This window comes from Streptomyces sp. NPDC058092, from assembly GCF_042884935.1.
Classification (GTDB): Bacteria; Actinomycetota; Actinomycetes; order Streptomycetales; family Streptomycetaceae; genus Streptomyces.
Genome location: NZ_JBHVSY010000032.1, coordinates 1 through 55,581, shown reverse-complemented (window position 1 = coordinate 55,581; position 55,581 = coordinate 1). Strand labels below are relative to the sequence as shown.

48 protein-coding genes and 11 pseudogenes (1 of these 59 only partly in view) are annotated in these 55,581 nt (G+C 70.8%); 36 read left to right on the top strand and 23 right to left on the bottom strand.

Annotation, left to right across the window (positions count from 1 at the left end):
- A protein-coding gene (locus tag ACFVV1_RS35840) for a class I SAM-dependent DNA methyltransferase (protein WP_389998343.1) crosses the window boundary here: on the bottom strand, positions 1-469 show its 5' portion. Its footprint begins 272 nt before the window's first position; the window shows 469 of its 741 coding nt (coding positions 1-469); it begins with the start codon at positions 467-469; its stop codon lies beyond the left edge, outside the window.
- Positions 470-609: 140 nt separating this feature from the next.
- Here ACFVV1_RS35840 and ACFVV1_RS35835 point away from each other — a divergent pair.
- Both ACFVV1_RS35835 and ACFVV1_RS35830 read left to right on the top strand, forming a co-directional pair.
- Positions 610-942: pseudogene (locus ACFVV1_RS35835) on the top strand (transcriptional regulator); the annotation flags it as partial.
- A gap of 301 nt (positions 943-1,243) precedes the next feature.
- Positions 1,244-1,641 (top strand): annotated as a pseudogene (locus ACFVV1_RS35830) (PP2C family protein-serine/threonine phosphatase); the annotation flags it as partial.
- A 68-nt stretch (positions 1,642-1,709) separates the two neighbouring features.
- Here ACFVV1_RS35830 and ACFVV1_RS35825 read toward each other — a convergent pair.
- A complete protein-coding gene (locus ACFVV1_RS35825; RefSeq protein ID WP_389998341.1) occupies positions 1,710-2,315 on the bottom strand; it encodes a TetR/AcrR family transcriptional regulator in 606 nt (201 codons plus the stop codon).
- Positions 2,316-2,483: 168 nt separating this feature from the next.
- Here ACFVV1_RS35825 and ACFVV1_RS35820 point away from each other — a divergent pair, with 168 nt between their 5' ends.
- From ACFVV1_RS35820 to ACFVV1_RS35810, 3 genes are all read left to right on the top strand, one after another.
- Positions 2,484-3,899 carry a purine-cytosine permease family protein gene (locus tag ACFVV1_RS35820; RefSeq protein WP_389998339.1) on the top strand — a complete coding sequence of 472 codons (1,416 nt, stop codon included), beginning with the start codon at positions 2,484-2,486 and terminating at the stop codon, positions 3,897-3,899.
- An 80-nt stretch (positions 3,900-3,979) separates the two neighbouring features.
- Positions 3,980-5,632 (top strand): amidohydrolase, encoded by a 1,653-nt coding sequence (locus ACFVV1_RS35815; RefSeq protein WP_389998336.1) that lies wholly within the window; start codon positions 3,980-3,982, stop codon positions 5,630-5,632.
- Positions 5,633-6,057: 425 nt separating this feature from the next.
- Entirely contained in the window at positions 6,058-7,644 is a 1,587-nt protein-coding gene (locus tag ACFVV1_RS35810) for a DUF4874 domain-containing protein (protein WP_389998333.1), read from the top strand.
- Between the two features lie 184 nt (positions 7,645-7,828).
- Here ACFVV1_RS35810 and ACFVV1_RS35805 read toward each other — a convergent pair.
- Positions 7,829-8,065: pseudogene (locus ACFVV1_RS35805) on the bottom strand (IS110 family transposase); the annotation flags it as partial.
- A 23-nt stretch (positions 8,066-8,088) separates the two neighbouring features.
- Positions 8,089-9,399 (bottom strand): PP2C family protein-serine/threonine phosphatase, encoded by a 1,311-nt coding sequence (locus ACFVV1_RS35800; RefSeq protein WP_389998331.1) that lies wholly within the window; start codon positions 9,397-9,399, stop codon positions 8,089-8,091.
- Between ACFVV1_RS35800 and ACFVV1_RS35795 the strand changes: the two genes are divergently transcribed.
- The 4 genes and pseudogenes from ACFVV1_RS35795 to ACFVV1_RS35780 form a co-directional block, all read left to right on the top strand.
- Positions 9,340-9,999: a LysR family transcriptional regulator gene (locus ACFVV1_RS35795; protein WP_389998329.1), complete on the top strand. Its 660-nt coding sequence runs from the start codon at positions 9,340-9,342 to the stop codon at positions 9,997-9,999. The genes ACFVV1_RS35800 and ACFVV1_RS35795 overlap by 60 nt on opposite strands.
- Positions 10,000-10,187: 188 nt before the next feature.
- Positions 10,188-11,645, top strand: coding sequence for a dihydrolipoyl dehydrogenase family protein (locus ACFVV1_RS35790; protein WP_389998326.1), 1,458 nt, complete (start codon positions 10,188-10,190; stop codon positions 11,643-11,645).
- Positions 11,646-11,697: 52 nt separating this feature from the next.
- Positions 11,698-12,405, top strand: a complete 708-nt coding sequence (locus ACFVV1_RS35785) for a hypothetical protein (protein ID WP_389998323.1) — start codon at positions 11,698-11,700, stop codon at positions 12,403-12,405.
- Positions 12,406-12,428: 23 nt separating this feature from the next.
- Positions 12,429-12,648 (top strand): annotated as a pseudogene (locus ACFVV1_RS35780) (transposase); the annotation flags it as partial.
- Positions 12,649-12,684: 36 nt separating this feature from the next.
- Here ACFVV1_RS35780 and ACFVV1_RS35775 read toward each other — a convergent pair.
- Positions 12,685-13,665, bottom strand: coding sequence for an aldo/keto reductase (locus ACFVV1_RS35775; protein ID WP_389998321.1), 981 nt, complete (start codon positions 13,663-13,665; stop codon positions 12,685-12,687).
- A 139-nt stretch (positions 13,666-13,804) separates the two neighbouring features.
- Between ACFVV1_RS35775 and ACFVV1_RS35770 the strand changes: the two are divergent.
- The 5 genes and pseudogenes from ACFVV1_RS35770 to ACFVV1_RS35750 form a co-directional block, all read left to right on the top strand.
- Positions 13,805-14,147 (top strand): annotated as a pseudogene (locus ACFVV1_RS35770) (alpha/beta hydrolase); the annotation flags it as partial.
- A 337-nt stretch (positions 14,148-14,484) separates the two neighbouring features.
- A complete protein-coding gene (locus tag ACFVV1_RS35765; protein ID WP_389998318.1) occupies positions 14,485-15,714 on the top strand; it encodes a sensor histidine kinase in 1,230 nt (409 codons plus the stop codon).
- On the top strand, positions 15,686-16,381 hold the full coding sequence (locus ACFVV1_RS35760) for a response regulator (protein ID WP_389998315.1): 696 nt from the start codon (positions 15,686-15,688) through the stop codon (positions 16,379-16,381). The genes ACFVV1_RS35765 and ACFVV1_RS35760 overlap by 29 nt, the downstream gene beginning before the upstream one ends.
- 126 nt (positions 16,382-16,507) lie before the next feature.
- Entirely contained in the window at positions 16,508-16,906 is a 399-nt protein-coding gene (locus ACFVV1_RS35755) for a zf-HC2 domain-containing protein (protein ID WP_389998312.1), read from the top strand.
- 670 nt (positions 16,907-17,576) lie between these two features.
- Entirely contained in the window at positions 17,577-17,879 is a 303-nt protein-coding gene (locus ACFVV1_RS35750) for a hypothetical protein (protein ID WP_389998387.1), read from the top strand.
- Between the two features lie 91 nt (positions 17,880-17,970).
- Here the strand turns inward: ACFVV1_RS35750 and crcB (ACFVV1_RS35745) are convergent, their stop codons facing one another.
- Genes crcB (ACFVV1_RS35745) through crcB (ACFVV1_RS35735) form a run of 3 tightly spaced genes read right to left on the bottom strand, consistent with a single transcriptional unit; the run spans position 17,971 to position 19,159 of the window.
- Positions 17,971-18,345 (bottom strand): fluoride efflux transporter CrcB, encoded by a 375-nt coding sequence (gene crcB, locus ACFVV1_RS35745; protein ID WP_389998310.1) that lies wholly within the window; start codon positions 18,343-18,345, stop codon positions 17,971-17,973.
- Complete coding sequence (locus ACFVV1_RS35740; RefSeq protein ID WP_389998307.1) at positions 18,342-18,698, bottom strand: DUF190 domain-containing protein; 357 nt, start codon at positions 18,696-18,698, stop codon at positions 18,342-18,344. Before ACFVV1_RS35740 ends, crcB (ACFVV1_RS35745) begins: the two co-directional genes overlap by 4 nt.
- Entirely contained in the window at positions 18,695-19,159 is a 465-nt protein-coding gene (crcB, locus tag ACFVV1_RS35735) for a fluoride efflux transporter CrcB (protein ID WP_389998304.1), read from the bottom strand. The genes ACFVV1_RS35740 and crcB (ACFVV1_RS35735) overlap by 4 nt, the downstream gene beginning before the upstream one ends.
- Positions 19,160-19,643: 484 nt before the next feature.
- On the opposite strand from crcB (ACFVV1_RS35735), the gene ACFVV1_RS35730 reads away from it, so the two are divergent.
- Positions 19,644-20,177, top strand: a complete 534-nt coding sequence (locus tag ACFVV1_RS35730; protein WP_389998301.1) for a SixA phosphatase family protein — start codon at positions 19,644-19,646, stop codon at positions 20,175-20,177.
- Here ACFVV1_RS35730 and ACFVV1_RS35725 read toward each other — a convergent pair.
- The 3 genes and pseudogenes from ACFVV1_RS35725 to ACFVV1_RS35715 all read right to left on the bottom strand — a co-directional run.
- Positions 20,167-20,307 (bottom strand): annotated as a pseudogene (locus ACFVV1_RS35725) (undecaprenyl-diphosphate phosphatase); the annotation flags it as partial. The gene ACFVV1_RS35730 and the pseudogene ACFVV1_RS35725 sit on opposite strands and share 11 nt — an antisense overlap.
- Before the next feature lie 171 nt (positions 20,308-20,478).
- Positions 20,479-20,979: an inorganic diphosphatase gene (locus ACFVV1_RS35720; protein WP_389998299.1), complete on the bottom strand. Its 501-nt coding sequence runs from the start codon at positions 20,977-20,979 to the stop codon at positions 20,479-20,481.
- A 709-nt stretch (positions 20,980-21,688) separates the two neighbouring features.
- Positions 21,689-22,087 (bottom strand): DUF6221 family protein, encoded by a 399-nt coding sequence (locus ACFVV1_RS35715; protein WP_389998296.1) that lies wholly within the window; start codon positions 22,085-22,087, stop codon positions 21,689-21,691.
- A 273-nt stretch (positions 22,088-22,360) separates the two neighbouring features.
- Here ACFVV1_RS35715 and ACFVV1_RS35710 point away from each other — a divergent pair, with 273 nt between their 5' ends.
- The 6 genes from ACFVV1_RS35710 (at position 22,361) to ACFVV1_RS35685 (ending at position 29,497) form a co-directional block, all read left to right on the top strand.
- A complete protein-coding gene (locus ACFVV1_RS35710) occupies positions 22,361-23,131 on the top strand; it encodes a dienelactone hydrolase family protein (protein WP_389998293.1) in 771 nt (256 codons plus the stop codon).
- A 212-nt stretch (positions 23,132-23,343) separates the two neighbouring features.
- Positions 23,344-25,221 carry a transketolase gene (locus ACFVV1_RS35705; protein WP_389998290.1) on the top strand — a complete coding sequence of 626 codons (1,878 nt, stop codon included), beginning with the start codon at positions 23,344-23,346 and terminating at the stop codon, positions 25,219-25,221.
- 206 nt (positions 25,222-25,427) lie between these two features.
- Positions 25,428-26,390, top strand: a complete 963-nt coding sequence (locus ACFVV1_RS35700; RefSeq protein WP_389998287.1) for an alpha/beta hydrolase — start codon at positions 25,428-25,430, stop codon at positions 26,388-26,390.
- Between the two features lie 176 nt (positions 26,391-26,566).
- Positions 26,567-27,238 carry a response regulator gene (locus ACFVV1_RS35695; RefSeq protein ID WP_389998284.1) on the top strand — a complete coding sequence of 224 codons (672 nt, stop codon included), beginning with the start codon at positions 26,567-26,569 and terminating at the stop codon, positions 27,236-27,238.
- Positions 27,239-27,516: 278 nt separating this feature from the next.
- The gene (locus tag ACFVV1_RS35690) at positions 27,517-28,326 is read left to right on the top strand and encodes an FkbM family methyltransferase (RefSeq protein ID WP_389998281.1); all 810 of its coding nucleotides are present in this window, start codon (positions 27,517-27,519) and stop codon (positions 28,324-28,326) included.
- A 16-nt stretch (positions 28,327-28,342) separates the two neighbouring features.
- Positions 28,343-29,497, top strand: a complete 1,155-nt coding sequence (locus ACFVV1_RS35685; RefSeq protein ID WP_389998278.1) for a glycosyltransferase family 4 protein — start codon at positions 28,343-28,345, stop codon at positions 29,495-29,497.
- A 283-nt stretch (positions 29,498-29,780) separates the two neighbouring features.
- On the opposite strand, the gene ACFVV1_RS35680 is transcribed toward ACFVV1_RS35685, so the two are convergent.
- Positions 29,781-30,200, bottom strand: coding sequence for a DUF5997 family protein (locus ACFVV1_RS35680; RefSeq protein ID WP_389998275.1), 420 nt, complete (start codon positions 30,198-30,200; stop codon positions 29,781-29,783).
- 58 nt (positions 30,201-30,258) lie between these two features.
- Between ACFVV1_RS35680 and ACFVV1_RS35675 the strand changes: the two genes are divergently transcribed.
- Positions 30,259-31,047: a LysR substrate-binding domain-containing protein gene (locus ACFVV1_RS35675; RefSeq protein ID WP_389998274.1), complete on the top strand. Its 789-nt coding sequence runs from the start codon at positions 30,259-30,261 to the stop codon at positions 31,045-31,047.
- A gap of 33 nt (positions 31,048-31,080) precedes the next feature.
- On the opposite strand, the gene ACFVV1_RS35670 is transcribed toward ACFVV1_RS35675, so the two are convergent.
- A complete protein-coding gene (locus ACFVV1_RS35670; protein ID WP_389998272.1) occupies positions 31,081-32,409 on the bottom strand; it encodes a geranylgeranyl reductase family protein in 1,329 nt (442 codons plus the stop codon).
- Positions 32,410-32,661: 252 nt separating this feature from the next.
- Positions 32,662-33,259: pseudogene (locus tag ACFVV1_RS35665) on the bottom strand (DNA-binding response regulator).
- A 404-nt stretch (positions 33,260-33,663) separates the two neighbouring features.
- On the opposite strand from ACFVV1_RS35665, the gene ACFVV1_RS35660 reads away from it, so the two are divergent.
- Positions 33,664-34,092 carry a helix-turn-helix domain-containing protein gene (locus tag ACFVV1_RS35660; RefSeq protein ID WP_389998270.1) on the top strand — a complete coding sequence of 143 codons (429 nt, stop codon included), beginning with the start codon at positions 33,664-33,666 and terminating at the stop codon, positions 34,090-34,092.
- A gap of 112 nt (positions 34,093-34,204) precedes the next feature.
- A complete protein-coding gene (locus ACFVV1_RS35655) occupies positions 34,205-34,465 on the top strand; it encodes a hypothetical protein (protein ID WP_389998267.1) in 261 nt (86 codons plus the stop codon).
- A gap of 296 nt (positions 34,466-34,761) precedes the next feature.
- Here the strand turns inward: ACFVV1_RS35655 and ACFVV1_RS35650 are convergent, their stop codons facing one another.
- Both ACFVV1_RS35650 and ACFVV1_RS35645 read right to left on the bottom strand, forming a co-directional pair.
- The gene (locus ACFVV1_RS35650) at positions 34,762-36,000 is read right to left on the bottom strand and encodes a serine/threonine-protein kinase (protein WP_389998384.1); all 1,239 of its coding nucleotides are present in this window, start codon (positions 35,998-36,000) and stop codon (positions 34,762-34,764) included.
- A gap of 469 nt (positions 36,001-36,469) precedes the next feature.
- Positions 36,470-36,955, bottom strand: coding sequence for an Lrp/AsnC family transcriptional regulator (locus ACFVV1_RS35645; RefSeq protein WP_389998265.1), 486 nt, complete (start codon positions 36,953-36,955; stop codon positions 36,470-36,472).
- A 296-nt stretch (positions 36,956-37,251) separates the two neighbouring features.
- On the opposite strand from ACFVV1_RS35645, the gene ACFVV1_RS35640 reads away from it, so the two are divergent.
- The 4 genes from ACFVV1_RS35640 (at position 37,252) to ACFVV1_RS35625 (ending at position 42,976) form a co-directional block, all read left to right on the top strand.
- A complete protein-coding gene (locus tag ACFVV1_RS35640; protein WP_389998263.1) occupies positions 37,252-38,415 on the top strand; it encodes an acyltransferase in 1,164 nt (387 codons plus the stop codon).
- A gap of 240 nt (positions 38,416-38,655) precedes the next feature.
- Entirely contained in the window at positions 38,656-39,975 is a 1,320-nt protein-coding gene (locus ACFVV1_RS35635; RefSeq protein WP_389998260.1) for a histidine kinase, read from the top strand.
- A gap of 279 nt (positions 39,976-40,254) precedes the next feature.
- On the top strand, positions 40,255-41,760 hold the full coding sequence (locus tag ACFVV1_RS35630; protein ID WP_389998258.1) for an FUSC family protein: 1,506 nt from the start codon (positions 40,255-40,257) through the stop codon (positions 41,758-41,760).
- A gap of 130 nt (positions 41,761-41,890) precedes the next feature.
- Positions 41,891-42,976, top strand: a complete 1,086-nt coding sequence (locus ACFVV1_RS35625; RefSeq protein ID WP_389998255.1) for a lactonase family protein — start codon at positions 41,891-41,893, stop codon at positions 42,974-42,976.
- Positions 42,977-43,124: 148 nt separating this feature from the next.
- On the opposite strand, the gene ACFVV1_RS35620 is transcribed toward ACFVV1_RS35625, so the two are convergent.
- Positions 43,125-44,048 carry a sirohydrochlorin chelatase gene (locus ACFVV1_RS35620; RefSeq protein WP_389998252.1) on the bottom strand — a complete coding sequence of 308 codons (924 nt, stop codon included), beginning with the start codon at positions 44,046-44,048 and terminating at the stop codon, positions 43,125-43,127.
- A gap of 119 nt (positions 44,049-44,167) precedes the next feature.
- Positions 44,168-45,268, bottom strand: a complete 1,101-nt coding sequence (locus ACFVV1_RS35615; RefSeq protein WP_389998249.1) for an N-acetylglucosamine kinase — start codon at positions 45,266-45,268, stop codon at positions 44,168-44,170.
- A 133-nt stretch (positions 45,269-45,401) separates the two neighbouring features.
- Between ACFVV1_RS35615 and ACFVV1_RS35610 the strand changes: the two genes are divergently transcribed.
- The gene (locus ACFVV1_RS35610) at positions 45,402-46,079 is read left to right on the top strand and encodes a uracil-DNA glycosylase (RefSeq protein WP_389998246.1); all 678 of its coding nucleotides are present in this window, start codon (positions 45,402-45,404) and stop codon (positions 46,077-46,079) included.
- 414 nt (positions 46,080-46,493) lie between these two features.
- Here the strand turns inward: ACFVV1_RS35610 and ACFVV1_RS35605 are convergent, their stop codons facing one another.
- On the bottom strand, positions 46,494-47,582 hold the full coding sequence (locus ACFVV1_RS35605) for a WD40/YVTN/BNR-like repeat-containing protein (RefSeq protein WP_389998243.1): 1,089 nt from the start codon (positions 47,580-47,582) through the stop codon (positions 46,494-46,496).
- Positions 47,583-47,765: 183 nt separating this feature from the next.
- Here ACFVV1_RS35605 and ACFVV1_RS35600 point away from each other — a divergent pair, with 183 nt between their 5' ends.
- Positions 47,766-48,482, top strand: a complete 717-nt coding sequence (locus tag ACFVV1_RS35600; RefSeq protein WP_389998240.1) for a cupin domain-containing protein — start codon at positions 47,766-47,768, stop codon at positions 48,480-48,482.
- Here the strand turns inward: ACFVV1_RS35600 and ACFVV1_RS35595 are convergent.
- Complete coding sequence (locus ACFVV1_RS35595) at positions 48,470-49,015, bottom strand: GNAT family N-acetyltransferase (RefSeq protein ID WP_389998237.1); 546 nt, start codon at positions 49,013-49,015, stop codon at positions 48,470-48,472. The genes ACFVV1_RS35600 and ACFVV1_RS35595 overlap by 13 nt on opposite strands.
- A 79-nt stretch (positions 49,016-49,094) precedes the next feature.
- A pseudogene (locus tag ACFVV1_RS35590) lies at positions 49,095-49,586 on the bottom strand (substrate-binding domain-containing protein); the annotation flags it as partial.
- Positions 49,587-49,639: 53 nt separating this feature from the next.
- On the opposite strand from ACFVV1_RS35590, the pseudogene ACFVV1_RS35585 reads away from it, so the two are divergent.
- From ACFVV1_RS35585 to ACFVV1_RS35565, 5 genes and pseudogenes are all read left to right on the top strand, one after another.
- Positions 49,640-49,756: pseudogene (locus tag ACFVV1_RS35585) on the top strand (hypothetical protein); the annotation flags it as partial.
- Between the two features lie 35 nt (positions 49,757-49,791).
- Positions 49,792-50,172: a hypothetical protein gene (locus ACFVV1_RS35580; protein WP_389998234.1), complete on the top strand. Its 381-nt coding sequence runs from the start codon at positions 49,792-49,794 to the stop codon at positions 50,170-50,172.
- An 841-nt stretch (positions 50,173-51,013) separates the two neighbouring features.
- Positions 51,014-51,801, top strand: a pseudogene (locus tag ACFVV1_RS35575) (tRNA-dihydrouridine synthase); the annotation flags it as partial.
- Between the two features lie 277 nt (positions 51,802-52,078).
- Positions 52,079-52,495: an acyl-CoA thioesterase gene (locus ACFVV1_RS35570; RefSeq protein WP_389998231.1), complete on the top strand. Its 417-nt coding sequence runs from the start codon at positions 52,079-52,081 to the stop codon at positions 52,493-52,495.
- 90 nt (positions 52,496-52,585) lie between these two features.
- A pseudogene (locus ACFVV1_RS35565) lies at positions 52,586-52,966 on the top strand (ArsR/SmtB family transcription factor).
- 2 nt (positions 52,967-52,968) lie between these two features.
- On the opposite strand, the gene ACFVV1_RS35560 reads toward ACFVV1_RS35565, so the two are convergent.
- Both ACFVV1_RS35560 and ACFVV1_RS35555 read right to left on the bottom strand, forming a co-directional pair.
- Positions 52,969-54,387 (bottom strand): FAD-dependent oxidoreductase, encoded by a 1,419-nt coding sequence (locus ACFVV1_RS35560; RefSeq protein WP_389998382.1) that lies wholly within the window; start codon positions 54,385-54,387, stop codon positions 52,969-52,971.
- A 77-nt stretch (positions 54,388-54,464) separates the two neighbouring features.
- Positions 54,465-55,112 (bottom strand): DUF305 domain-containing protein, encoded by a 648-nt coding sequence (locus ACFVV1_RS35555; RefSeq protein WP_389998229.1) that lies wholly within the window; start codon positions 55,110-55,112, stop codon positions 54,465-54,467.
- Between the two features lie 245 nt (positions 55,113-55,357).
- Between ACFVV1_RS35555 and ACFVV1_RS35550 the strand changes: the two genes are divergently transcribed.
- Positions 55,358-55,581 (top strand): helix-turn-helix domain-containing protein (locus ACFVV1_RS35550; protein WP_389998380.1); only part of this gene is annotated, 224 nt, incomplete at its 3' end.

Below are 55,581 nucleotides of genomic sequence, written 5' to 3'. Positions count from 1 at the left end.
CGACCTGCCCCGGCGGCAGGAACCGCAGCGGCGGCACGCCCAGCTCGATGACGAATCGGCCGCCAGGTGTCAGGTGCCGTGCGGCGTTGCGGAAGCACTCGACCTGCTCGGCCTGCGTGAGCAGGTTCGTGATGGTGTTGTAGACGAGATAGACCAGGGTGAACTCGCCGGGGACGGTGGTCGTGGCCATGTCTCCGATGGTGACCGGGAGTGTGTCCTCGTCGACCTTGCGCCGCAGGACCGCTGCCATGTGCCCGGAGAGTTCGATGCCCGCCACCGGCACGCCGCGTTCCCGGAGCGGGACGCCCACCCGTCCGGTTCCGATGGCGAATTCCAGTGCCCGGCCGTCTCCGGCGAGTCCGGCGAGGAAGTCGAGAGTTGGTCCGAGAAAGGTGGCCGAGGACTTTTCGCTCTCCTCGGCGTCGTAGCGGTCGGCGGTCGCACGGGTCCACAGTTCACTGCTCGTCATGGGCGGTCACCTTGCCGGGCACGGCGCGCGCTGTCGACGTATTTACCTTCCACCGCCTCCGAGCACACGGTCCCGGGGCAGGAACAGACCTTGCAGGGCACCGCCTGGCTCGGGACCGCAGATTCAGCGGAAGCCGGTCGGCCCGGCTGCGCATGGAAGCGGCGAAGTAACCGGACGACGCCCGTCTGAGCGCTCTGGTCGGTGAGCTGTCGGTGCAGGACGGCCACTTCCGCCAGTGGTGGTCCGCCCACCACGTCGCCGCCCGCACCATCGGCACCAAGACCCTCAATCACCCCATCGCCGGGAAGCTGGTGCTGGACCGGGACACCCTCACCGCCAGCACCGACCCCGACGAGCAGCTCGTGGTGTGGACCGCAGAGGCCGGCACCCCCTCCCACGACGGGCTGCGCATCCTCGCCTCCTGGGCCGCCGACCAGCACCTGGCAGCGTCCTCGCCGTCGGCCACGGGGTGATACCGCTCAGGGCGGGCGAGCCCGCGATGTCACACGGTGGCAGCCGTGTGAGGCGGCAGGCCGGGCCGGCCGCGCGGGTCAGCGGCCTGACCAGACCCATGTACATCTCGTTGTAGAGGCCGTCGTGCACACCGAGGCGGGCTGCCGCCGCGTCAAGGTCCGCGACCTCGTCCGCTGACAAGGCGACCTGAGGCACTACGGCTTTTCCAGACGCTCGACGCGGCGGGTGCCGGGGATGTGGCTGGAACGCCCCGGCGTGCCCCGCCCGCTCGACGAACTGCTGCTGGACCGGCTCGCCATCTGCCGCATCGCCCTCGCCGGACACCTGCCCCCGCCCTGGTACGTCCGGGCCGCGCCCCCGAGCTGCTCGGCCTGCCCACCGGCGTGCCCCTCGGCGTCGGCGGGGTTCCCTTCCACACCACGCGCATCGCCCTGGACCCCGGTGACAAGCTCGTCCTGTACACCGACGGCCTGGTCGAGACCCGCGACCAGCCCATCGACGCACGCCTGGCCACCCTCCTCGGCCTCCTCGGCCTCCTCGGCCAACCGGACCGGCCCCTGGAAGCGACCTGCGACCTGCTCCTGCACACCCTGCGCCACCCGGACGACCACGACCACACAGCCGCAGCCCTCATCATCGTTCGAGCGCAGCCCACACGTGGTCGGGAGTGTCCTGAATCAGGCGCGTTCCAGTGCTGAGTCGAGGCCACGCCCGGTGCGCAGTGTTTCCGGCCGGGGCCCTCCGGACCGATTCTTGAGCAGTCGGCTCACGTCCGCTCCACCAGCCGCGCGGTCACGGACAGTGCCATGCGCAGCGCACTGTCTCGGTCCGCCCCGTGCTGGCCGAGGACGACGCGCGTACTCAACCCGTCGAGCAGAGCCAGGAGTTCGGAAGCACGCGCTGCCGCATCCAGGTCCGCAGCGAAGCGGCCCTGCCGCACGCCCTTGGCGAGGAGCGACTCGAGGTCCTCCTGCCAGCCGCGATCGATCTCGGCCTGGGCCTGGCGCAGCGCCTCGTTCGACGCCGTGCGCGCCCATAGTTCGATCCACAGGGTCCAGCGCGGGTCGCGTGGCCCATGGGGGAGGTACAGCTCCAGGAAGAGGCGGAGCTTGCGCTCGCTGCCGACCCGGCTGGCCAGCAGTGCCCGGCGCTCATCGGTGAGCGCGCTCTCGCTCCACCGCAACGCCTCCAGGAGCAGACGGTCCTTGCTGCCGAAGTAATAGAGGATGTGGCCGCCGCTGGTGCCGAGGCGCTTGGCGAGTGCCGACATGGTGAGCGTGGCCAGGCCGTCCTCGGCCATGGCCGCCATCGCCTCTTCCAGCATCCGTTCCTGGGTCAGGTGCCCGTCACGCCGTCGCGCCGTCGCTGCCACGCCGCGCCTCCTCCTCCGTGTGCCCAGTGATGACCTTAGCGGCCGATTTCCGCAGAGGTCTTGACGGGGCACCGGAGGCACATCTTGAATGCCGTTCTAACTCTTAGAACGGCATTCAAAGTAACGTGCCCGGGCTTCCGGGACACGCACGGACGAGAGGCGGGTCGCATGACGCAGCAGGACACGACCGCGAGGGCGCCCGGCGGGACGACGGCCGCCGATCAGGTCTTCCAGGTCGAGACGCACGGCATCGACCCGATTCCCGACGAGGATCGCCATGGCAGCGCGAAGGACTTGTTCTGGCTGTGGTTCGGCTCCAACCTCACCTTCACCTATGTCATCAACGGCGCCCTGGCCGTCGCCTTCGGCCTGTCCTTCTGGCAGGCGACCGGCGTCGTGGTCCTCGGTGGCCTGTCGTTCTTCGCCATCAGCGCCGCCGGACTGAGCGGCGTCCGTACCGGCACCGCCACTCTGGTGATCTCCCGCGCCCCCTTCGGCGTGCGCGGCAACTGGCCTGCCGGAATGCTCAACTGGGTGGTCAGCATCGGCTACACGATCCTCAATACGGTCGTCGGCACGCTCGCCCTGGAGGCGTTCATCGCTGATCTGGGATGGGAGTCCGGCCGCACAGGGCGGGCTCTCGCGCTCCTGATCACACTCGCGCTGACCTTCGTCGTCGCCCTGTGGGGCCACGCCACCGTCCAGTTCGCCGAGCGCTGGATCGCGTACGTTCTCGCCATCGGCTTCGCCGCGCTCCTGGTGTTCCTGCTGCCGGGCGCCGACACGGGCGAAGTGGCCGCCCTGCCCGGTGCGTCCGGGTGGAGCCTGGCATTCGTCGTGATGCTGGCCGGTCCGTTCTCGTACGTTCCGATGCCCGCCGACTACACGCGCTACCTCCCGAGGGCGACGTCGATGCGGTCGCTCACCTGGTACGGCGCCCTCGGCGGCTTCGTGTCGTCGGTCGCTCTGGGCGTGGCGGGGGTGGCCGCCGCCACGCAGACGGACATGACCGACGCCGTGGCGGGTACGGAGCAGCTGCTGCCGGGATGGTTCCAGCCTCTCTTCCTCGCCCTCGTCCTCGGTGGCTCGGTCACCAACTCGATCGTCACCCTCTACTCGTCGAGCCTGAATCTTCAGGTGCTCGGCATCCCCTGGAGCCGTTCCAAGGCCATCATCATCAGTGCGGCCGTCACCGCAGCGGGCTCGCTCTGCGCGCTCTTCCTCACCGACTTCACCAGCTCGCTGCTGTCCTTCCTCTCCCTGCTGATCATCGTGTTCGCGCCCTGGGGCGGCGTGTTCCTCACCGACATGCTGATGCGCCGCTGCCACTACGACCCACCGGCCCTGCACGCAGGCCCGGACGGCGCCTACTGGTACCGGTCCGGCTACCACCCTGCCGGTGTTGTCGCGCTCCTCGTCGGCATGGCCTTTTCCGCGCTCACCTGCGACTCGGAGCTGTGGACCGGCCCGCTGGTGGCGCCACTGGGCGGCGCCGACCTGACCCTGCTCGGCTCACTTGTCTCGGGGTTCGTCTACTGGCTGCTCGCCCGACGGACCGTCGCCCCGCACACCGACCTTTCCTGAACGGCTTCCACGCGGTGTCCACATCAGGCCCGCGTGGCAACGCCCTGCCGGCATACCCGAACCATCAGGAGATACCTCACATGGCCATCGCCGCTCACCCCGCCCACCTCGTCCTGCGCAACGCCCGTATCCATACCGTCGACCCGGTGCTGCCCGAGGCACAGGCCATGGCAGTGGTCGACGGCCGTATCGCCTGGCTCGGTTCCGACAAGGACGCACTGGGGTGGACGGGGCCCGACACGCGGGTGATTGATGCCGGTGGGAAGCTGGTCCTTCCTGGTTTCGTCGATGCCCACAACCATGTTCGGCTCGGCTCGGACGACGCCTGCGTCCAACTGTCCGGCGCCCGTACCCTCGACGAAGTCCACGCCCGCATCCGTGCCTGGCGCACGGCCCACCCCGACGCCGAGTGGATCGAGGCGGAAGCCTTCGACTACTCGGCCATCCCGGGGGGCCGGATGCCTGCCTCCGGTGACCTGGACCCGGTCACGGGCGACGTGCCCGCCTTCATGCTGAGCTACGACGTGCACACCGCCTGGGTGAACACCGCGGCCATGCGCCGACTCGGCATCGACCGCGACCACATCCGTCTGCCCTTCGGTGAAGCCGCCACCGACCCGACCACAGGCGAACCCACCGGCTTCATCACGGACTTCGCCGTCAAGGGCCTCTCCCGTGACGGCCACCGGGCCCTGCGGAAGCTGGGTCTGCCGTGGGCCTCGCCCGACCGGCAGTACGGACGCCTCACCAAGTCCCTGGACGATGCGATCGGCTTCGGCATCACCACGGTGGTCGAGCCCCAGAACTCGCTGGACGACCTGGCCCTCTTCGCACGCGCACGCGCGGAAGGGCGGCTCCGGTCCCGGATCGTCGCGGCCCTCTTCCACCCGCGCGGCACCACGGACTCCGACCTCGACGACTTCGCCGCCGCCGCCCGCCGGTACGCCGACGACCGGCTACGGGTCGGACCGCTCAAGCTCTACATCGACGATGTCGTCGAGCCGCGTACCGCGGCCCTCCTCGAACCTTACGCGGGCTGCCGTCACCACCGCGGAGACACCTTCTATCCGCCTGAGGAGTTTGCGAGCCTGCTCACGAAGCTGGACGCCCGCGGCTTCCAGTGCTTCGTCCACGCGACCGGCGACAGGGGGATCCGTACCGTCCTCGACGCCGTCGAACACGCCCGTGAGGTCAACGGGCCGCGGGACGCCCGCCACCAGGTCGTCCACGTCGAGTGCCTCGACCCCGACGACACACCGCGCTTCGCCGCACTGGGCGTGGTTGCGTGCATGCAGCCCCGTCACAGCGCCCCGGAGGTCGCGGGACCCGGCAAGGACTGGGCGGAGAACATCGGCGCCGACCGCTGGCACAAGGCATGGCCCCTGCGCAGTCTGCACACGGCCGGGGCAGTGCTGGCGCTCTCCAGCGACTGGAACGTGGCCGAGATGGACCCGATGATCGGCATCTACACCGCCGTCACCCGACGCCCCCTGGGCGGCGGTGAGCCCTGGATGCCGCAGGAGACGATCAGCGTGGAGGACGCCGTCCGCGGATACACGATGGGCTCGGCATACGCCAACTTCCTTGAACACGAACGCGGTTCGCTGACGGTCGGCAAAGCCGCCGACTTCGTGGTCCTCTCCCGCGACATCCTGCGCGCGGCACCGCAGGACATCCCCGGCACCGTGGCGGAGACCGTAGTGGTCGCAGGCCTTGTCGAGCACGGCGACTGACCACGGATGACACCGAATCAGCGCCATGTGCCGCGCCGGGGCAGGGGTGGTCCGGCCGGCTTCGGCTCAGCGGACGGACTGTGACGGCCGGGCGATGCGAGAGGCTGCGCAGGAGGAGCCCCCCAAGAGCTTCCTGGAGCGGCTTTCCCGGCCCCCGCGGGCCGCCTCCATCCCGGCCCCACCGCGCTCGACCCCCGCTGGGCGGCGACATGGCCTGCATCCCGTCGGCGAGGGGCGGTTCTGTCTCGCCACCGTCATCGACATCGCCTCTTCAGAATCCGAGGAGACCGTGCGCGGCTGCGCGAGCAGTGCGACGTCCGTAAGGGGAAAAGTCCACCTGCCGGCCGCTTCCGTCCATACCTCTCCCGGCCGGGTGCCGGGAAAATCCGAAGGCGTTGTTACGTCCACGATCAAGGGAGCCGCTCATGACCGTCGGTGGAGACCAGCCGCAGCCCGCACCCCAGCCTCGCGCGACGCGGCGGCGGCTGCTGACGACCGCCCTCGGGACCGCCGCTGCCCTTCCCCTGCTGGGCGGCACCGGCGGCGCACCCGCCGCAGCCGCTGCGGGAGGCCTGCGCACGGTGGCGCATCGCGGCATCCGGCCCGACGACCCGGACGGCCGGGCTCTGCTGCACAACCCGCGCCGCGGATTCCGGTACGAAATGTCGTACAACGCCAAAGACCTGACCAGCCCCTGGACGAACGAGCAGGACCATGTGCCGGACTCCGCCGCGACGCTGGAACTGCTGGAACGGAAGTACGGGACCGGCGCCAACCTCACGCAGCTCTATTTCTACCTCTGGGACTACGCGACCGCGCCCCTCCCGCAGAGCGCCCTGGACAACATCGAGCGGGTCTTCGCCGGCCTGCGCAGCATGGGATACGCCGCGGTGCTGCGCTTCGCGTACGACGACGGGGTCCGCGAGGGCCGCCGCTACACCGTGCAGGACATCCAGCGGCACATCGGCCAGCTCTCCCCGCTCGTCGCACGGAACAGTGATGTGGTAGCCGTCTGGCAGGCCGGATTCCTGGGCGCCTGGGGCGAGTGGCACGGCAGCTACTACCAGCACGAGAACTACCCCGACGCCGTCACCGCCATCATGACCACGCTCGTCGAGGCGTTGCCGCCCGGGATACACACTCAGGTGCGCTACGCCGAGAAGCGCAACATGATCACGAATCAGACCATCCTGGACCGGGTCGGGTTCCACAACGACTACATGACGCTCGGCGGCGGGCAGTGGGACTACTACGTTCCGTCCGACCCGCAGTGGAACACCTACCTGAACGTGACCAGCACACAGATGACCGACGGCGAGATGCCCTGGGACAAGGGCCAGAGCGCGGACCCGTACGCCTGGAGCACGGTCATCCCCGGCATCGACACCGCCCGTCGGCTCCAGACACTGCGCTTCGACTCCCTGTCCATCGCGCACAACGCGACGGTCACCGTACCGGCCTGGCGCACGGCCGAACTGACCGAACAACAGGCGACGGACGCCCTGCTGCCCGTCTCCGACGGCTACTTCCGCGACCGCCACGGCGCGGCTGTACCGCGCACCCAGTTCGAGTATCTGCGCGACCATCTCGGCTACCGGATCGAGGTCCGCCGCGCCCGCTACGACCTCTCCGGCCTCGGCAGCGGCCGGCTGCCGGTGGAAGTGGACGTGGTCAACCGCGGCTTCGCCCCGCCCAAGCACCCTCGCCCGGTACGCCTCGTGCTGCTGGACGCCGACGGCCGCACGGTGGCGGCCTCGGACACCGGCGCGGACTGGCGCGACTGGCAGCCGAAGGGCCGCGCGGACACCACCGACGATCACAGCGAGCCGACGACCTCGACCGTGCGCGCCACACTGGCGGTACCCCGAGGAGCCCGCGGCACCTACCGAGTGGGCCTGGCCCTGCCCGACCCGAGCTTCCCCGGGGCCGCTGACGCGGTGCGCTGTGCAAACGCGACGGTCGACTGGGTGAGCGGCGTCAACATCGTGGCCGGCGTGCGGATCGGTCGCTGACCGCAGTGCGCCGGGCAGCTCCGCCGGTCCCGCCTGTCCGCCGCCCGCATCCGCGCAGCACCGAGTCGGGGATCGGGATCGGGATCGCGGTCCGTACGAAGACGGCGACGGTCCTGTCCGCGCTGCGCACCCACACCCCCTGGAGCTCAAGGAGCACCACGATGAACGCCCTCCACCCGGAAGCGGTTTGTTCGTCAAGCGCGTTGAACACATCGTCGTTCAGCCGCGCGGACATGCGCGGGGCCTTGGGGCGGATGACCTCGACGAGCCTGCGGCGGCCGGCTTGTCGCAGCGCGGCCGGGGAGCCGTAGTGGTCCAGCAGCCAGGTGACGGCGTCGTCGTCCGGACACGGGCCGAGGACGCGTTGGAGGCTGAAACGAAACGGGGTGAGGGCCGCGAGTGAGCGGGTCCGGCTGTGGGTTGAGTGGTCGAGGTCTTGAGGTGTCAGGAGCGGGCATAGCCCGTGAGGGGTGGGGTGCGCAGGGCGATAACCGCTATGTCGTCGTGGCCGTCGCTGGGGTGGTGGTCGGCCAGTGCCCGGCACAGCTCCTCCGGGGGCAGGCCCGCGTGCTGGGAGGCGGTGACCGCCAGCGCGTCCAGGCCCTGGTCCAGTGGCCGGCCGGGGAATTCCACCAGGCCGTCGGTGTAGAGGACGACGGTGGTGTCGACGGGCAGCACCTGGCAGTGATCGGGACGAGGCAGCTCGGCCGCAACCCCGAGGGGGACCCCAGGATCGGTGTCCAGGTAGCGCACGCGGCCGTCGGGTAGCAGCAACAGAGGCGGCGGGTGTCCGGCGCTGGACCAGTGCAGCCGCCAGCCGCCGTCGGCGGGTTCCAGGCGGGCTACCAGGGCGGTGGTGATGGGGGCCTCGTCCCAAGCGTCCATGATGCGGTCGAGCTGGGTGAGGACGGTGCTGGGCGGGGTGTGCCCGTCGTAGCACAGGGCCCGCAGCATGCTGCGGATCTGCGACATGTTGGCCGCGGCCCGCAGGTCGTGCCCGGCCACATCCCCGATCAGCGCCGCGCAGGTGCCGTCGGGCAGCAGCATGGCGTCGTACCAGTCCCCGCCCAGCGCGGCGGGGGCGCTGGCGGGACGGTAGACCGCTCCCGCCGTGAAGGGGTGCAGGTCCGGCAGACGGGGCAGCAGCAGCCGCTGGAACTGTTCGGCGCTGTGGCGGACCTGCTGGTAGAGACGGGCGTTCTCGATGGCCACCCCGGCTGTGCCGGCCAGTGCCAGGATCACGCCTTCGTCGTGCCGGTCGAAGGGCCGTCCGTCCTTGCGTTCGGAGAGGTAGAGGTTGCCGTAGATCTGTCCGCGTACGCTGATGGCGACGCCGAGCAGGGAGTGCATGGGCGGGTGGCCGGGCGGGAAGCCGGCCGACTCCGGGTGCGTGGCGATGTCCTTCACCCGCAGCGGCTCGGGGTGGTGGATCAGGTGGCCCAGCAGGCCCCGTCCGCGTGGGAGCTCGACTCCTTCCAGGTGCGCCAGCTCCTTCGCGGTGAGTCCCAGCGGGATGAACTCGGCCAGGAACCTGCCCTCCTCGTCGAGCACTCCCATGGCTCCGTAGCGGGCACCCGCCAGGTTCATCGCGGTGCTGACGATGCGGCGCAGGACCGCGGGCAGTTCCAGTTCGCCGGTGATGCTCAGTACTGCCTGAAGCAACCCCTGGAGGGTGCCCTGAGCGCGAGCCAGGGCGTGCAGTTGTTCGCCGATGCGGTCGAGGTCCGAGCTGAGCGGCAGGTTCAGCAGCGACATGTAGGACGCCCCGGCCGGTGTCTCCTCCTGTGGGGCGTCCCGGTCCTGCGGGGCGTCGTCATCCCGGCCTCCCGGGTCCTGCCGGTCCTCCGCCATCGCCACCGCCTCGCTTCCGCCGTCCACTCCGGGTATCCCCGTTCTTCCATCCCCGTTCTTCATCTGAACCGCGGTCCGGCCCCGCCGCTCAGCGACTGGCCGCACGGTGTCCGCGGACACCCATTCGGCGCAGATGCCTCCCCCGCTGGGCTCAGCGCTACTGGCTTGCCGGTCTTTGAAGTCGTGAGTCAGCCGGCGCTGTCGCAGACGGTCAGCGGACTTGAGCGGCAGCTCGGCGTGAAGCTGCTGGTGCGCAGGGGCACCGGTGTGCGGCCCACCGAGGCGGGGGACGGCCCTGCTCGGCGAGACCCGGGCTGTGCTGGTGCGGCACGACCAGGCACTGCGGGCGATGGCCCGGTGCCCGGGCGTACGGCAGTGCCGTGTCCGGCGCCCCGTCAACTCGTCCGCGAGCTGACATGCGAGGCAAGCACCCCCGCCACCGTGGGATTCCGTTCTTGCCATCGGCGATTCCTGGACCCGCCATACGTTCAGGGGGCGTTCTGAACGGCCGTGGTCCTCGCGGAAGGCCGCCGGACCGCCCGAGGCCGCTCACAGCCGCCATGCGGCCATAAGCGGCACGCATGGCGGCTCCAGGTGACTCCTACGGCCAGGGTATGACGGCCGACGCGCACCGCGCGGTTACATGAGCCGGTGATGCGGCCCCGTCAGCCCCGATCAGACGCGAGGGAGCAATGAACGAAGCACGCGAGGACCAGACGAGCAGCACCTACGACGTGGTCGTGCTGGGTGCCGGCCCGGTCGGCCAGAACGTCGCCGACCGTGCCCGCGCCGCCGGCCTCACCGTCGCCGTCGTGGAGCGTGAACTGGTCGGCGGCGAATGCTCCTACTGGGCCTGCGTGCCCAGCAAGGCCCTGCTGCGGCCGGTCATCGCGGTCGCCGACGCCCGCTGGGTGGACGGCGCCCGGCAGGCCGTCACCGGCCGGCTCGACACCGACCGGGTCTTCGTCCGCCGCGACCACTACGTCAGCGACTGGGACGACACCGGACAGGCCGAGTGGGTGAAGTCCACCGGCGCCGACCTGTACCGCGGCCACGGCCGCATCGACGGCCCCCGCCGCACCACGGTCACCAGGGACGACGGCGCACGCCACAGTCTCATCGCCCGCCACGCGGTGGCCATCGCCACCGGCAGCCGGCCGCTGCTGCCCGACATCCCCGGCATCCATGAGGCCCGGCCCTGGACGAACCGGCACGGCACCGACTCCAGCACCGTGCCCGGCCGGCTCGCCATCGTCGGAGGCGGCGGAGTCGGCGTCGAGATGGCCACCCTCTGGCAGGGTCTCGGCTCCCAGGTCGCCCTGCTCACCCGCCGCCGACTGATCCCGCGCATGGAACCCTTCGCGGGCGAGCTCGTCGCACGCAGCCTCATCGAGGCGGGCGTGGACGTGCGGATCGGCACCCAGGTCACCGCACTGCACCGCCCGGACCCCACCGGGCACGTCACCCTCACCCTCGACGACGGCAGCGACCTGCAGGCCGACGAGGTCATGTTCGCCACCGGCCGGACCCCCGCAACCGACGACATCGGCCTGGACACGGTCGGCCTCACCACCGGCACGTGGCTGGACGTGGACACCACCTGCCTGGTCCGCGGGGTCGACGGCACGTGGCTGTACGCCGTCGGCGACGTCAACCACCGGGCCCTGCTCACCCACCAGGGCAAGTACCAAGCGCGGACCGCCGGCGACGCCATCGCCGCCCGCGCCGCAGGCCTCCCCGTGGACGACGGCCCGTGGGGCGACCACGCCACCACCGCCGATCAGCACGCCGTGCCCCAGGTCTTCTTCACCGACCCCGAGGCGGCCGCCGTGGGCCTGACCGCCGAACAGGCAGCCCAGGCCGGCCACCGCATCAAGACCGTCGACCTCGACTTCAACACTGCCCAGGGCGCCAACCTCTACGCCGACAACTACCGTGGCCACGCACGGATGGTGGTCGACCTCGACCGGGAAATCCTGCTCGGGGTGACCTTCGTCGGCCCCGGAGTCGGCGAGCTGCTGCACTCGGCGACCGTCGCGGTCGCCGGCGAGGTCCCGCTCAAGCGGCTCAGGCACGCGATCGCCTGCTTCCCGACCGTCAGCGAGATCTGGCTCTTCCTCCTCGCCGCCTACCAGCGCGACCGCACCTGAAGCGATACTCGCCGCACTTCCCGAACTCGCTCCGTACGCACGCGACGCAGTCGTGCTGCACCCCGAGCGCGGAAAGCCGGAGGCCGGCAGTAGCTCGATCGGTGGCCCGCTGCTCTGGCCGAGCGACGAGGCGTGGCCCGAATGTTCCTTGCCCGACGAAGAATGCCCTGCAGGCGTACCTGCCACACCCATGGTGCCGGTCGCCCAGATCTACCGGCGCGACATACCAGGACCATGGTGGCCCGGCGACACCGACCTCCTGCAGATCCTTTGGTGCCCCAATGAACACTGGGATCCTCCGGCCCAGCAGGCCGATGCCAGCCCCGTGCTGGAGGTGCGCTGGTGTCGGGCCGCCGATGTGCCAAGCCAGTTGACGACCCGGCCGTCGCCCTTGCGGTACGACGAGGACGGATACCTGCCCCAGGCGTGCTCCATCACTGCTGAGCACCTGACCGACTTCCCCTTCCGAGACGAATTGCCCCCAGCGCTCCGGCCGCGGCTGGAGGAACTGGTCCGTGAGACCGGCGACGGCGGCGACGCCATTACCCGTCTCGCAGGCTGGAAACTGGGCGGCTGGCCAACCTGGCACCTGTCGCACCCCACCGTGTTCCGATGCGGTGAGTGCGGCACGGGCATGGCGCTGCTGTTCACCGTGGCCAGCGACGACAAGACAGGGGCCGTCGTCGGCAGATGGGGCGACCTGCGAATCTTCACCTGCCCCGTCGACCACCGGCACGCCTTTCAGGCAGACCTGCACTGACTCGGACTCATCACCCGCGCCGCCGCCCTGACGGCGCCCCGCTCTACGTGATCACGGACAATCTCTCCGCTCACAAGGGCACCAAGATCCATCAGCGGGCCCGAAAAAGCCGGGCCGAGCTGTGCTTCACCCCGACAACGCGTCCTGGGCCAACCGATCGAGGCGCACTTCGGACCGCTGAGGCAGTTCACCCTGGCCAACTCGAACCATCCCAACCACACCGTCCAGCCCCGTGAACTGCACCGCTGCGGCGCGCGGCACGGCACTTGGCCGTACCTCTCACTGCAGCAGCTCGGCGACCTCGGAGAGCTGGGCCTCGGACAGGGGGCCGCGCTGGAGGGCCATGGCATTCTCCTCGGCCTGGGCGACGCTACGGAAGCCGGGGATCGGCACCGTCCGCGGGCTGCGTGCCCACAGCCACGCGAGGGCGCCCTGTGCGAGCGTGCGGCCGTCTGCGGTGAGCACGTCCCGTACGGCATCGACGCGCGCCCTCCATTGTGGTGCGGGCACGCCGCCTTCGCCGAACCAGTGCAGCCACGCGGGCGGCAGCGAACGGATGTCGCCCGCTGCGCCGCGGCCGGGAGGTCCCTGCTTGCCGGTGAGCAGGCCCATAGCGAGCGGGCTGCGAACGATGGACGCGAGCCCGCGCTGCTCGCACAACGCCAGCATCTCAGGCGCATCCACCAGCACATTGCACGCGTGCTGGACGCCCGCGCAGTGCTCCCCCTGCGCGAAGAGCGCCGCTCGCCCGGGATCATCGGTACTCCAGGCGTACGCACGGATGAGCCCCTCTCGTACGAACTCCTCACATACTTCGCGTAGTTCAGCCGCCGCGACCAACGGCGCGTCGCCCAGATGCAGCTGGTACACGTCAATCCAATCGGTGCCCAGCCGCCGCAACGACGCGGTCAGTGCCCGGCGCACGTATGCGGCCGTTGTGTCCTCGCCGATCAGCGTGCGCGTCTCCTCGTTGAAGACGTTGCCCCACTTGGTGGCGATGACCACCTCGTCCCGCCGGTCCGCGAGCGCCCGCCCCAGTACCCGCTCGCTGCGGCCGGTGCCGTACACGTCCGCAGTGTCGAAGAAAGTAACCCCGAGCTCCGTCGCCCGCCGGATCGCCGCGATGGACTCCTCGTCATCGACCGTGCCCCATCCGAGGGGGTTTCCGTCGGCGTCCTGCCACTCACCGCCGATGGCCCAGCACCCGAATCCCAGCGCACTGACCTCGATCTTGCTGACTCCCAGCGTCCTGTTCTCCATGCCTGAGCACACTACGAGTTGGAGTGCACACGACGGCAAGGCCGACGAGTGATCCAGAGATCCTTGGCCACCGCGTCGACCGTCCGACCGCTCGATGCCACCAGCCCCACTCCAGACCCGGCCAACCACCCTGGTCACAGCACTAGGTTCTGTCCGCTACGGTGCTGCGGACCTGCCGCCCTACGCGGCTCCCTCCCGCGCCACGGACCTTTCCGGACTCCCCCCGGCCTATATCGAGGTCGGGTCGGCCGAGATGTTCCGGGACGAGGACGTGGCTTACGCGAACGCGATCTGGCAGGCCGGCGGCCAGGCTGAACTGCATGTATGGCCCGGTGCATACCACGGCTTCGACAGCTTGGCACCGCAGGCGGCCCTCAGCCAGGATGCACGCAACGCCCGTAACCCGCTGGCTCCAGCGCCTCCTCGCGCAGTCCGGCACGAGGGTCCCGAGGCGCCCGATGCCGCGCATGTCGCGGGAGTAACCCTCCTCCAGCTCGACGGTGTCCGGGTCGACTCCGCGGTGGACCAGGATCACTTCACGCTTCGGACGGAAGATCACCGAGGCGAGGCTCACCATCCGCCGGCAGGCGATGTAGTGCGGCAGCGGAGCCACCCCGACCTCGCCCACGGGGTGAGCCCCTCGGCAGCTCGGCGTACAGGTCCTGCAGGCAAGCCGGAGCCACGCCCTGGATCGAACGAACCATGTCCCGGCGTACCGAGTGGTCCGGGAGATGTTCGCAGCGGCCCACCGCGTTCCCCGGGCGCACCGTGCCGTGGCGCGACGATGCCCGATTCGGCCGGCGACCCTACGGTGGGGGCATGGCGGTGATCAACGGTTGGAGGCCGGGAGCGCAAGCCCGGATCCGCGCGGTGGACGCGATGGGCGCGGCTGTGCAGTTCGTGCTGTCGGTCGTGGCTGCCTCGGTCATACCGCACGAGCATCAATTCTTGGTGCGTTGGCCGGCAGTGGTGGCGGCAGCCGTCGGCTGCTCCGCGCTGGTGTGGCGGCACCGTCACCCGTTCGGCGTACTGGTCGTCACCATTGGCTGCGGGGTGATCTTTCAGGTACTCGGGATTCGGGACAGCCCGCTGGTGGCAAGTCCGGTTCTGGTGTCCGTCTACAACGTGGCCGTGCGGACCGACCGGCGTACCGCCTGGACCGCGGCATCTGTCTCGGCTGCCGTCCTGATATGCGCCGCCAAGGTGTTCACCTCGCAGTCGTGGCTGGACCCGGACACGGTTGCGATGCTGGCCTGGACGGCTCTGCCGGCCGCAGTCGGGGACGGGGTGCGCTCACGCCGCGCCTATGTGGCGGCCGTGGAGGAACGGGCGGAGCACGCGGAGCGCACCCGCGAGCAGGAGGCACAGCAGCGAGTGGCGGCCGAACGTGTCCGGATCGCACGCGAACTGCACGACATCGTCGCGCATCACATCGCCTTGATCAACGCGCAGGCAGGCGTCGCCGTCCATCTGGTGGACCAGCGACCGGAACAAATCCTCACGGCTCTGGAGGACATCCGGGACACCAGCCGCTCCGCGCTGGACGAACTGAGGGTGACCGTCGGCCTGCTCCGGCAGTCCGACGATCCGGTGGCGCTGCGCGATCCGATGCCGGGCCTTGCGCAGGTGCCGGCCCTGCTGGCGTCGTTCGAACGCGCCGGGCTGGCCGTGAGCCACACCCGGTCCGGCGACACCGAACCGCTGGAGCCGGCGGTCGACCTGGCCGCGTACCGCATCGTGCAGGAGTCCCTGACCAATGTGCGCAAGCACGCCGGAGCCGACCATGCCCGGCTGTCCCTGCACTACCACCGTGAACGGCTTACGATCACCGTCGAGGACGACGGGTCCGCCGGACTGCACCATCCTCACCCAGGGGCCGGTCACGGGCTGATCGGCATGCGTGAGCGGGCTGCCACGATCGGGGGCAGGCTGCACGCGGGGCCACGCCCCGAGGGCGGATTCACCGTGACAGCCGAACTGCCACTGCGCCCCGGCCCGGCATGGGATCGGAGAGATGGGCATGACGATTCGCGTACTGCTTGCCGATGATCAGGCCCTGCTACGGGGCACCTTCAGAATGCTGTTCGACGCCACGGACGACATGGAGACCGTGGCGGAGGCGTCCAACGGACGCGAGGCGGTCGAGCTCGCCGGCGCACAGCGCCCGGATGTGGTCCTGATGGACATCCGCATGCCGGAGATGGACGGCCTGGAGGCGACACAGCTCATCAGTGAGTCCGAGGACCTCGCAGGTGTGAAGGTACTCATCCTGACCACCTTCGAGAATGACGAGCACGTCGCCGAGGCGCTGCGTGCCGGTGCGAGCGGCTTTCTCGGCAAGGGTGCGCGACCGGAGGAGCTTCTCGATGCCGTCCGCACGGTCGCGGGCGGCGAGGCGTTGCTGTCCCCGACGGCGACGCGAGCGTTGATCACTCGGTTTCTGGCCCAGCCGGATCCATGCCCGGTGGCCGTACACGAGCGGCTGGAGTGCTTGACGCCGCGGGAGCGCGACGTCACGATCCTCGTCGCGCTGGGCCTGTCCAACGAGGAGATCGCCGATCGCCTGTTCGTCAGCCCGCTGACCGCCAAGACCCACGTCAACCGGGCAATGACCAAGCTGGCGGCTCGTGACCGTGCCCAGCTCGTGGTCGTCGCCTATCAGTGCGGGCTGGTCAGTCCGGCGGCCGAGCCAAATCGCCCAGAGGCGCCCGCGTAATCGGCGGCGGTGTTCCGCGTTGGGTCCCAGCAGTAATCCGGCGTACCGGATACCGCAGCCGTGGTAGTCGGGAAACACTGTGCGGGGACGACGCGCCAGGGGCCGTCGCTGGGCGAAGGTGAGACCATGAACGGAGGTTTCGCCATGATCGAAGCCCGCTGCTTGACCAAGATGTCCGGCGAGAAGCCCGTCGTCGAGGAATGCCGCACGATCCGTGAACTACTGGCCCAACACGCACTCAAGATCCTCGCACCCGATGAGGCGAGTGCGGTGGGGGCTCACCTGGCCATCTGCGACACGTGCCGGAACGAGCACGACTGCCTCGCGGCGGCGGTGCCCGCACACCTGACCCTTCTGCGCGACGCCCTGGCTGGCGGCCAGGGCCGAAACAGGCGGGCGTGCGCGGCCAACCGGGCCGAACGCGGCCACGGATCCCCCCGTCACCGCACGCCGGACCGAGCCGCCCGGACGACGCAGATCACACTGTCCCAATGGGTCAGCAAGACCACGTCGTACATCAAGTGAACGGACCTGGTGGAAGCGGCGACGTGCCCTGGGACACAACGGCACCGGCCCTGACGGGTCTCTTCGCGAGCATGGGCGGCCCGGTCGTGCCGGCCGCCATCCCCGCCCTCGTGGGCGCCGAACGCCTGGCCGTGTCGGGAGCACCGACCTCGGCGTCCGTCCGGCTCGCGGCCGTGCCGGGACCGGCCGCGAGCGGCGCGCTCGTCGCGAATCCTGGGCTCGCCGCCTGCTTCGCCGTCGAAGCGGCCGGCTTCCTGGAGTTCTCCCTGGCGCTGCTGTTCGTACGGCCGCTCCCGCCCACCGCCACCGATACCGCCATTGGTGTCCGGCAGGCGTTCACCGCGGTGGCGGTGGCGGTGGCGGTGCGGTCGAGGGCAGCTGCTGTCGGCGCACCAGCGGCTGCTGGAGAACGTCCTCGTGCCGAGCCGGCCGGGGAGTGGACGAGCGGCTCGTCACATGGCCGCTGGACGACAAGCGGGTGTCCGCCCCGGGCTCATCGGCCACTACTTCCCGGCCGCGGACAACCTCGTGAGCGAGGCGTTCTCCCACGCCGCAACGCAGGAACGCGAATCGCTCCTGTCACGCGACGAACACGGGCTTCCTCCGGACCAGCGGCTCGCGCGCTTCCTCGTGCGCCTCACCGACTGGCGAATACCGCGACCTCAGCCGACTGTGGCTCAACGCGCGGCACGTCAGCAGATTCAAGCCGGGGCTGCGCTCGGCAGTGAGCACGCAGGAGTCCGCGACGCGTACCGCCCTCGAGGACCTCATCGAGGAAGGCCGCCGCACCGGGGAATTCACGACCGACGACGCACTCGGAGTGGCCCTGCACATCCTGGTCACCGTCGACGGTCTCGGTGCATACGCCAACGACGACACACAGGTGGACCATCCGGTGCTCGAAGACATGGCCATCGCAACGGCCGAACGCCTGCTCGGCCTCACCAGAGGCACCCTCCGTACCCGCGCCTGACACACTCGGATCCGGGCGGCGGTCGCCGGCTCGTGGCGCAGGGCCGGATCAAGGAGGCCAGGAAGGCGAGAGTGCCCTGCCCGAGGAGCGGCTATCCCCAGACGGCCTGGGCGAGCGCCGTGCCGGTGAACGCGGCTCCGAGCCCGGCCACCACACTTGCCGCGATGTTGGCCGCGGCGTAGAACCGGGCACCGTCCTCCGCCAGGCGCAGCGTTTCGTAGGAGAAGGTGGAGTACGTCGAGAGCGCCCCGCACAGGCCGGTGCCGACAAGCAGTTGTACGTCGGAGGAGGCCGCTCCGGCCGTGACCATGCCGGTGAGCAGCCCGAGGACCAGGCAGCCGACGACGTTGACCGTGAAGGTGCCCCACGGGAAGAGGCTGTCGTGCCTGGACTGGACCGTGCGGTCGGTCAGATAGCGCAGGGGGGCTCCGACCATGGCGCCCATGATCACGAGCAGCCAGTTCACTGCCCCTCCTCGGCACGGGCGTGACGGCCCGTGTAGCGGATGACTTCGCAGTCGTCGAGGACGACGAGGCCCTCGGTGACGAGTTCATCCAGTTGCGGCAGGAAGGACCGGATCCGGTCATCGGTGTCGACGATCACGATGGCGACCGGCAGGTCCTCGCTCAGGGACAGCAACCGCGTCGTGTGGATCAGGGAGGAGGCGCCGAAGCCTTCGATACCGCGGAAGACGGAGGCGCCGGCCAGACCGGCCTTGCGGGCCCGGTGGACGATCTCGGTGAACACGGGTTTGTGGTGCCACATGTCGTTCTCGCCGATGAAGATGGTGACGCGCAGCGCGGAACCGGTGAGCCTCATGGCTGCCTCCATTCGATGACGCGTCGCGTCACGGTGACCGCGATCCACACGGAGGCCATGGCGGCGAGCAGTGTGAGGGCCAGGTACGCGAGGCCGGTGCGTGCTTCGCGCCCGTCCACCAGGCGTTGGATGTCGGTGGCGTAGGTGGAGAAGGTGGTGAATCCGCCGAGGACGCCGGTGCCGAAGAAGGGGCGTACGAGCCGGTGGGCCGCCCAGACGTCGGTGATCACGACCATGAAGACACCGATGACCGCGCAGCCGATGACGTTGACGGCCAAGGTTGTCCACGGGAAGGCGTCGGCCGCGGTGGGCCACAGGAGCGAGGCCCCGTACCGTGCGGCCGTCCCCACCCCGCCGCCGAGTGCGACAGCGGCCACCACGGGGCCCTGACGCAGCCGGAGTTCTCTGTGCTGCGCGGGAACGTGGAGATCGACGTCGGGGTCGACGGGTTCGTTCGCCATCGGGGGGATCGGGCTCCGGGACTCTTCCATGTACGTCTCCTACTTGCCGGGCGCGGGCATGCTTGAACTGCGCGTTGCAAGTAGGGACCGTTGGCGGCGTCGTTGCCGCGGTTCGGGTACGGCGGGCCCCACCGCCGTGCGGTGCGTACGGGACCACCGCCTCGGGCAAGCCTAGCGGGTGCCGGGGACGTTCTCCTGCCGGGCGGGGGTGGGGGAGAGATAGGGCGGTTGTGGCGCCTGCCCCCGCGCGGGACACTGGACGCATCCGGCGATGAGGCTCGCCGTGACCGCGCCGCACGGCGCCGATGGCTCTGCGTGGTCCAGTCGTATCCGACATGCCGCCTCGCCCGGAGGTCGGCCCGCAGGCAGGGGGTGCGTAGGGCTTTGCCTGTCCGGACCGTATCCCGGCCTGTAACTCATGTGCGGGACAGGGCGCGTCGTTCGCGAGATCGGGCGCGTTCGCTGCCGGAAGCGGGGTGAGACCGTGCCCAGGTCGGCGTCGGCGAGGCTGATCGTGCTGCGGCACGCCAAGTCGGCCTGGCCGGAGGGCGTACCCGATCACGAACGCCCGCTCGCGGGCCGGGGCCGCCGGGACGCCCCGGCGGCCGGACGGTGGCTGTACGAGGCACGGTGCGTGCCCGACCTGGTCATCTGCTCGACCGCCCGGCGTACCCGACAGACCTGGGATCTGGTCGCGGCGGAACTGGGTACCGCGCCGGAGGTGGTGTTCGAGCCGCGGGTGTACGAGGCGAGCGCGTCCGCCTTGGTTTCCGTCGTGCGCGACGTCCCGGAGCGGCGGCGGACCGTGCTGTTGATCGGCCACCAGCCAGGAGTGCAGGACATGGTCCTGTCCCTGGCGGGAGACGGGGACGACGAGGCACTCACGCGGGCCCGCGTGAAGTTCCCGACCGCCGCGGTAGCGGTGCTGGTGCTGCCCGGCACGTGGGCCCGGCTCGCTCCGGGCACGGCGGCGCTCACCGATTTCGCCGTTCCGCGCGGCGTCCACGTCAGGAGTTGAGGATCCCCGTCCCCGGCAGGCCGAACCGTAGGACGCCGACGACGATGCGGTAGATGACGAAAGCGATGAAGGAGTGCCTGGCGACGAACTTCAGCAGCCAGGCGATCGAGGCGTACGCGACGACGAACGACGCCGAGGAAGGCTGACTGTCGCGCAGATCAGTTCAATGGCGGCGGGCCGCCTGCTGCTCGCCGTGCGACGTCGGAAGGACGTCGGCCCGGCCGGTGAAGCGGCCCTCTGCACAGGTGGTGCCCAGCCCGTGCCGGAGACAGGATCAGCTCACCCGGAAGGCCCGAGGTGGTCACGAGGGCTCTCCGGTGCTCCCACCGACGGCGCGTTTGCGGGATGCCTCGATCTCCGCGTACGCCGGATCCCGTCCTTCCCAGTGGGATCCCTCGACGGACTTGCCGGGTTCGAGGTCCTTGTAGACCTCGAAGAAGTGGGTGATCTCCAGTCTGTCGAAGGTGGGAATGTCGCCGATGTCCTGCATGGTGGCGTAGCGCGGATCATGGGCGGGCACGCAGAGGACCTTCTCGTCGGGCCCCTTCTCGTCCTTCATGACGAACATGCCGACAGCCCGGCACTCGATGGTGCAGCCGGGAAACGTCGGTTCTCCGACCAGTACGAGAGCGTCGAGCGGATCGCCGTCGCGGCCCAGCGTTCCCTCGATGTAGCCGTAGTCCGCCGGGTACTTGGTGGAGGTGAACAGCAACCGGTCCAAGCGGATGCGGTGCAGTGTGTGGTCCATCTCGTACTTGTTGCGGGACCCCCGAGGGATCTCCACCGTCACGTCGAACTCCATAGCTGCCTCCTGGCGATGGGGCGTTGGTTCTTCGGTGCGTCATCGGTGCGTCATCGGTGCGCGCCCGGGGCGCCTTCGCGCGGGGCCGGCGGTCCGCCGCGCGCCCGTCCGTCGAGCACAGTGGGTGCGCGTCGGCCCACGCTGCTCTCGGCGCCCTCGACCTCGTGACGGGTGCGCCGGTCCTGCTCTGCGCAGCAGAGCCGGCCGACCGGCACATACCTCATGTACGGGCCCCGCGCGCGCCCTGCCAATTCAGGACGTGGTGCAGCCAGATGCCTTGCGGGCACATGAGCCACGGGTGCGGCGCGGGTCGGTTCGCAGTGTACGTGGACATGATCACCGGCATGCTCGGCGCACGGCTCCAGTGTGCGCCTGCCCTATGCATCCAGCAGCGCGGAAGAGCCGCGGTGCGGCCGAGCGGGGACGAAGGAGTCGTACAGGGCCCCGGTCGGGGCGCCGCCCGCCAGACGGCGGCGCCCCGGAACGCCCGCGGCAGTCGCTGCCGCGGCTCCTGCCCGGACGCGGCGACCGACTGTGCCGAACGCCGGCACGAACCGCCAGGGTGACATCCGAACAGAGGGTTCGATGCCTCCGGACATGCTCATATCGCTGTGGCGGGCGGATGCCGGAAGGCGACACCTGCGACGGCCCGGTGCCGAGAACCGGGGCACTTCCACGACGGGGGAGACGCGGCGGCAGGCGTCGGACGCTACTGGATGAACCGCGGCAGCCACTTGGCCCGGTAGTCGGGGTGGCCGGCGTGCTCTGCGGCCATCTGCCGGACGGCGAAGCCGAGTCCGACGGCACGGCCGGATGAGAAGTCGTGCTCGGGGCGGTCGGTGTCCCTGTCGGCGACCTCCGCGTACTCATTGAGGAGAACCCTGCTCGTCTCGATGCGGCGGGATGTGCGCGCAGGGTCCTGGTGAGCGATGTGCTGGTCGAACCCGCGATTGCGCACGATGAACGCGATGGCGCCGGACCGGTCGTGGACTTCGCCGGATACGTCGGCCGGGCACCGCCAGTTCTCTCCGCCCGCCGCTCGTGCGATCTGTTCCTCCTCGGCGAGGCGCGCCCGAACAAAGTCGATCATGTCGGAGTTGTCTGTCATCGGGATTGCGAGTCCTTCACCGTCTTGGCTCCCTGCCGGGAACTGCACCTACTGTCCGCGCGAGTGCTGTTCGTTCGTCTCGTACGCCTCGTCCACCGGGGCTGCCGGACGACGATACCGAGTCGGAAGACCGGCACAACCTCCCCGACGGCGTGCCCGGCCGCGGCCGGACAGCCGCCCGAACGATCACCGACCGTCTACGATCGCTGACCGCAACCGCACACCTCCTGCCCCGGGCACGGAGGAGCGCCCGACGAGAGAAGAGAACCTCCCATGTCCGCCGTGCACGGAACATCCATGGACATTTCCACACAGGACGGCGCTGTCGACGCCTACCTGGCCCATCCCGATGACAGCAGTCCGCACCCCGCGGTCCTGCTCTACATGGACGCCTTCGGACTCCGTCCCCAGCTGAAGAAGATGGCCGACCGCCTTGCGGGAGCCGGTTACACCGTCCTGGTCCCCAACGTTTTCTACCGCCATGGGCGAGCGCCGGTGGTCGAGCTGCCCGAATTCATCGATCCGGCCCGACGGCCGGACATCTTCGAGCGTCTCGGCCCGATCCTGCGGTCACTGACACCCGATCTGGCGATGCGCGATGCCGACGCCTATCTGAACTGGCTCGCCGACTGCCCCATGGCCGCCGACGGGCCGGTCGGTGTTACGGGCTACTGCATGGGCGCCGGCCTCGCCCTGCGCACCGCAGGCACGTACCCGGAGCGGATCGCGGCCGCGGCCGGCTTCCATGGCGCGAACCTGGCCACCGACTCCGCCGACAGTCCGCACCTGCTCGCCGACCGGATCACCGCGGAGCTGTACTTCGGCCACGCCGACCAGGATCCTTCGATGCCCCCCGAGCAGATCGACCGCCTCGCCGAGGCCCTCACCGCATCGGGCGTGCGCCACCACAGTGAGGTCTACACCGGGGCGCAGCACGGTTTCACCCAGGCGGACACCGTCAGGTACGACAGCACAGCGGACGATCGCCACTGGACGGCGCTGACCGCACTCCTGGACCGCACCATCGGACCGGCACGCGTGTGAATCGCGGCCCCGCCGACTCCCGCCCCGCCGGCTCCCGGCCGTCGCCGGCTCCCGGCCCCCGCTGAATCGCGGCCCCCGCGCCATGGACATACGGTCGGCAGGGGGCCGCAGACGCCGCACGCAGTCCCTGCGCGCGGCCCGCGAGCCGGCGGCCTTCGAACGCCCGGATCAGAACGCCCGGATCAGAAGGCAGGACGAGAGAGGAGGCCGCGATGACGGCCCAGAACACCCACACTGTCTCCCTCGGGCCGGACAGCGGCCTCGACCAGGTCTTCCAGCTGGCTCAGCAGCTGCGCGTGGACTCCGTCCGCGCCAGCACCGCCGTCGGTTCGGGCCACCCCACCTCCAGCCTGTCCGCCGCGGATCTGATGGCCGTCCTCATGACGCGCCAACTGCGCTACGACTGGCAGAACCCGAAGAACCCGGCCAACGATCACCTGATCTTCTCCAAGGGCCACGCCTCCCCCTTGCTGTACGCGATGTTCCTCGCCGCCGGTGCGATCGGCGAAGAGGAGCTGATGACCACCTACCGCCGCAACGGCGCTCGTCTGCAGGGTCACCCGACTCCGGTCCTGCCCTGGGTGGATGCGGCCACCGGTTCGCTGGGCCAGGGCATCGCGTACGGCGTCGGCATCGCGCTCGCCGGACGCGACCTGGAACACCTGCCGTACCGGGTGTGGGTGCTGTGCGGCGACAGCGAAATGACCGAAGGGTCGGTGTGGGAGGCCCTGGACAAGGCGGGCCGCCACCGCTTGGCCAACTTTGTCGCGATCATCGACGTGAACCGTCTCGGCCAGAGGGGGCCCACGGAGCTGGGCTGGGACACCGGCGCCTACGCCCGCCGGGCCGAAGCCTTCGGCTGTCGCGCACTCGTCGTCGACGGCCACGATCTCGCGGACGTCGAGCAGGCCCTGGCCGTCGCCGGAGACGGGCAGGCCCCCACGGTCGTCGTCGCCAGGACCGTCAAGGGCCAGGGCGTCCCCGAGGTCGCGGACGCCGAGGGCTGGCACGGCAAGGCGCTGCCCGAGGACCTCGCCGCGCGCGCCATCACCGAACTGGGCGGCGTACGCCACCTCACCGTTCGCGGCCACCGGCCGCCCGCCGCCCCCTCCGCCGCCCCGGCCGCCCCCGTGCAGGTGACGCTGCCGCAATTCCGGGTCGGCGAATCCGTCGCCACCCGCGTCGCCTTCGGCAAGGCGCTCGCCGCGATCGGCGCCAGGCCCGACATCGTGGCCCTGGACGCCGAGGTGGGCAACTCCACCCACGCGGAGGACTTCGGCAAGGCACACCCGGAGCGGTACTTCCAGACCTACATCGCCGAGCAGCAGATGATCGCCAACGCCGTCGGTATGGCCGTACGCGGCTACCGCCCGTACGCCACCACCTTCGCGGCCTTCTTCACCCGAGCCCATGACTTCATCCGCATGGCGGCCGTCTCCCAGATCTCCATGAGCCTGTGCGGAACCCATTGCGGTGTCGAGATCGGTGCGGACGGCCCGTCCCAGATGGGCCTGGAAGACCTTGCCATGATGCGGGCCGTCCACGGTTCCACCGTGCTCTACCCCAGCGACGCCACATCCACCGCCGCGCTGACCGCCGCCATGGCCTACCTGGACGGCATTTCCTACCTCCGCACGACCCGGGGCGCCTACCCCGTCCTCTACGGCGCCGACGAGACGTTTCCCGTCGGCGGGTCCAAGAGGCTGCGCGCGAGCGACCGCGACCGGGTCACTCTCATCGGTGCCGGCGTCACCGTCCACGAATGCCTCGCAGCCGCCGACCGGCTGGCCGCCGACGGCATCCCCGCCCGGGTGGTCGACCTGTACTCCGTCAAGCCGCTGGACCTCGACATGCTCGCCCACGCCGCCCGGGAAACGGGCGCACTGGTCGTCGTCGAGGACCACCATCCCGAAGGCGGCATCGGGGAGGCCGTGCTGTCCGCACTCGCGGCACAGCGACTCGCTCCCGCATTCGCCCACCTCGCCGTACGCAATCTGCCGGGTTCCGGAACCACCTCGGAACTCCTCGATGCCGCCCGCATCTCACGCACCCACATCGTCCGAACCGCCCACGACCTCGTCGGCCGCTGAGCGCTGCTGATCCGGGGCCCGGGCGTCTTTGCGACCGGGGCCCGGCGCGGATGCGCGCGAGCCGGCGGTTGACCGAGTCCGCCTCCTACCCCCGTACTTCAGAACTACGCGCAAGGTTCACTCCCCGGCGGGACGCCGACTACGAGGTGTGATCCATAACTTCGTACCGGAATCGAGAATGACATCCGGTACGGAAGGAACCACCTGTGGCGTCCCGCCCACGCAGAAGACGCCTGTGCCGCGCCCTGCTCACCGCACTGGTCGTCGCGTCGGTGGCCGTACCGGTATCGGGTGCGGTCAGGCCCGCCGACGTACCGGCGCCCGCACCGACCGTCCGGGGCCCGCTGCCCGCGGCCACACCGAGCGCCCTCGCCGAGCGGTACGCCGCGACCCGCGCGGACATCGGAGCGGCCGCGCGGACGGCCGACGACCACGGCGACGACAAGCGCGCCGAGGCGCTGCGTGTGCTGGGCGGCCCCGCGCGCCATCTCCTCTCCTTCGACGGACGCCACGGAGGCCGCGCCGTCGAGGTGGTCGGCGATCTGTCCGGGGCCGACCGGATCGCCGTGCTGGTCCCGGGCGCGGGCATGAGCGTCGACAACTACTGGCGCCTGAAGGGGGGCGCCCAGGCGCTGCGGAGGGAGCTGGGCGACCGGGCCGTCGTCGTCGCCTGGCTCGGTTACGAGACCCCGGCCACGGTGAGCCTGGCCGCCGCAACCTCACGCCGTGCCCATGACGCCGCTCCAGAGCTAAGGGAATTCCTGGGGGAGTTGAGAAGAATCAAACCCGCTGCCCGGACCTCCCTGCTCTGCCACTCCTACGGTTCCGTCGTCTGCGCACGGGCCGCGGCCGGACTTCAGGTCGCGGATCTCGTCCTGTACGGCAGCCCCGGCGTCGGAGTCGACGACGTGGCCGGCCTGCGCACCCCGGCCGACGTGTGGGCGGGTCGGGGCGGCGACGACTGGATCGCCGACGTGCCGCACGTACGCCTGCAACTCCCGTACACGGACGTAGGTTTCGGTACGGACCCGGTGTCCGACGGCTTCGGCGCCCGGATCTTCGACGCGGGCTCCGGTGGCCACAGCGACTATCTCGAGCCCGGTTCCGTACCCCTGAAGAACATCGCCCGGATCGTGGAGGGACAGATCCCCGATGCCCCTCGTGCCTGATCCGGTGGCTGCGCGAGGACCTCTGGTGGGGGCCGCCGACGCGGGCCCCCGTACGGTGGCGCCCAGATGCGTGGCACGCCGGCCCTCGGCGCCACCCCCGACGGAGGATACGAAGTGATCGCGATGCTGCCCACACAGCTGCCCGCCGAACCCGCCGACCTTGTCGAGGACAACCAGTGACGACCACCCGCGTACTGATCGCCGACGACCAGATGATGGTCCGTCAGGGCTTCACGGTGCTGCTCGACGCCGAACCCGGCATCGAGGTCGTCGGCCAGGCCGTGGACGGCATCGACGCCGTCGCCAAGGTCGCCGAACTGACCCCCGACGTCGTACTGATGGACATCAGGATGCCCGGGGTCGGCGGCATCGAGGCGACACGCCGCATCATGGCGTCACCCGCCGACACCACCAAGGTCCTCGTCCTGACCACGTTCGACCTCGACGAGTATGTCTACGAGGCGCTGCGCGCCGGGGCGTCCGGGTTTCTGCTGAAGGACGCTTCCGCCGCCGAACTCGCCCATGCGGTAAGGGTGGTGGCGGCCGGTGAGGCCCTGCTCGCCCCGAACATCACCAAGCGTCTCATCGCCGAGTTCTCCCGGATGGCCGACGTCCCGCGCAGCCCGGTCAAGGGCCGCAGCGGCAACCTCACGGAGCGCGAGACCGAGGTCCTGTCGCTGATCGCGCAGGGCCTGTCGAACGCGGAGATCGCCGAGCGGCTGGTGGTGGCGGAACAGACCGTCAAGACCCATGTGAGCCGGATCCTGGTCAAGCTGAGCCTGCGCGACCGCACCCAGGCAGCCATTCACGCGTACGAGACGGGCCTGGTGCGCCCCGGCGGATACTGAGGTCCCTCGGGGGACAACGACCGTTGTGCCCGCCGAAGCCGAAGGAATTGCCTGCTCGCCCAGCCGGGGCGTGAAGCCCCGATCTGTGTTCCTTCATGACGGTTTCGGACCTTCGGGTCCAGACCTGAGTTGTACATCTCAGGTCTGATGCGCGGGCCAATCTGCTCCTGAAGAAGGATGGGATCACCCCGCATCCGATGATGCGATAGAACGCCGACCGCGTGTGGCGTCGCTCCGGCAACAGAACCCGTGCGCCCGTGCAGGCTGAAAGGCGTTTGATGAGCGGCAGGTTGACCCGTCGGCCGGATCCCTCGGCCCCCCGGTCCGGCGGTCGCCCACAGCCGGGGCTGCGCGTGCTGTCGGTCGCGCTCGCGTTGCGCTGGGCATCCCCGCGCTGGGACTTCGTGGAAGACGAAGTGGCGGGACTGCGGCCGTTGGTGCGGCCGGGTGCTGTCTGCCTCGACATCGGGGCCGAGTACGGCCTCTACACCTGGAGCCTGTCCGCGCTGGCCGGACCGTCGGGGAGGGTGCACAGCGTCGAACCGCTGCACGGCCCGGCGCAATGGCTCAGGACCATGGCCGCCACCCTGGGCTGCGACAACGTCACCGTGCACCGCATGGCACTCGGCGAGCGCGCGCACGAAGGAACGATGAGCCTGCCTCGGCGCCGCCTGCTGCCCGTCCACGGCCGCGCCTACCTCACCGACGGCGCCTCGGGACCCGGTCCCAACGTCGAATTCGCCACCTCCCGCCCCGTGACCACGCCGGTGCGGACGGTGGACGGACTCTGCCACCACATGGGCCTGGACCGGGTCGACTTCATCAAGGCCGATGTCGAAGGGGCGGAGGCAGCCGTGCTGTCCGGCGCCCGGCGCACGTTGCTGCGCCACCGGCCCGCCCTCCTGCTGGAGATCGAGGACCGGCACCTGGAGAAGTACGACATGAAGGCGGCCGTACTCGTCGGCCGTCTCGCCGAGCTCGACTACGCCATGTACCGCTGGCAGAACCGGAGTTGGGTACGTGTGGCCGACGTGACCGACGACTGCCGCAACTACCTCTTCACGGCTCGCTCGACCCCATCCAGCTGAAGGATCCAACGCATTCATGGGCTCCACCCTTGTCATCACCAACGATTTCCCGCCGCGTCAGGGAGGCATCGAGACCTTCGTACACGCGATGGCGACGCGGATACCGGACGACGACGTGGTGGTCTACACGTCGCGCGAGCCCGGTGACGCCGCCTACGATGCGGCGCTCCCGTTTCCTGTCGTACGTGACACCAGCGGCATGCTGCTGCCGACCGGGCGGGTCACCCGCAGGGCGGTCGAGATAGCCAGGGCCCATGACTGCGACCGCGTCTGGTTCGGGGCCGCCGCGCCGCTCGCCCTGATGGCGCCGGCGCTGCGCCGCAGTGGCATACGTCGCATGGTGGCGACCACCCACGGCCATGAGATCTGGTGGGCCAGGACGCCTGGTGCACGCCGGATGATGCGCCGCATCGGTGAGGGCGTGGATGTCGTCACGTATCTCGGCCAGTACACACGGGCCCGGATCGAGCCGTCCCTCGGTCCGCGCGCGCGGATGAGCCGCCTGGTGCCGGGGGTGGACGCGGAGGTGTACCGGCCCGACGCGGACGCCGGGTCCGCGCTGCGGGCCGAGCTCGGTCTGCAGGGCAAGCGGGTGATTCTGTGTGTGGCCCGGCTGGTCCCGCGCAAGGGCCAGGACATGCTGATCCGGGCTCTGCCGCTGATCCGCCGGGAGGTGCCCGATGCGGTGCTCGTCGTGGTCGGACGCGGCCCGGACGAGGCACGGCTGCGCAAGCTGGCGCTGCGCCACGGTGAGGGGGCGGTCCGCTTCGTGGGCGGGAAGTCGCACACCGAGACACCGGCGTACTACGCGGCGGCGGACGTCTTCGCGATGCCGTGCCGCACCCGGAAGGCGGGACTGGAGGCGGAGGGGCTGGGGATCGTGTTCCTGGAGGCGGCGGCGAGCGGTCTGCCGGTGGTCGTCGGCGACTCGGGCGGTGCTCCGGACACGGTGCTCGACGGCCGGACCGGCCGCGTCGTCGACGGCACCGACACCACGGCGGTAGCCGGTGCGCTGACCCGGATACTTCTCGACGCCGACCTGGCCGCCGAGATGGGAGCCGCGGGCCGCGTCTGGGCGCGGGAATCCTGGTCCTGGGACGCCTCGGCCCGCCATCTGACACAGCTGCTGAACCCCGAGAACATCCCGGCGGTCACGCCGGGGCAGGAGTAGGCCCGGCGAACGGCGACGGCCCCGCGTACCGCAGCGCTCTTCGAGGGAGCCCGGGCTGCGTCTCGATGACGGCGCCCGTAAGCCGGACGGCCGGATGTCGTGGCAGGGGTCGGGCTGGTAGGGATGGGGCGTCGAGCCGCTGCTGAGCAGCACGGTCCTCGGACCTGCGGGGCTCGGCACCGGGATCGTGCCGTTCTCGGGAGATGGGGCCCGCCGGCGCCTGAGCGCGGGCCCGTGCGCGCCGGGGCCGGGGACGGAGGTGCCGGGGGCAGGAAGCCAGAAGTCAGGAACGCGATCCGCGGGCTTGATCGCCGTGGGCTGCGTCCTCCTCCTTCTCCTTCTTCTCCTTGATACGCACCGCTTCTTTCCGGACCTCGGCCTGGGTGGTGCGCTCCTGCTGCAGCCAGTCGGGGTTTTCCGTCTTCAGCGCTTCGATCTGCTCCGTGGTGAGGGCGTCCGCGATTCCGCCACGGGCGAGACCCGAGATGGAGACGCCCAGCTTCGCCGCTACCACCGGCCGGGGGTGCGGGCCGTTGCGTCGCAGTTCCTGCAGCCACTCGGGCGGATCGGACTGCAGTGCGTTCAGCTCGGTGCGCGAGACGACACCCTCCTGGAACTCGGCGGGGGTGGCCTCTAGGTACACACCCAGCTTCTTTGCCGCGGTCGCGGGCTTCATTGTCTGGGCGGTCTTTTGCGACGTCATGGTGTCAAGGGTATCGAGCATGTGCGCTACCTCTGACCAGGGCCGGTAACCTGGCGGAGTGACAAGCTCGGAAGAAACCCCTTCGTTCCGGCTCGCGTATGTCCCGGGGGTGACGCCCACCAAGTGGGTGCGGATCTGGAACGAGCGGCTGCCCGGCGTCCCCCTGACCCTCATCGGGGTGTCCGCCGCCGAGGCGTCCGACGTGCTGCGCGGCGGTGGCGCCGACGCCGGTCTCGTACGGCTGCCGATCGACCGGACGGGCCTCAGCGCGATCCCCCTCTACACCGAGACGACGGTCGTGGTGGTGCCGAAGGACCATGTCGTCGCGGCGGTCGACGAGGTCTGTGCCGAGGACCTCGCCGATGACATCGTGCTCCACCCGCTCGACGACACCCTCGTTTGGGAGCACCGGCCGGGACGGCCCGCGATCGAGCGGCCCGCCACGACGGCGGACGCCATCGAGCTGGTGGCGGCAGGAGTGGGCCTCCTCGTCGTCCCGCAGTCGCTCGCCCGCCTGCACCACCGCAAGGACCTCACGTACCGGCCGGTGTCGGACGCCCCCGAGTCGGGCGTCGCGCTGTCGTGGCTGGAGGACGAGACCACGGACCTGGTGGAGGACTTCATCGGGATCGTCCGGGGCCGGACCGTCAACAGTTCACGGGGCCGCCCCAAGTCCCCGGCGCAACCGAAGGAATCGAAGACCGAACGCCCCGGTACGGGCACCGCACAGCGCAAGCCCAGCACCGGGAAGACAGCCGGCAAGGCGTCCGGGAAGAGCCCGCGGAGTGGTTCCGGCGGTGTCGCCAAGGGCGGCGGCAAGCGCGGAAAGCCACGCCGCCGGTCGTAGCCACGGGCAACCCGCGTGGTCCCGTCAGGGCCGTCAGCGCCTGCGTCGCACCTTCGGTTCCGGGACGAGACGCACGACGCCGTTGAGCAGATGGTCGATCAGGTCGTGCGAGGGCTTGTCCGTGAGGTTCGTCAGCAGCCGGGCCAGGGTGTTGAGCAGAAACGGCGACCCCATGACGTAACGGTTGAGGACCGGCTGGAAACCCGAACGGCTGAAGACGAGGTCGGCGGCCGTGTTCCCGAGACGGTAGTAGCGCCCCCAGCGGCGGTTCATCTCGACGGGGTAGCCGCGCAGCACCTGCTCCCGCCGGGGCCCCCGGGGGAGAGCGAGGGAGAGCGCGGCGGTCTCGGCCGCGACTTCACCGGCTTCCATGGCCTGGCCGATGCCCTCGCCGTTCCAGGGGCTGATCATGCCTCCGGAGTCGCCGACGAGGAGGAGCCCCCGGGTGTAGAGGGGGTGACGGTTGAAGCCCAGCGGAAGGGCCGCGCTCCGGACAGGGCCTTCCGCGTTCTCCTCGCGCAGTCCCCAGGCGTGCGGGGTACGCGCCAGCCACTCGTCCAACGTGGCGCGCAGGTCCGCCTTTCCGTGCCGGCGGTGCGGCAGCGCACCGAGACCGACATTGACGCGGCCGTCGCCCATGGGGAAGATCCACCCGTATCCGGGCAGGTAGTGATCAGTGCCCGGGAAGCGGAGGTCGGCCCACAGCTCCAGGTACTCCTCCTGGGAACGCTCCGGACTTCGGTAGTAGCGGCGCGCGGCCGTCGCGATCTGCCTGCTTCTGTCCCGCTGCAGGCCCATGGCGAGAGCGAGGCGGGCGGAGGCTCCGTCGGCGGCGATGACGATCGGTGCGTGGAAGACCAACGGCTCCTTCGCCGAGGTCGTGGCGGTGACACCGGTGATACGGCCGGCGCGGTCGGTCAGGGGCCGGGTCACCTTCACGCCGCTGCGCAGCCGGGCTCCGGCGGCGACGGCGTGCCGGGCCAGGATGTCGTCGAAGTCGTGTCGGCTGCGCGAGAGCCCGAAATCCGGATACCGCCCGAGCGCGGGCCAGTCGATGTGCACCTGATGGTCCCCGGCCACCCATCGCATCCCGCGCGAACGCGTCCACCCCGGAGCCTTGATGTCGACGCCCATCCTGATGAGCTGGTGCACCGCTCGTGGCGTCAAGCCGTCCCCACACACCTTCTCCCGGGGAAAGTGGGACTTCTCCAGGAGCAGGACATCGATGCCCGCCCTGGCGAGGTGGAAGGCCGCGGCCGAGCCCGCCGGCCCCGCCCCCACCACGATCACCTGGGCTTCCTCGTCCGAGCCGTGGACGGACCGGTCGTCCGACGGGGACTGGTCCGGCGTCGTTTCCCGCATGGCGAACCCCTTCCTGTTCCTGGGACGGGCGGTGCCGTACCGAGGACGGCAGCCCTGCGCATCATCATCGATCAAGGAGGGCCGGTGCGGAACCCGGCCCGGATGTCCGGCACCCCCCTGATGCGGTGTCAACCACTGTGTGAGGGAACTTCGATCACGGAAGCTGTCGTCCGCGAGTTCACCCACGCACCCGACGTGACCCAGACGTTCCGTGCCGACCGGTCGAGTCCGAAGAGACCGGCGCGCGCGTGCCTACGACTCCAAGTAGCGCAGGACCGCCGGCACTGGTCTGCTGTATCCGGTGGTCCGCGCCAGATCGAGCTTGTCGAAGACGGAGTTGAGGTTCTTCTCGACCGAACTGAGCGAGATGCAGGCGCTGGGCGATGGCCGCGTTGGTGCGGCCCTGTGCCAGCTCCTGCAGGACGCTGAGCTCCCGGGGTGTCAGCCTGCCCAAGGGGTCGCTGTGCGTGGTCCGGACCACCAACTGCCGTACGACTTCCGCGTCGACGGACGCGCCGCCCGCGTGAATCCGCTCCAGCGAGTCCAGGAACTCGTCGACCTGCGCGACCCGGTCCTTGAGCAGATGGCCGACCCGCTCGGCATTCGCGGACAGCAGCGGCACCGCGTGGTTGCGCTCCACGCGCTGGGAGAGCACCAGCACACCGACCAGGGGCCGGCGCTCACGGATCTCCAGCGCGGCCCGCAGCCCCTCGTCGGTGTGCGTGGGAGGCATCCGGATGTCGACGGCGACGAGGTCCGGTGGGTCCGCCTCGACTGCCCGGACGAGGGCCGTCCCGTCACCCACCGCGGCGAGGACTTCATGTCCCTCCTCGGCGAGCAGGCGGACCAGGCCCCGTCATCTGCTTGCCGTCCCGGGTGGCGAAGGAGGTCGTGGACTCGGCCGTACGCCGCGACCATCAGTGCGGTGCCGCTCGGTCGCGGGGCGTGCTCAGTACGGCAGCGGGCGGCCGGACGGGGTTCGCAGATCGAGTGGCGGCGGCCGCGACGGCAGCTGCGGACGCCGGACGATCTTGATGCGGCCCATTGCCACCACCTCCTGTCAGTCACCGGTCATATGCCCGGTGGGTTGCCTCTTCATGCGACTCCGGTCGGCTCAACCGGCCGACTGGGCAAGAGTGTTACGTAATTCGGCCGGGGCGATGCGAGAGAGGCGCGGGAAGGCGCCCTCTTCCCGCCGCACGGGGGAAACCGCGCATACGCGCTCGCTATCCTCCCGGCTATGAGCTATGAGCTATGAGCTATGAGCTACGAGCGTGGCACGGGTGGGAAATCCGGCGGGGCTCCACGAGGTTCCGGGTGACCGAGGGTGTGGGCCCTTCACCGGATGTCCGTACCGCAGAGGCGTGGAGAGCCTTCGGAACCCGGTTACGTCAGTGGCGCAGGCGCGCCGGGCTCACCCAGGCCCGGGTGGGCGCCCGCGTCGGCTACGACCACACCGCCATCAGCAAGTTGGAGCACGGCACCCGGAAGACACCGCTGCCGCTCGCCCGCAGGCTGGACGATCTGCTGACGGTCGGCGGGCCGACGAGGAGCGCGCCTGGCCGGGAGCGACCGTTGTGGTCGAGCGCACCCTGCACGCGATGCTCCGCTGGATGGCCCTGCCCGCGGCGCTGTACCAACGCCGGCTCGCGCCACTTGCGGCCGAACACGCGCAGATCGTGAACAGGGTACGCGTGGCCCGGCGGTCGATACGGTCGGACAGCTGCCGCAGCGCCGTCACCCCGCACCGCAGCGTGCCGCGTTTCACGCAGCCGCGTGCGTCCTCGTCCAGCCGGTGCCACAGTGCCGGATCGGCGACGAACACCTGGGGGTCGACCTCGACGCGGCCGCCGTCCGCGTCACCGAGCACCAGACGCTGGGAGACACCGTCCGACCAGCGGACCGACACCAGCCGGTGGGTGCGCACGACCCGTTCGCGCACCAGACCCCGGCAGGAGAGCCACCCGCACCCGCACGGACCCGGGGCGGCACCAGCACCACGAACAGCAGCGCGGCCAGGCCCGTCCACAACAGGGAGCGCAACCAGGTGAGGTGACCGGCCGTCGCGTCGACGGCCAGGAGCAGCCCGAGGAGCGTCACGGCACAACGGACCGCGAACCGCAGGTCGCCGGCCCAGCCGTGGTCGTACGCGGTCGCATCGTGCGGTGCGAGGGCCGGGCACGGCTCGGAGGTCGCGTCGTCCCATGGCAGCGATGTCAGGGAAGTCCGTCGGCGTCCGTCGACGAACCGCTGACGCCGAATCCACTGGTCCTGACGGCGGCTTGACGGTCGCTCGATGGTGCCACGGCCGAGACAGTGCGGTCGTCGGGCCGGGCGGCACCGGAGAGAACCTCAGTCCTGTTCGTCGCCCCCGTCGCCTTCGTCGCCCCCGCTGTTCCCACTGCCCCCGTTGCCCTCATCGTTCCCGTTGTCCTGCGCCGGCTGGTCGGGCGCCGGTGCATCGGGTCCGGTGGTCGCGGTGGAGCCGGTGTCCGGCGTGCCGGCCGAGCTGGAATCCGGCGAGAACAGGCTCATCCCCAGGTACACGGCCGCGAGGAAGGCGACCGTACCGGCGATGGCGCTCGCCACTCTGGGCCGACGCCTGATCGCCTCGCGGGCACCGGTGCGCCGCACGGTGGGCGCGGCCCGCTCCGCCGCACGCCGCCTGTGCCCACCGGCCTGCGGCACGCGATACGTCCTCGCGCCCTCGGCCTGCTGCGCGGAGGCAGGCGCCGGGGCCGAGCGGAACGGGGCAGCGGACGCCGGGGGACGGGGAAAGCTCGGCGCCAACGGAGGAGGGGCGGGGGCATACATCGGCAGGGGCTCCGACTGTCCCCGCCACGCGTCGCTCTGGAACCAGTCGGCGACCTGCTGGGCGGTGGGCCGGTCCTCGGGCTGCTTCGCCAGCAGCCCCAGCAGATAGGAGTCGAAGGCCGGGGACAGGTCGACGCCGCGCTGCCCGAGCGGCACGGGCGCGGTATCGACATGTTGATAGAGCGTGGCTGTGGCCGTGTCGGAGCGGAACGGCGGCTCGCCCAGCAGGAGTTGGTAGATCACACAGCCGAGGGAGTACATGTCGGACGCCGCACCGGCCGTACGGCCCAGGGCGCGTTCCGGGGCGAGATAGAGACTGGTGCCGACGATCTGTCCCGTGGTGGTCAGCGCGGCGGAAGGGTCGTCGACGAACTGGGCTATGCCGAAGTCGCCGATCTTGACGGAACCTTCGGCGTCCAGCATCAGGTTCCCGGGCTTGATGTCGCGGTGCACGATGCCCTGCCGATGGGCGGCGGCGAGCCCCGCGGCGGCCTGGCCGGCGATCCGGGCGACCTGCTCGGCACCGAGCCGCTCCTCGGCCGCGAGCAGATCGCCCAGGCTTCTGCCTTCGACGAGCTCCATCACGAGGAAGAAGCGGTTCTCCCAGGACCCGAAGTCGAACACGGCCACCAGATGAGGGTGGCTCAGGCGGGCCGCCGTCTGCGCCTCCAGGCGGAACCGGGCCGTCGCCGACTCGTCCGCGTGGTCGCCCAGCAGCAGCTTCACGGCCACCGCCCGGCCGAGCACTTCGTCGGAGGCCCGCCACACCTCACCCATGCCGCCGCGGCCGATGGGGGACGTCAAGCGGTACCGACCAGCTACCAGCACCTGTGCACCAATCTCGAATTGTGGGCCGTTCGACTGCCACGGCGGCGCCCCGACGGGGGTCGGGGCGGGGTGGGAGCGCGCGGCATGATCAGGATATCGGGCCGCCGGACCTCGATGGCACGCCGCGTGGCCATCCCGCTTCTCTCAGGTGCTCCGCAGGGCGGTGGTGCCGGGGATTCCGCACCATGGTTGCGGCGCTCGAACCCGTACAAGATCCTCGGGAGCGAGGCGGCCGACGGGTTTCCGATGAACGTGACAGGCAGGATCAGGGCGCCGGAACCGGCCGGCGCGCAGGACCGTCAGCGCCTCACGGTTGCTGAGCCGGGGAAGGGGGCCCAGCGGGCCGTCGAGGTCGAAAAGGGCCGAAAAGGCCGGAAGGTGTGGCGAGTTCAGGGCATCCGGCATGCCGACACGGTGATCACTTCGGGCCGGCAGGGACCGAGCGGCCCACCGATTCGACCAGCGGCAGCAGTCGGTGCGGCACCCGCTCGCGCAGCGCCACCTCGGTACGCGTCCTGACCACGCCGGGCAGCCGGATCAGACGCTGGATCACATCCTCCAGATGCCCGTTGTCGCGGGCCACCACCCGGGCCAGCAGATCACCGCCGCCCGTGGTCGAGAAGGCCTCGACGATCTCCGGCACCCCGGCGAGCGCCTCACCGACCTCGTCCAGGTGCCCCTGGGTGACCTCCAGATGAACGAAGGCCAGCACCGGGTGACCCAGTGCGGCGGGGGACAGGACCGGTCCCGTACCGGTGATCACACCGTCCCGCTCCAGCCGGTCGATCCGGGCCTGGAGGGTGCCCCGGGCGACGGAGAGGATGCGCGCGTACTCACGGACGCTGGTACGCGGTTGCTCGATGAGCAACCGCAGGATGCGGGTGTCGAGGGCGTCCACCGCCATGGTCCGTTCGTCACTTCCTGGTAGGCCGATCCGGGCTGCGACTGTACCAACGGCCCGTCGGCTGCCCGTTCACACCGATCCGGCGCAGCCCCGGCTCCCGTCCCATGCCCGTCTCATACCCGTAGTCCTCCAGACCTACGAAAGAGGTTCACACCCGGGCGTGACGCGGACTACGAGGCCCCGTCCATAGCTTCTGTACCCGAAGCACCGCAAGCCGTCCGGTACGGAAGGAACCCTCGCCATGGTCCGGATTGTGGCCGCAACGGCCATGCCCGCAGAGCCCTCGGGAGAGCGCCATGCGTGACGTCGTCCGGCGGATCGAATCCGCCACTCCCGCCGACCGCGACCGCGCCATCGACGCCCTGCGCGCCATCGCCATCCTGGGCGTCGTTCTCGGCCACTGGATGGTGACCGCACTGGTCGTCGACAGCGGCACCATGCACGGTTCGAGCCCGCTGCACTACATGCCCCGATTCACCCCGGTCTCCTGGGTGTTCCAGACCCTTGCCGTCTTCTTCCTGGTCGGTGGACAGGTCGGTGCGAAGAGCTACGCCTCCGCCCGCGCCCGGGGCGAGAACTACGGCCGGTGGCTCCGCACGCGGATGGCCCGGCTGCTGCGGCCGGTGGTCGTCGTGCTGCTCGTATGGACCGTGACGGCGGGCACGATGCTCGCCTCGGGAGCGGACCAGGACACCGTGCGCGCGCTGTGCAAGCTCGTGTGGTCCCCGCTCTGGTTCCTGGTGGTCTTCGCGGTGCTGACCGCGGCGACCCCGCTCGTGGCGAGGCTGCATCCGCTGTGGCCGTTCGCCGTCGTGCTGATCACCGACCTCTACCGGTTCGGCCTGGGCGCCTCCGGCGGGTTCGCCTCGGTCAACGTGCTGGCCGGCTGGCTGGTTCCGTACTGTCTGGGCGCGGCCTGGGCCCGGGGCGACCTGTGCGGCCGCAGGACCGGCTGGGCGCTGCTGATCGGCGGAGCCGCCGCCACCGCCGGACTCGTACTCCGGGCCGGCTACCCCGCAGCGATGGTCGGAGTGCCCGGCGTGAAGATCTCCAACCTCGACCCGCCGACGCTCGCCGTGGTCACCTTCGGCCTCGCCCAGTGCGGAGCGGCGCTGCTGCTGCTCGGCCCGCTGCGCCGGGCGCTGCGACGCCCGGCCCTCTGGGCGGCGGTGGCGACGGTGAACCTCTCCGCGATGACGATCTTCCTGTGGCACCAGACCGCGATGATCGCGGTCACCGCCACCGGCCTCCTGGTGGGCGGGACCCTGCCGGGCCTGCACACCGTCCCCGACGCCCCCGGCTGGGTACTCGCCCGGCCGGCCTGGCTGCCCGCGTTCGCCGGGGCACTGTTGATCTGCTGCGTGGCGTTCCGCGGTTACGAGCAGGGCCGGGCACGGAGGAACAGTCTGGTCGTCCGCGAACGGCGTCCCGCACGGGCGGAGGCGGCGCGGCATGTCTGAGACCGACCGGCAATTGGGGGGCGGCGTCGCGGGGCTGGGCACGCACTCGCGCAAGGCCTTGAGGGCCAGGGGGACCCCCTCCCGCGTTGTCGTCAATCACCGTGTTCCCCGAGCTCTCGGCTTCGCTCGAGCGGGGGAGGCCCCATCCGCCATGCCTCGATCCTCCGCCTCGCAACTGCACGCACCCAGCCCCGCTCCTTCTCCCACCCCCCAATTGCCGGTCGGTCTAAGGTGCGGCTCATGAAACGGGGAGACATGGCCAAGCGGTCGGCACAGGTGCTGCGGGCAGTGCCCCATACCCTGCGCACGGATCTCCTGACGTCGTCGGCCGACCCGAACGGGCAGCCGGGGCAGCCGCGTTGGCTGGACTGGCGTCCGGTGATCGCGGTACCACTGGTGATGGTCGCGGTGGGCATGTTGATCGTTCAGACCAACCAGTTCGCCTTCCGTTACGGGACGGGCATACAGCTCGGCATCCTGTTCGCCGGGATCCAGTCGGCGGCGGTCGTCGCCGCGCTGTTCCGCCCGGTCCAGGCCTGGTGGGCTTCCTTGCTCGTCATGGTCGTGGTCACCCCGTTCGCCGCGGCTTCCGACCCGGGTCCGTTCGCCGCGGTCCCCGTGCCCGGCGGCGTGACGTACCCCTGGGACGCGGCCGGGATCGCGCTGCAGACCGTGGTGCTGTTCCTGCTCGCCCTACGGGTCCGGCCCCGGATCGCGGCCGAGACCCTGACGATCACCCTGCTGGTCGGACTCGCCTGCGGCGCGAGCCGACGCTGGCCCGACCACGGCGACATCCGTCTCGCCGTCGGGGTCCTCATCACCTCGGTGGTGGTCGGGGCCGCGCTCCGCGGTCTCGGAGTGGCCCGTACGCAGTTGGTCGTACAGGAGGAACTCACCGCAGAGGAGCGCGCGCGGCGCACCCTTCTGGAGGAACGCAGCAGGATCGCCCGCGAACTGCACGATGTGGTCGCCCACCATATGTCGGTCATCTCCATCCAGGCGCAGGTCGTTCCGCACCTGGTCGAGAACCCGTCCGACGAGCTGAAGGAGAACGCCGAGGGCATTCGCAAGAACGCGGTCGAGGCGCTCACCGAACTGCGCCGGGTGCTCGGCGTGCTGCGCTCCGAGGACCCACCTCAGGCCACCCGGCACGCCCCCCAGCCCACTCTCGACCGGCTGGACGAACTGATCGCCAATGCGCGCGGCGCCGGGCTCACCGTCACCTCCGAGACCATCGGAGAGCCTCGCCCCCTGTCACCGGGCGTCGAGCTTTCGGCGTTCCGCATCGTGCAGGAGGCCCTCAGCAACGCCATGCGTCATGCCCCGGGTGCGCAGGTGCGGGTGGAGATCGACCACCACGCGTCAGGGGTCACGGTCCGGGTCACCAACACCCCGCCGGACCGGGCCGCCCCGCCCTCGGCGGGCGCGGGCCACGGCCTGCTCGGCATGCGCGAACGCACCGCGATGCTGGGCGGCGAACTCGCCGTGGGAGCCTCCCCCGACGGCGGCTACGAAGTGACCGCGATACTGCCCGTGCAGCCCCCTGCCCGGTACCGATGACCACCCGCCCGGTCGAGGTGGCGTCGAGTCATGCGGCCACGCGGCGGCCACACTCATGCCGGGGTGTTACGGGTGGGGTTCGGTCCCGTTCCGGTCCGTTGGCCTATCCGTGGCGCGGACAATCGCCTGGAATCTGGGCCAATGGTCCAGTGGTCCCCTGTCGGGTTGAGCCACAGGTCGCAGAGATGTTGTGATGGACCCGTCGATGGCGCTGCGGATCCCCGCGGCGCCTTTTTCATGCCGGTGTGCAGGGCCGGTGTGCAGAAGCGGGAGCATGCGGTGCTGAAGAGGATGTTCGTTTCCCCGGACCCGGGCCGACTGCGGCTGCGCAGCGGTGTCCGGGCCGTCCTCGGCATCGGGTCGGCCGTCGTGGTGTGCGGACTGGCCGGTCACTCGCTCGTCGCGGCGATCACCGGCGGTCTCGCCGCGCTGCTGGCCCTGTTCACGGTGCTGGACACCACGGTGCGCGCTCAGGCGATCACCACCGCCCTGCTGCCGGCCGCCGGTTTCCCCGTGCTCGCCCTCGCCGCCGGGCTGCACGACCACCCCTTGGCGCGGGACACGGCGTTCCTCGCGGTCATGGGCCTGGGCGTGTACGCCAGGCGATGGGGTCCGCGCGGTCACTCACTGGGCGTGTTCGCGTTCATGGCCTTCTTCACCACGCAGTTCCTCCACACGCTGCCCGGACAGCTGCCCGAGCTGTACTCCGCGGTCGCCCTCTCCCTGCTCGCCTCGTCGACCGTACGCTTCGGACTGTGGTGCTACGAGCGGCGATTGCCCGCCGCCCCCGTACCCGCCCCGGTGACCGGTAAGGGGCTGGCCCGCGCGACCACACGCCAGGCGATTCAGGCGACCACCGGGGGAGCCCTGGCACTCGTGGCGGGACTGCTCCTGTCCGAGGAGCGCTGGTACTGGGCCGTGGGCGCCACCTGGTGGGTCTTCGTGAACACCGCGTCGCGCGGAGAGACGCTGGTACGCGGTTTCCGCAGGATCCTGGGAACGCTGATCGGCATCCCCATCGGCCTGGCCGTCGTCGTTCCGCTGCATGGGGCGGCCGTGCCCAGCGCGGTCCTCGTCGCGATCGGCGTCTTCGGGATCTTCTACACCGCCGCGGTCTCCTACACCTGGATGGTGTTCTCGGTGACGGTGATGGCCGGAGCGCTCTACGGTCTCCTCGGCGTGCTGGACCCGGCCCTGCTCGTACTGCGGCTCACCGAGACCGCAGCCGGAGCGCTCGGTGCGATGCTCGCGGTGCTCCTCGTGCTGCCGGTCACCACACACGTCACGACCGACGCGTGGATCCAGCGGGCCCTGCGCTGCGTACACACCTGTACGGCAGAGGCCGCGGCGCGTCTCTCGGGCACGCCGACCGCCGATCCCGCGCCCCGGATCGCCGAGTTGGAGGCGCTCCTCGGACGGGTGCGGCTGTCCCTGGCCCCGCTGGTGCACCCGCTGAGTCCGCTGCGTGCCCGCAAGGCCCGTGCCCGGCAGGTACTCGCCCTGCTGGACACCTGCGCACGGGACGTGCGCGGACTGGCCTTCGTCGCCGCGGACCCGGAAGCGTCCCACGACGCCCGCCTCGCTGCCGCCTGCTGGCGCGTCGAGGCCGCCGTGGAGGCGCTGACGGCCCCGGACCTGCCGCACCGGGCGAGCTCACCGAGCGTCCCGGAACACCGGGCCGCCGCGGAACCCGCGCTCGCCCATCTGCACGGTCTGGAGCGGGCCCTCGCCGAACTCGCCACCCCGCTGCGCAGCGATCCGCGCGCCCCGCTGATCAGTGTGTGAGGCCGCCCCGGGGCGCCGGCGACAGTCGACGGCCTTGGTCTAGACCTCGAAGGGCCGACTGCTACCGTCGCCCCCGGAAGATCACGACGGCGAGAACGGCCGTGGTCACTCGGCGAAGAGGGGCAGTGCGATGACAAGCAGTGCGGTGGGCAGCGGCAACGGCGCGGGGCGGGCATTCATCGGGTCGTTCACCTCGGCGGGCGGGCGGGGAATCACTGTCGCCGCCGTGGATCAGGAGACCGGGGCGCTGACGGTCCTCGGCGCGACGGACACCGTCCCCGATCCCTCGTATCTCGTCCTGGGGCACGGGCCGGGGCCGGGCGGCAGGGTGCTCTACACGGTCAGTGAGACCGAGCACGGCGCGGCCGCCGCCCTCGACATCACCGGCGATGTGCCGCAGCCGATCGGCGAGATCCGACCGGTCGGAGGCAGTGGTCCGACCCACCTCGCGCTCGCGGGCGGGCATCTGCTCACCGCCAACTACGGCTCCGGCAGCGTGAGCGCCCTGTCCGTGCGGGCCGACGGTTCCCTCGGGGATGTCACCACCGTGCTCCGGCACGAGGGCAGCGGTCCGAACCCCGGCCGCCAGCAGGCCCCGCACGCCCACCAGGTGCTGCCGGACCCCTCCGGGAACTGGGTGCTCAGCGTGGACCTCGGCACGGACTCCGTACGGATCTGCGCGCTCGACCCGACCAGCGGGGTGCTGCGGACGCACGGCGAGACGGCGCTGCGGGCGGGCACCGGCCCACGCCATCTGGCGTTCCATCCCGCGGGCGGCCGTGCCTACGTCCTGAACGAACTCGAACCGACCGTCACCGCATGCAGATGGGACGCCACCACGGGAGTCCTCGAACCGGTCGGTGAGACCTCCGTGCTTCCCGGGGAACCGGCGGGCGGCGCGGACACGGTGACGTACCCGTCCGAGGTGGTCGTCTCGCACGACGGACGGTTTCTCTGGACCGCCAACCGGGGGCACGACAGCATCTCCGTTCTCGCGCTCGACGCGACGGGCGAGCAGGCGACCCTGGTCACGACCGTGGGTTGTGGCGGGCACTGGCCGCGCGACCTCGCGCTCGACCCCACCGGCCGATGGCTGTACGCGGCCAACGAGCGGTCCGGGAACGTCAGCTGGTTCGCCGTCGACCCGGCGACCGGCATTCCGCACCGCGCGGGCTCGCTGGAGGCCCCGGCCGCGTCCTGCGTGATCTTCGCCTGAGATCACGACACCACCGCGCCACGCACCGTGCGATCGCCGGACGGGCCAGGAGATCCAAGCCGGCCCGGCGATCGAGGGCACACGCGCCGCCAGGGCCCGCGAGCCCGGCGCGATCCGGACGAGGAGCCCCGGGCACACCGGCACCGGGTCAGTGCGCCTGCGCACCCTGCGGCGCAGCCGGCGCGATACCGAGCGTCGTCGTGTACATCGACAGCACGAGCTTGCCGATCGCCGGATACGCGCCGAGCGGCTCGGCCGTCGCGCAGCCCGCCTCCTTCGCGGCGGCGTCCAGCAGCCCGCCGGGCACCTCGGGGCCGACGAGGTACGGAGCGAGAGCGAGCTGCGCCGAGCCGGAACCCGTCAACTGCTCTGCGATCGACGCGACGGAACCCTCCACGTCGAGTGCGGCGGCCATCACCGGTACGGCGAGCCGGGCGGCGAGCAGCATGCCGGTGATCCCGGCGGCCTGCACGGCCTCCTCGCCACCCACCGTGGCCAGCACGATGCCGTCGGCGGCCGTTGCCACGGTGAAGAGCCTGGCACGGTCGGCGCGGGCCAGACCAGCCTCGGAGAGCCGTACGTGCAGCGCCTCGGCGAGCAGCGGGTGGGGGCCGAGCACATCGGTCAGCTCGACCTGCGTACCGCTGTCCATCACGGCCTGCCGTATGCGTCGGATCAGTGCGCTGTCCGGTCCCGCGAGCAGCGGCACCACGACGGCGGACGGCCCCTCGGGCTCGGCGACCTCACGGCCGACGGCCAGCGCCTGCTCGTAGCGCGCGACGCGCTCGGCGGCGCTGTTGGTGAGTACGGACGACAGCGTCGGGTACTCGGCATCGTCGCCATCGAGGTAGCCGATCCGGGCATTGAGGCCGGGCAGCTCGGAACGGGCGATGCTGATCACCTCTTCGGCCAGGCTCCGCGTGGCCGAAGAGGGGGTACCGGGAACGGCGAGAACGAGCGCGGCAGCGCCCTCGGGTGCGACCACGGGCTCCGGGCGGCGGTGCCGTCCGGACTGGCGAGGTCGCGGCATTCGTACAGGCAGGCCGGAAGCGGGCCCAGTGGGGGTGCTCATGGCGCCGCATGCTACTGGTTTTGGGTACCGCTCCGTTCGGGGAGGGGGCAGTCGGGTGTCATCTGTCCGCATTTATCCGATGAGAGGCTTACTGGCCGACTATCCTGCTCTGTCGGTACCTATCCGGGCGTCTGTCCCGGCTCCTTCCCGGGCCCTTCACCGGGTACGCGGAGCAGCGTCGGATGGCGGGGCAGTCGCAGATCACCGGTGGCCAACGCCTGGGCGATGGACAGCGCCCCGGCCAGCGGATCACTCGAACCGGGGACCGGCCGTGCCTGCGGGACCTGCCGGGAGAGTTCCTCGCGCAGCGGTACGAGCAGCGGATCGCCCATCCGGAACAGGCCGCCCGTCAGGGCCACTTCACATGGTTCGTCGTCGGCCCCGGCCTTGGGGCACACTGCCGCGGCCGCCTCCGCGATATGTCCGGCGGCTTGGCGCAGAATGCCCGCGGCGACCGGATCGTGCCCCGCACACGAGGCGACCTCGGGCGCGAACGAGGCCAGCACGGCAGCCCGGTCGGTACGCGGATAGAGCAGCCCCGGCAGCTCCGGCGCCGGCCCGAACACGGCTTCCAGCCGGGCCAGCAGCGGGGCGGACCCGCCGCGCCGCCCGTCATGGGCGCGCATGGCCGCATCGAGGCCGGCCCGCCCGATCCAGGCGCCACCACCGCTGTCACCCAGCAGATGCCCCCAGCCATCGGCCCGGCGCCAGCTCGTCAGATCCGTACCCAGCGCGATCATGCCCGTGCCGGCCGCGACGACCGCCCCCGGACGCTGACCGACCGCACCCGCGTACGCGGTCACGGCATCGGCGGCGAGAGCCAGCCGGCGCACCCCGAGCGCCTGCTCCAGGGCCGAGGGAAGTTCGGCGCGCAACTGCCCGCCGAGCGTCGCCATACCGGCGGCGCCGATCGCCACGGCGGTGATCGCGGAGCCTTCCGCGCTGCCGCTGCCGCAGCTGTGCCGCTCCAGCAGCAGACGGGCGGCGGGCAGCAGTTGTTCCAGGAGATGGCCCGCGTCGATACCCGCAGGCCCGGTGCGTACCGGCTCGGCGCAGACCGTCGTACCTACCGCCGCGGACCTGTCGAGGGCGCCCAGCGCCACCCGCAGCCCGGAACCGCCCGAGTCCACGCCGAGCACGAACGGCCCCGACGCACCCGTCTCCGCGCCCGGACGCACACCGGCACCGCTGCTTTCCGGCGAATACCTGCGTGAGCTCATGAACCGGCTCCAGGGAGAAGAGGAATGACGGCGGCAGCCTATCCCTGGCTCCGCAGGCCCGGACCGGGGGTGTGGATGACCTGCGGGACCGCCCGTCGGGGGCGGGGCGTGTACGCCGGTAGAGTGATGTTCTGTGGCACCACGACCGTTGAACGAAGTAGTCGAGTCCGGATGGGCCGAGGCGCTTGCCCCTGTGGCCGGACGCATCGCCGCGATGGGCGATTTCCTGCGTGCGGAGGTCGCGGCCGGCCGCACCTATCTGCCCGCCGGAGCGAACGTCCTGCGCGCGTTCCAGCAACCCTTCGACGAGGTACGCGTCCTGATCGTCGGTCAGGACCCGTACCCGACACCGGGGATGGCGGTGGGCCTGAGCTTCTCGGTGGCCCCCGATGTGCGTCAGCTGCCCGGCAGTCTGGAGAACATCTTCCGCGAACTGCACACGGACCTGGGGCTTCCGCGGCCGTCCAACGGCGATCTGACACCGTGGACGCGCCAGGGCGTGCTGCTGCTGAACAGGGCGCTCACGACGGCACCCCGCAAGCCGGGCGCGCACCGCGGCAAGGGCTGGGAGGAAGTGACCGAGCAGGCCATCCGGGCGCTGGCCGCGCGCGGCAAGCCCCTGGTGTCCGTGCTGTGGGGGCGTGACGCCCGTAATCTGCGTCCGTTCCTCGACGGCTTCCCGGCGATCGAGTCCGCGCACCCCTCGCCCATGTCGGCGGACCGCGGTTTCTTCGGCTCGCGCCCCTTCAGCCGTACCAATGAACTCCTGCTCGGCCAGGGCGCCCAGCCGGTGGACTGGCAGTTGCCGTAGCAGCCGGACCTCCACCTCGACGTGGCACCGACCCCGAGAGGGAGCCGGTGCCACGTCCTCGGATCACCCGCGCGACGCGTCCCGTGTCACGGCGTGTCCCGCACGGTGCCGGTGAGCACCGGTCCTTCCTGCGGCTCCCAGTCGTCGTCATAGGTGATCAGCCGCATCCGCAGCGATTCCTCGGGCCCCGCCCCCGGAGGACTGTGCGCGACACCCAGGGGTTGCCTCGTGCCGCGCGATTGCGTGGAACGGTGTGGCCAGGGGGAGGCGTTGGGCCGATGACCGGCCGATCGGTCTCGTGTGCGACGGCCCGAGAAGAGGTGAGCCGACGCCGTGCCATGCCGGACGGTGCTGCTCCGGCCGGCCCGCCGCCGACTGCCCGCCGGGCCTGCCGCGTGGATCAACCGCCGGTGGTCACGAACCGATGACCGCCGCCCGGACACAGAGGACATCCGGCAGATGCGCGGCGAGCTGCTGCCAGCTGTCGCCGTCGTCCGCGCTCGCGTACACCTCGCCGTTGCGATTGCCGAAGTAGATGCCCGCCGGGTCGGCGTCGTCCGTACGGAGCGCGTCGCGCAGCACCGTGCCGTAATGCATCTCCTCGGGCAGGCCTGCCGACAGCGGCTCCCAGGTACGGCCTGCGTCTTCGGTGCGGAACACCCGGCAGCGGTGTTCGGCCGGGACGCGGTCGGCGTCGGCGTTGATAGGGAAGATGTACGCCGTGTCCGCGCGGTGCGGGTGCGCGGCTACGGCGAAACCGAAATCGGAGGGGAGGTCCCGGCCGATGTCCGTCCAGTTGTCCCCGGAGTCGTCGCTCCGGAAGACTCCCCAGTGGTTCTGGAGGTAGAGCCGGTCGCGATCGACCGCGTCCCTGGCCACCTTGTGGACGCACTGGCCGAACTCCGGGTTCGGGTCGGGGAGGAACACCGCCGACACGCCCTTGTTCGCCGGGGCCCAGCTGGCACCGCCGTCCTTGGTGCGGAACACCCCGGCCGTGGAGACCGCGACCGTCACCTCCCGGGCGTCCCTCGGGTCCGTGAGGATGGTGTGCAGTCCCTCACCGCCGCCGCCCGGCACCCATTTCGAACGCGTCGGATGCTCCCACAGCGGGCGGACCAGCTCGAAGGACTCCCCACCGTCCTCGGAACGGAACAGCGCGGCCGGCTCCGTCCCCGCGTACACGACATCGGGCGCCTCGGGGCCCGCCGGGTGCAGCTGCCAGACCCGCTCCAGCGACGTCCCGGTGAACTCCGGGAACTTCACGGCCGGTTGCTTCGGTTCGACCCAGGTGGCGCCCAGGTCGTCGGAGTGGAAGACCGACGGGCCCCAGTGCGCGCTGTCTCCGCCGACCAGCAGGCGGGGAACCTTCCTGCGGGTGTCGATGGCGATCGAATAGATCGCCTGGGCGTTGAAATGCGGGTCGTCGAACTCCCACGTGCCGCCGCGCCTGCGGCCGATGAAGAGTCCCTTGCGGGTGCCTACGGTGAGCAGTACGTCGGTCATGGCCGAACCTCCCGATACGCCGTTGTGCCGGATACGCGCCAGTCTGCACCCCACCACTGACAGAGACCCGCAGGGCGGCCCCGGACACCCGGACCCTGTTGCTTCCACGGCCGGCGACGGTACGGTGCAGCACATGTCGAAAGCGCTTGCCGAGCGTTTTCGCGGAGTGACCTGGGAGCACCTGTGCCGACCTTCGAAGGGCTGCCCGGCGCCATCGCCGTGTCCCACCTGCGGGTCTACGACTGGCCCACCGAGGACGGCCTGCGCGGCGGAACACCCCATCTCCACCTCACCTGCTCCGAGGGGTATGTGGTGGTCGGGGGCTCGGGCTCGGTGCAGACCCTCACCACGTCGGGGTTCCGGCAGACGCCACTGACCACCGGGGCACTGGTCTGGTTCACGCCGGGCACGATCCACCGCCTCGTCAACGAGGACGGGCTGCGCATCGTCGTCCTCATGGAGAACAGCGGACTGCCCGAGGCCGGTGACGCCGTACTCACCCTGCCGCCCCGCCACCTGGCGGACCCCGAGGCCTACCGGGCGGCGGTCGCCCTTCCTGCCGACGGTTTTGAAGCGGAACAGGCACGGGCCGCCCGCGCCCGCCGGGACCTCGCCGTCGAGGGTTTCCTCGCGCTGCGCCGGGCCACCGAGGCGGGCGACCCCGAACCGCTCGCAGCCTTCCACCGGGCCGCCGCCGCCCTCGTACGCCCGAGGACCGAGGACTGGCGGGAGCGCTGGCGGAAGGGGGCCGCTGCCGCGTCCGAGGTGACCGGCGGCCGGCTGGACGCCCTGAAGCGCGGTGACGGCGGATACCTCGCCGACGCCCGCGTGCACGCCGAACAGCCCTCCGCGCACGGGAAGTTCGGCATGTGCGGGCGCCTGGACGTCTACCGCGGCTGACCGGCCCCGGCGCCGTCACCACCGGCGGAGCAGCTCAGGACCCGGGTCGTGCTGCCGTCGTCCTCCACCGCGTCCCGGACGTGTCGGAAGCCGATCCGGCCCAGCAGCGCCAGCGAGGCGGCATTCTCGGCGGCCACCGTCGCGTGCACTTCGGTGAGCCCGAGGGCGCCGAACCCGTACGAGGTCAGCGCCTTCGCGACCTCGGTGCCGAACCCCTGCCCCCACGCGGCCGGAGCCAGGGCGTAGACGATCTCGTGACCGTCCACATCCGGGGACGGGGAGGGCTTGATCTCCGCGTGGCCGACCAGACGGCCGCCGTGGCGCACGGCCCATACGTCGAAGAGTTCCTGTGCGTACACCTTGCTGAAGACCCGCCCGAACAGGGCGCGGTCCTCGGCCTCGGTCTGCGGTCCGTCACCCATCCACCGGGACACCCGGCTGTCCTGGAAGAGCGCCACGAAGCCGTCCTCGTCCGCGGGTGTGTACGGCTCCAGGAGGAGCCGCCCGGTGTGCAGGGTGGGGGTGGTTGTCATGACGGGGGACGGTACGCGGGTCCGGCCAGGCCCACAACGGAAATAAGTGCAGGCCGGGCCGGGTGAGCGGGGTGCGGGGTCAGCGGCTGGGGGCGGCGGTGCTGCTGCGGACCACCAGCCTGGTGGCCAGGTCGCCCCGGGTGGTCGCGGGCCGCTCGCCCCGGGCGAGGTCGAGGACCGGACGGGTGGCGGTCTCGGCCGTCTCGATGAGCGGCTGGCCCACCGTGGTGAGCGGCGGCCCGATCCGCCGGGTGAGGGGCAGATCGTCGAAGCCGACGACGCTCAGGTCCTCCGGGATGCGCAGCCCCAGTTCGCGGGGGGCCTCGTAGACGCCGAGGGCCTGGAGACCGTCGCCCGCGAACAGGGCGGTGGGCGGGTCGGGCAGCCGCAGCAGTTCGAGGCCCGCCGCGTAGCCGGCCTCGTGGCGGAACTCGCCTTCCCGGATCAGTTCCGGATCGATGGGCAGTCCCGCGGTCTCCAGCGCCGCCCGGCCACTGCGTCCCGTGCGGCCACCAGGCACACGCCGACGTCGTTGGAGCAACCAACGTTCTACGGGCCGGGCTGGTCCGCCGCGACGCCAACCAGGCATAGCGAGAAGCCACCCCGTTCACGGGGTGGCGGAGTCACGTGCTCAAATTCTGGATGGTCGACCCGACGGTGGTGCTGCAGAACCTGGTGGTCGACACCGGCGGCCTCAAGCCCAGCTACCTGGGCCCGCCGGAGAGCCTCCGGCTGAACTGAGCCGAAGGGCGTACGGGCAAGGGGAGAGCAGAGCGATGACGAGTGGGATCGAGGACCGTGACGGACACGTCGCGTCCCTGGAGGTGACCGCCGTTGGGGCGGGGGTCCGGATCCGGGGCGTGGCACCGTCGGGAGAGATCGCTGTGATCTGCACCCCTGCCCGCGCCCGGGAGCTGGCGGCGGCTCTCGCCCTCGCGGCGGACGAGGCCGAGAGCGCGCAGTCGGCGGAGCCCGTCACCGTGAAGGCGGGCGAGCTGCGCCGCGGGGACGTACGGGACGGCGACCGGGCCATGACGGTGGAGAGCGTCAGGACCGACGGCGCCACCGCCCGGGTCACCTGGAAGTCGGGCGCCGGACGCAGCTGGACCCAGGAGTACGACGCGGACACCGCGATCACGCTCAGGCGGCGCGGGTAGGCCGGGAACGGCGGCGCTCTTGTACGAGGAGCGTCGTAATGTGACGGGTGTCGTAGTACGGGAGGTGTCGTACTGACGATTCTTCCGTACCCGTCGAAACCGAGTCCGGCGCGAGTGCCCTCTTCGAGCCCTGCACCGCGGTCGCTCGTCATTCCCAACGGGGTACGGATGGCGCCCATGTGCCAGTACAGCGCGCTGAACGCGGGCGTCCCGGGCATACGTGGCCCAGGAGGCTGCTGCGCCGGTGAGCAACAATGCCCGCGCCTACACGCACCAGAGGTACGACACTGCGCCGAGCCGCGTCGCAGAGGCCGTGACGCGCCCGAGCTGATCGTGGCGCGAGCCTGGTCAGGGCGCGCACAGGGCGGTGCCTTTGCGCCACCCTGTCGGTTCTCAGCCGTTCTACCGAAAGTTATGATTCGGTGACGCTGTGTCATGCGGCGCTCTGGCTCGGTCGGCAACGGGCTGACCTGAAGGAGGTCATCACGTCATGAATCGGACAGAGGCAGCAGCGCCCACAGTCGGCAAGCCCCTTGCGAGTGGCTGCCAGTGCGGCCCAGGCTGCTCATGCGGTTGCCAGTCCGGCGGCTCGTGTCAGTGCGGCGGTGGCTGTAGCTAGCGGCACACCGGGTGTCGTTCTGCCTCGGACGGTTCATCCATCGTCCGAGGCAGCGTCACGCAGCAGCCCCGAACTCCGTAGCGGTCTTGAGTTTGTGGCAGCCCCTGCACAGCACCTGAACGTTCCCCTCCGTGTCCGTCCCGCCGGGTTGATGCCTGCGCCGTTCTGGTGGGGGCCTTTGTGTTTCCGCTGGTCGGTGCGTTGTTTGTTGCCTGATAGTCGGTTCAGCTTGCGCACGGCGGACGCAAGGCGTCGACTGCGGCCCCCTGGCTGGGCGGCGGCCCCGTCGGTCCGGACGCGCACGGCTGGACGTCCGTCGCCCCCACCCCGCTGCCGTTCGACGACGGTCATCCCGTGCCGCACGAGCTGACGGTGGATGAGATCCAGGGCATCGTCGGCCGGTTCCGTGAGGCGGCCCGCCGCGCCGCCGACGCGGGCTTCGAGGGCGCCGACGTGCACGGAGCCCACGGATACCTCATCGACCAGTTCCTCTCACCGCACAGCAACCGGCGGACGGACGAGTACGGCGGCAGCTCCGAGAACCGCGTCCGCTTCGCGCTGCGGGTCGTCGACGTGGTGCGGGAGGCCTGGCCGCAGGAGCTGCCCGCCCTCTTCCGGATCTCCGCCACGGACCGGCTCACGGGAACGACGAGGACGAGCGCGAGGGCTGGACCGTCGATGAGACGGTGCGGTCGGCCGGGGACCTGCCGGCCCATGGCGTCGACCTGCCGGACGTCTCCAGCGGCGGGAACGCCCCGCGCGCCCGCATCGAGACCGGGCCGGGCTACCAGGTTCCCTTCGCCGAGCGGGTCAGGGCGGAGACCTCGCTGCCCGTGGCGGCCGTGGGCCTGATCACCGATCCGCAACAGGCCGAGAAGATCATCACCGAGGGCCGGGCGGACGCGGTCCTCCTCGGCCGCGAGTTGCTGCGGAGCCCGTCGTGGGCCCAGTACGCGGCCCGCGAACTGGGCGGCGAAGTCCGTACGCCTGAGCAGTACTTCCGCGCGGTCCGACGCGCGGTCCGACGCGCGGTCCGACCGCGCGGACCTCGCCGCCCCGGGAGCCCCGCACGACCTGACGCGTTGCGGGAGCCCGGGCCGCACTCCACCCTGCGCCGGGCCGCCCGGCTCGCCGCCCCGACCGCCCCGGCACCGAGCCGCATCCCGGCGAAGTCGCATGCAGCCGCACCGAGTTCAGGTTTCCCCACCTCATGCCGAACCCGGTCGGGGCCCGGATGCCGCGACGCCGGACGGGAATGCCGGAATGCGCGGTGATGTTGGTACGGCCATGACCTTTTCTGTGGACGTGACCGTCCGGGGCTACGAGCTCGACACGCAGGGGCACCTGAACCAGGCCGTCTATCTGCAGTACGCAGAGCACGCGCGCTGGGAACTGCTGCGCACGGCCGGCCTGCCGCAGGAGAAGCTGCTGGCCAGTGGCGTCGGTCCGGTGTCCCTTGAGACGACGGTGAAGTTCCTGCGGGAACTGCGCGGCGGGGACCGGGTTCGGGTGACCTGTCAGTTCGTGTACGGCGAGGGGAAGACGTTCGAGATCGCGCAGCAGATCCTCAAGGAGGACGGCACGGTCGCGGCGCAGGTCACCGGCGTGGCGGGCCTGCTCGACCTGACGGCCCGCAAACTGATCGCCGACCCGGCGGGACACCTCGCCTCACTCGCCGAGAACCCGGACCTGCTGAGCGGCTGACCGACTGCCGAATCCGGCGTACGGCGGATCCCGAACTACGATGGGTCTCGTATTACGGGATGCCGGACCGGACCAGGAAGCGGAGCCATCATGAGCCCAGCCGGCGCCCCCGCCACAAGCGCCGCTGCGGTCGGTGGCCGCGCGCTCGACCACCCCACGCGCGACGAGATCCGCATCGAGGGAGTGCTCCACGCGCTCTCCGACCCGATGGCGGCTGCGTGTGGTCCGGGAGCTGGCAGCCGCCGAATCCGAGCTCAGCTGCTCCTGCTTCGACCTGCCGGTGTCCAAGTCGACGTCCACATACCATTTCCGGGTGCTGCGCGAGAGCGGCATCGTCGAGCAGATCTACCGCGGTAGGCCAAGATGAACGGGCTGCGCCGCGACGATCTGGAAGCGCTGTTCCCCGGCCTGCTCAACAGCGTCCTCGACGCCGCGAACCGGCAGGCGCGGCGCGACGGCGAGGGCCGGTAGCCTCACGATCCGCCCGGGTCGCCACCCTGCGCGGCGCTCAGCAGTCCCGCCCAGTCCGGGATCTTCACCGGTCCCCGGCCCAGCGATCCGCCCAGCGCCGCCTCCGCCCGCTCGATGGACAGCCAGCCGTCCCATTCCACCGGGCGCAGTCCCCACGCCCGCAGCGCGGCCACGGGGTCGGGCGCCGACGGGCGCGCGGCGAGCAGCGGGGCGTCGTCGAGCAATGACCCCACCGTCTCCTTCGCGCACGACCGGTTCGAACCGATCACCCCGGTGGGCCCGCGCTTGATCCACCCGGCGACGTACTCCCCGGGCGACGGCACCCCGTCCCGCAGTACCCGCCCCGCCAGATGCGGCACCGTCCCGCGCACCGCGTCGAACGGCAGTCCGGGCAGCGGCAGCCCGCGGTAGCCGACGGCCCGCAGCACGAGCTGGGCGTCGATGTCCTCGTACGTACCGGAGTCGCGTACGCCCCCGCTGCCGTCCGGCACGGTACGGGCGAACCGCACCCCGGCCACCCGGCCGTCCCGCTCCAGCAGCTCGACGGGACGCAGAAAGAACCGCAGGTGGATCTTGCGCACCGGGTCTCCTTCCGCGTCCGCACCCGTGGCGCCGGCCGCGGCCCATCCGCGCAGGACCTCGACATTGCGCCGCGCCGCCGCGGTCAGGGGCGGCGTGTTCGGCGGTGAGGACAGAGCCGGTGCCGACCGGAGGGACGGATCGACGTACGCCGGGTCGAGGGCCAGCTCCGCCTCGTCCACCATCACCCGCGCCTGCGGTAGCGCGCCCAGTTCCCGCAGCTCCTTGGTGGTGAACCTGGCCTGCGAGGGCCCGCGCCTGCCCGCCATGTGGACCTCGCGCACCCGGCTTCCGGCCAGCGCGCCGAGCGCCCCATGCGGTACGTCGGTGGGGCGCAGCTCCGCCGCGCTCCGCGCGAGAATCCGCGCCACGTCCACCGCCACATTGCCGACCCCGATCACCACGACCGAACGGGCCTGCAACGCGAAGCTGTTGGCGGCGGCGTCGGGGTGTGCGCTGTACCAGGAGACGAACTCGGTCGCGGAGCAGCTGCCGGGCAGGTCCTCGCCGGGGACGGCGAGGCCGCGGTCGGTTGCGGCCCCGACGCAGTACACGACCGCCTGGTAGAGCTCGCCGATCCGTTCGGGTGGGATCCCGTCTCCGCCCACCTCGACATTGCCGAGGAAGGTGATCCGCTCGTGCTCCAGGACGGTCCGCAGACTGTTCTGCAGCGATTTGATCTTCTCGTGGTCGGGGGCGACGCCGTAGCGCACCAGGCCGTACGGGCAGGGGAGCCGGTCCAGCACATGGACCCGGACATCGGGCACCCGGTCCTGCCCGACCAGGGCCTGGGCGGTGTAGACCCCGCTGGGACCGGAGCCGACGACGGCGACACGAAGCACGGCGCACCTCTTCCCGCAGGATGTCTCCAGCATGACACCGGCGGTCCGGGTGGGGGAGAGGCGCGCCCGGGGCATGGTCAGGACGACATTGCGCGCATTCGGTCGATCTCCACCGTCTGCTGGGCTACGACGTCCCCGGCCATCTCCTCGACCTGCACGTCGTTGCCCTGCGAGAGCACGTCGGTCGCCATCGTGATCGCCCCCTGGTGGTGGGTGATCATCAACTTCAGGAAGAGCTTGTCGAAGGCCGCGCCGTCCGCCGTCCGCAACTGCTCCAGCTGCGCCGGGGTCGCCATTCCCGGCATCGCCGAGTGATCGTGGCCGGTCCTGCGCTTCTCTCCGCCGTTGTGCGTGAGCCATCCCTCCATCGCGCCGATCTCCGGCTTCTGGCCCGCGGTGATGCGTTCGGCGAGGCGCTTGACCGCGGCGGAGTCGGAGCGGGCGGTGACGAGACCGGTCAACTCCAATGCCTGGGCGTGGTGCTGGATCATCATCTGCACATACCGGAAGTCGGCCGAATTGGGGGCATTGTTTCCGGCGGCCTTCACCGCCTCCTCCGCGGACAGGGTCCGCGCGGGCTCTCCCGGTTTGCCGGGTGCCACCACCGAAGGGCCCCCGCTCGCCTGCGTGTTCGTATGGCTGTCACCGCTTCCCGCATCGCAGGCGCCCAGTGCGAGAGCGGCGGACACGGCGGCCGTGACGAGCACGGATCTGCGTACACACATGGTCTGAGGGCGGATCAACAAGTGGACCTCCATTGCCATATGGGACGGTTGCCAACCGTCCTAACACGCTTCCGCACGACAGCGATCAGAAACCCATCTGATTCCTCCGTGGATACTCCGCGCTTCGGGGCGGAGAGGAAGCGGACTCCTGCGGAGCGGGGCAAGGGCTGCGATTGGCCGCCAGGCGGATCACGGTGCTCTGACCTGCAGATTTGATCTTTACATGGTCGCATTGGTTTGTGAGCATGGCCACGAACCATGTGAAGAGGGCGTTCAAATACCGCTTCTGTCCGACGGATGTGCAGGCGGCTGAGCTGTCGCGCACGTTCGGATGCGTGCGGAGGGTCTACAACCTGGCGCTTGCGGCCCGCACGAAGGCGTGGACGCGGCAGGAGCGGGTCAACTACAACCAGACCTCGGCCCTGCTGACGGCGTGGAAGAAAACCGAGGAACTGGCCTTCCTCAACGA

What these genes read in the sequence shown, in the direction of transcription:
- ACFVV1_RS35670 (WP_389998272.1), bottom strand. Translation starts at nt 32,409, where the DNA reads ATGCGGGAAACGACGCCGGACCAGTCCCCGTCGGACGACCGGTCCGTC.
- ACFVV1_RS35570 (WP_389998231.1), top strand. Translation starts at nt 52,079, where the DNA reads ATGACCTTTTCTGTGGACGTGACCGTCCGGGGCTACGAGCTCGACACG.
- ACFVV1_RS35790 (WP_389998326.1), top strand. Translation starts at nt 10,188, where the DNA reads ATGAACGAAGCACGCGAGGACCAGACGAGCAGCACCTACGACGTGGTC.
- ACFVV1_RS35755 (WP_389998312.1), top strand. Translation starts at nt 16,508, where the DNA reads ATGAACGGAGGTTTCGCCATGATCGAAGCCCGCTGCTTGACCAAGATG.
- crcB (WP_389998304.1), bottom strand. Translation starts at nt 19,159, where the DNA reads ATGGCGAACGAACCCGTCGACCCCGACGTCGATCTCCACGTTCCCGCG.
- ACFVV1_RS35775 (WP_389998321.1), bottom strand. Translation starts at nt 13,665, where the DNA reads ATGGAGAACAGGACGCTGGGAGTCAGCAAGATCGAGGTCAGTGCGCTG.
- ACFVV1_RS35765 (WP_389998318.1), top strand. Translation starts at nt 14,485, where the DNA reads ATGGCGGTGATCAACGGTTGGAGGCCGGGAGCGCAAGCCCGGATCCGC.
- ACFVV1_RS35740 (WP_389998307.1), bottom strand. Translation starts at nt 18,698, where the DNA reads ATGAGGCTCACCGGTTCCGCGCTGCGCGTCACCATCTTCATCGGCGAG.
- ACFVV1_RS35595 (WP_389998237.1), bottom strand. Translation starts at nt 49,015, where the DNA reads ATGACAACCACCCCCACCCTGCACACCGGGCGGCTCCTCCTGGAGCCG.
- ACFVV1_RS35620 (WP_389998252.1), bottom strand. Translation starts at nt 44,048, where the DNA reads ATGAGCACCCCCACTGGGCCCGCTTCCGGCCTGCCTGTACGAATGCCG.
- ACFVV1_RS35615 (WP_389998249.1), bottom strand. Translation starts at nt 45,268, where the DNA reads ATGAGCTCACGCAGGTATTCGCCGGAAAGCAGCGGTGCCGGTGTGCGT.
- ACFVV1_RS35810 (WP_389998333.1), top strand. Translation starts at nt 6,058, where the DNA reads ATGACCGTCGGTGGAGACCAGCCGCAGCCCGCACCCCAGCCTCGCGCG.
- ACFVV1_RS35685 (WP_389998278.1), top strand. Translation starts at nt 28,343, where the DNA reads ATGGGCTCCACCCTTGTCATCACCAACGATTTCCCGCCGCGTCAGGGA.
- ACFVV1_RS35815 (WP_389998336.1), top strand. Translation starts at nt 3,980, where the DNA reads ATGGCCATCGCCGCTCACCCCGCCCACCTCGTCCTGCGCAACGCCCGT.
- ACFVV1_RS35710 (WP_389998293.1), top strand. Translation starts at nt 22,361, where the DNA reads ATGTCCGCCGTGCACGGAACATCCATGGACATTTCCACACAGGACGGC.
- ACFVV1_RS35715 (WP_389998296.1), bottom strand. Translation starts at nt 22,087, where the DNA reads ATGACAGACAACTCCGACATGATCGACTTTGTTCGGGCGCGCCTCGCC.
- ACFVV1_RS35580 (WP_389998234.1), top strand. Translation starts at nt 49,792, where the DNA reads ATGACGAGTGGGATCGAGGACCGTGACGGACACGTCGCGTCCCTGGAG.
- ACFVV1_RS35690 (WP_389998281.1), top strand. Translation starts at nt 27,517, where the DNA reads ATGAGCGGCAGGTTGACCCGTCGGCCGGATCCCTCGGCCCCCCGGTCC.
- ACFVV1_RS35645 (WP_389998265.1), bottom strand. Translation starts at nt 36,955, where the DNA reads ATGGCGGTGGACGCCCTCGACACCCGCATCCTGCGGTTGCTCATCGAG.
- ACFVV1_RS35640 (WP_389998263.1), top strand. Translation starts at nt 37,252, where the DNA reads ATGCGTGACGTCGTCCGGCGGATCGAATCCGCCACTCCCGCCGACCGC.
- ACFVV1_RS35760 (WP_389998315.1), top strand. Translation starts at nt 15,686, where the DNA reads ATGACGATTCGCGTACTGCTTGCCGATGATCAGGCCCTGCTACGGGGC.
- ACFVV1_RS35720 (WP_389998299.1), bottom strand. Translation starts at nt 20,979, where the DNA reads ATGGAGTTCGACGTGACGGTGGAGATCCCTCGGGGGTCCCGCAACAAG.
- ACFVV1_RS35625 (WP_389998255.1), top strand. Translation starts at nt 41,891, where the DNA reads ATGACAAGCAGTGCGGTGGGCAGCGGCAACGGCGCGGGGCGGGCATTC.
- ACFVV1_RS35705 (WP_389998290.1), top strand. Translation starts at nt 23,344, where the DNA reads ATGACGGCCCAGAACACCCACACTGTCTCCCTCGGGCCGGACAGCGGC.
- ACFVV1_RS35820 (WP_389998339.1), top strand. Translation starts at nt 2,484, where the DNA reads ATGACGCAGCAGGACACGACCGCGAGGGCGCCCGGCGGGACGACGGCC.
- ACFVV1_RS35660 (WP_389998270.1), top strand. Translation starts at nt 33,664, where the DNA reads ATGAGCTATGAGCTACGAGCGTGGCACGGGTGGGAAATCCGGCGGGGC.
- ACFVV1_RS35605 (WP_389998243.1), bottom strand. Translation starts at nt 47,582, where the DNA reads ATGACCGACGTACTGCTCACCGTAGGCACCCGCAAGGGACTCTTCATC.
- ACFVV1_RS35680 (WP_389998275.1), bottom strand. Translation starts at nt 30,200, where the DNA reads ATGACGTCGCAAAAGACCGCCCAGACAATGAAGCCCGCGACCGCGGCA.
- ACFVV1_RS35800 (WP_389998331.1), bottom strand. Translation starts at nt 9,399, where the DNA reads ATGTCGCTGCTGAACCTGCCGCTCAGCTCGGACCTCGACCGCATCGGC.
- ACFVV1_RS35635 (WP_389998260.1), top strand. Translation starts at nt 38,656, where the DNA reads ATGAAACGGGGAGACATGGCCAAGCGGTCGGCACAGGTGCTGCGGGCA.
- ACFVV1_RS35555 (WP_389998229.1), bottom strand. Translation starts at nt 55,112, where the DNA reads ATGTGTGTACGCAGATCCGTGCTCGTCACGGCCGCCGTGTCCGCCGCT.
- ACFVV1_RS35650 (WP_389998384.1), bottom strand. Translation starts at nt 36,000, where the DNA reads ATGGGTGAGGTGTGGCGGGCCTCCGACGAAGTGCTCGGCCGGGCGGTG.